The organism is Streptomyces sp. NPDC045470 (assembly GCF_040646595.1).
Taxonomy (GTDB): Bacteria; Actinomycetota; Actinomycetes; order Streptomycetales; family Streptomycetaceae; genus Streptomyces.
Genome location: NZ_JBEZAN010000016.1, coordinates 1 through 55,993 on the forward strand (window position 1 = coordinate 1; position 55,993 = coordinate 55,993).

At 72.5% G+C, this 55,993-nt stretch carries 54 protein-coding genes (1 of these 54 cut by a window edge); 24 read left to right on the forward strand and 30 right to left on the reverse strand.

What is annotated here, in order from left to right:
• Window positions 1-49 precede the first annotated feature (49 nt).
• Window positions 50-433: a hypothetical protein gene (locus AB0A97_RS31875; protein ID WP_361156398.1), complete on the forward strand. Its 384-nt coding sequence runs from the start codon at window positions 50-52 to the stop codon at window positions 431-433.
• Here the strand turns inward: AB0A97_RS31875 and AB0A97_RS31880 are convergent.
• Complete coding sequence (locus AB0A97_RS31880) at window positions 420-1,601, reverse strand: alpha/beta hydrolase-fold protein (protein ID WP_361156401.1); 1,182 nt, start codon at window positions 1,599-1,601, stop codon at window positions 420-422. The genes AB0A97_RS31875 and AB0A97_RS31880 overlap by 14 nt on opposite strands.
• 336 nt (window positions 1,602-1,937) lie before the next feature.
• On the opposite strand from AB0A97_RS31880, the gene AB0A97_RS31885 reads away from it, so the two are divergent.
• Complete coding sequence (locus AB0A97_RS31885) at window positions 1,938-2,492, forward strand: TetR/AcrR family transcriptional regulator (protein ID WP_174857163.1); 555 nt, start codon at window positions 1,938-1,940, stop codon at window positions 2,490-2,492.
• 142 nt (window positions 2,493-2,634) lie between these two features.
• Here the strand turns inward: AB0A97_RS31885 and AB0A97_RS31890 are convergent, their stop codons facing one another.
• Together AB0A97_RS31890 and AB0A97_RS31895 are read right to left on the reverse strand one after the other, a co-directional pair.
• A complete protein-coding gene (locus tag AB0A97_RS31890; RefSeq protein WP_361156404.1) occupies window positions 2,635-3,615 on the reverse strand; it encodes a DeoR/GlpR family DNA-binding transcription regulator in 981 nt (326 codons plus the stop codon).
• 273 nt (window positions 3,616-3,888) lie between these two features.
• Window positions 3,889-5,334: an NAD(P)H-quinone dehydrogenase gene (locus tag AB0A97_RS31895; RefSeq protein WP_361156406.1), complete on the reverse strand. Its 1,446-nt coding sequence runs from the start codon at window positions 5,332-5,334 to the stop codon at window positions 3,889-3,891.
• 96 nt (window positions 5,335-5,430) lie between these two features.
• Between AB0A97_RS31895 and AB0A97_RS31900 the strand changes: the two genes are divergently transcribed.
• The 4 genes from AB0A97_RS31900 to AB0A97_RS31915 all read left to right on the forward strand — a co-directional run bounded on the left by AB0A97_RS31900 (window position 5,431) and on the right by AB0A97_RS31915 (window position 10,345).
• Complete coding sequence (locus AB0A97_RS31900; RefSeq protein ID WP_030017478.1) at window positions 5,431-5,868, forward strand: gamma-glutamylcyclotransferase; 438 nt, start codon at window positions 5,431-5,433, stop codon at window positions 5,866-5,868.
• 203 nt (window positions 5,869-6,071) lie between these two features.
• A complete protein-coding gene (locus AB0A97_RS31905; protein WP_361156409.1) occupies window positions 6,072-6,893 on the forward strand; it encodes a purine-nucleoside phosphorylase in 822 nt (273 codons plus the stop codon).
• A 252-nt stretch (window positions 6,894-7,145) separates the two neighbouring features.
• Entirely contained in the window at window positions 7,146-8,819 is a 1,674-nt protein-coding gene (locus tag AB0A97_RS31910) for a phospho-sugar mutase (RefSeq protein ID WP_361156412.1), read from the forward strand.
• A 188-nt stretch (window positions 8,820-9,007) separates the two neighbouring features.
• A complete protein-coding gene (locus AB0A97_RS31915) occupies window positions 9,008-10,345 on the forward strand; it encodes a hypothetical protein (protein WP_361156415.1) in 1,338 nt (445 codons plus the stop codon).
• A gap of 36 nt (window positions 10,346-10,381) precedes the next feature.
• Here the strand turns inward: AB0A97_RS31915 and AB0A97_RS31920 are convergent, their stop codons facing one another.
• The 4 genes from AB0A97_RS31920 to AB0A97_RS31935 form a co-directional block, all read right to left on the reverse strand.
• The gene (locus tag AB0A97_RS31920) at window positions 10,382-10,942 is read right to left on the reverse strand and encodes a dihydrofolate reductase family protein (RefSeq protein WP_361156417.1); all 561 of its coding nucleotides are present in this window, start codon (window positions 10,940-10,942) and stop codon (window positions 10,382-10,384) included.
• 91 nt (window positions 10,943-11,033) lie between these two features.
• Window positions 11,034-11,678, reverse strand: coding sequence for a PH domain-containing protein (locus AB0A97_RS31925; RefSeq protein ID WP_361156419.1), 645 nt, complete (start codon window positions 11,676-11,678; stop codon window positions 11,034-11,036).
• A gap of 128 nt (window positions 11,679-11,806) precedes the next feature.
• Entirely contained in the window at window positions 11,807-12,457 is a 651-nt protein-coding gene (locus AB0A97_RS31930) for a class F sortase (protein ID WP_361156422.1), read from the reverse strand.
• Window positions 12,451-13,575 (reverse strand): hypothetical protein, encoded by a 1,125-nt coding sequence (locus AB0A97_RS31935; protein ID WP_361156425.1) that lies wholly within the window; start codon window positions 13,573-13,575, stop codon window positions 12,451-12,453. Before AB0A97_RS31935 ends, AB0A97_RS31930 begins: the two co-directional genes overlap by 7 nt.
• 378 nt (window positions 13,576-13,953) lie before the next feature.
• Between AB0A97_RS31935 and deoC the strand changes: the two genes are divergently transcribed.
• Genes deoC through AB0A97_RS31950 form a run of 3 tightly spaced genes read left to right on the forward strand, consistent with a single transcriptional unit; the run spans window position 13,954 to window position 17,261 of the window.
• Window positions 13,954-14,949, forward strand: coding sequence for a deoxyribose-phosphate aldolase (gene deoC / locus AB0A97_RS31940; RefSeq protein WP_361156790.1), 996 nt, complete (start codon window positions 13,954-13,956; stop codon window positions 14,947-14,949).
• A 4-nt stretch (window positions 14,950-14,953) separates the two neighbouring features.
• Window positions 14,954-16,390, forward strand: coding sequence for an aldehyde dehydrogenase family protein (locus AB0A97_RS31945; protein ID WP_361156427.1), 1,437 nt, complete (start codon window positions 14,954-14,956; stop codon window positions 16,388-16,390).
• On the forward strand, window positions 16,383-17,261 hold the full coding sequence (locus AB0A97_RS31950) for an aldehyde dehydrogenase family protein (RefSeq protein WP_361156430.1): 879 nt from the start codon (window positions 16,383-16,385) through the stop codon (window positions 17,259-17,261). Before AB0A97_RS31945 ends, AB0A97_RS31950 begins: the two co-directional genes overlap by 8 nt.
• Window positions 17,262-17,396: 135 nt before the next feature.
• On the opposite strand, the gene AB0A97_RS31955 is transcribed toward AB0A97_RS31950, so the two are convergent.
• Window positions 17,397-17,798: a hypothetical protein gene (locus AB0A97_RS31955; RefSeq protein ID WP_361156432.1), complete on the reverse strand. Its 402-nt coding sequence runs from the start codon at window positions 17,796-17,798 to the stop codon at window positions 17,397-17,399.
• A 137-nt stretch (window positions 17,799-17,935) separates the two neighbouring features.
• Here AB0A97_RS31955 and AB0A97_RS31960 point away from each other — a divergent pair, with 137 nt between their 5' ends.
• The gene (locus tag AB0A97_RS31960) at window positions 17,936-18,634 is read left to right on the forward strand and encodes an ATP-binding protein (RefSeq protein WP_361156434.1); all 699 of its coding nucleotides are present in this window, start codon (window positions 17,936-17,938) and stop codon (window positions 18,632-18,634) included.
• 180 nt (window positions 18,635-18,814) lie between these two features.
• Here AB0A97_RS31960 and AB0A97_RS31965 read toward each other — a convergent pair whose 3' ends face one another.
• Window positions 18,815-19,615 (reverse strand): SigE family RNA polymerase sigma factor, encoded by an 801-nt coding sequence (locus AB0A97_RS31965; RefSeq protein ID WP_361156437.1) that lies wholly within the window; start codon window positions 19,613-19,615, stop codon window positions 18,815-18,817.
• Window positions 19,616-19,834: 219 nt separating this feature from the next.
• On the opposite strand from AB0A97_RS31965, the gene afsQ1 reads away from it, so the two are divergent.
• From afsQ1 to AB0A97_RS31990, 5 genes are all read left to right on the forward strand, one after another.
• The gene (afsQ1, locus tag AB0A97_RS31970; protein WP_004571966.1) at window positions 19,835-20,512 is read left to right on the forward strand and encodes a two-component system response regulator AfsQ1; all 678 of its coding nucleotides are present in this window, start codon (window positions 19,835-19,837) and stop codon (window positions 20,510-20,512) included.
• Between the two features lie 104 nt (window positions 20,513-20,616).
• Window positions 20,617-22,215 carry a HAMP domain-containing sensor histidine kinase gene (locus AB0A97_RS31975; RefSeq protein WP_361156793.1) on the forward strand — a complete coding sequence of 533 codons (1,599 nt, stop codon included), beginning with the start codon at window positions 20,617-20,619 and terminating at the stop codon, window positions 22,213-22,215.
• The gene (locus AB0A97_RS31980; protein ID WP_361156440.1) at window positions 22,212-22,895 is read left to right on the forward strand and encodes a hypothetical protein; all 684 of its coding nucleotides are present in this window, start codon (window positions 22,212-22,214) and stop codon (window positions 22,893-22,895) included. The genes AB0A97_RS31975 and AB0A97_RS31980 overlap by 4 nt, the downstream gene beginning before the upstream one ends.
• Window positions 22,896-23,096: 201 nt before the next feature.
• Window positions 23,097-23,609: a VanZ family protein gene (locus AB0A97_RS31985; RefSeq protein WP_361156443.1), complete on the forward strand. Its 513-nt coding sequence runs from the start codon at window positions 23,097-23,099 to the stop codon at window positions 23,607-23,609.
• Window positions 23,610-23,658: 49 nt separating this feature from the next.
• Window positions 23,659-23,865 (forward strand): PspC domain-containing protein, encoded by a 207-nt coding sequence (locus AB0A97_RS31990; RefSeq protein ID WP_030017495.1) that lies wholly within the window; start codon window positions 23,659-23,661, stop codon window positions 23,863-23,865.
• Window positions 23,866-23,955: 90 nt separating this feature from the next.
• Here the strand turns inward: AB0A97_RS31990 and AB0A97_RS31995 are convergent, their stop codons facing one another.
• Together AB0A97_RS31995 and AB0A97_RS32000 are read right to left on the reverse strand one after the other, a co-directional pair.
• Window positions 23,956-24,225 carry a hypothetical protein gene (locus AB0A97_RS31995; RefSeq protein ID WP_361156446.1) on the reverse strand — a complete coding sequence of 90 codons (270 nt, stop codon included), beginning with the start codon at window positions 24,223-24,225 and terminating at the stop codon, window positions 23,956-23,958.
• A gap of 138 nt (window positions 24,226-24,363) precedes the next feature.
• On the reverse strand, window positions 24,364-25,524 hold the full coding sequence (locus tag AB0A97_RS32000) for an adenosine deaminase (RefSeq protein ID WP_361156449.1): 1,161 nt from the start codon (window positions 25,522-25,524) through the stop codon (window positions 24,364-24,366).
• A gap of 103 nt (window positions 25,525-25,627) precedes the next feature.
• Here AB0A97_RS32000 and AB0A97_RS32005 point away from each other — a divergent pair, with 103 nt between their 5' ends.
• Both AB0A97_RS32005 and AB0A97_RS32010 read left to right on the forward strand, forming a co-directional pair.
• A complete protein-coding gene (locus AB0A97_RS32005) occupies window positions 25,628-26,395 on the forward strand; it encodes an alpha/beta hydrolase (RefSeq protein WP_361156451.1) in 768 nt (255 codons plus the stop codon).
• A 64-nt stretch (window positions 26,396-26,459) separates the two neighbouring features.
• Complete coding sequence (locus AB0A97_RS32010; protein ID WP_361156454.1) at window positions 26,460-26,954, forward strand: VOC family protein; 495 nt, start codon at window positions 26,460-26,462, stop codon at window positions 26,952-26,954.
• 21 nt (window positions 26,955-26,975) lie between these two features.
• On the opposite strand, the gene AB0A97_RS32015 is transcribed toward AB0A97_RS32010, so the two are convergent.
• A complete protein-coding gene (locus tag AB0A97_RS32015) occupies window positions 26,976-27,983 on the reverse strand; it encodes a LysR substrate-binding domain-containing protein (protein WP_361156457.1) in 1,008 nt (335 codons plus the stop codon).
• A 62-nt stretch (window positions 27,984-28,045) separates the two neighbouring features.
• Between AB0A97_RS32015 and AB0A97_RS32020 the strand changes: the two genes are divergently transcribed.
• Window positions 28,046-29,380, forward strand: a complete 1,335-nt coding sequence (locus AB0A97_RS32020) for an MFS transporter (RefSeq protein ID WP_361156459.1) — start codon at window positions 28,046-28,048, stop codon at window positions 29,378-29,380.
• A gap of 72 nt (window positions 29,381-29,452) precedes the next feature.
• Here AB0A97_RS32020 and AB0A97_RS32025 read toward each other — a convergent pair whose 3' ends face one another.
• From AB0A97_RS32025 to AB0A97_RS32090, 14 genes are all read right to left on the reverse strand, one after another.
• Window positions 29,453-30,046, reverse strand: a complete 594-nt coding sequence (locus AB0A97_RS32025; protein ID WP_361156461.1) for a Uma2 family endonuclease — start codon at window positions 30,044-30,046, stop codon at window positions 29,453-29,455.
• A 94-nt stretch (window positions 30,047-30,140) separates the two neighbouring features.
• Window positions 30,141-30,482 carry a DUF3140 domain-containing protein gene (locus AB0A97_RS32030; protein WP_361156464.1) on the reverse strand — a complete coding sequence of 114 codons (342 nt, stop codon included), beginning with the start codon at window positions 30,480-30,482 and terminating at the stop codon, window positions 30,141-30,143.
• 4 nt (window positions 30,483-30,486) lie between these two features.
• Entirely contained in the window at window positions 30,487-30,711 is a 225-nt protein-coding gene (locus tag AB0A97_RS32035; RefSeq protein ID WP_361156467.1) for a DUF2945 domain-containing protein, read from the reverse strand.
• A 110-nt stretch (window positions 30,712-30,821) separates the two neighbouring features.
• A complete protein-coding gene (locus AB0A97_RS32040) occupies window positions 30,822-32,099 on the reverse strand; it encodes a thymidine phosphorylase (RefSeq protein ID WP_361156470.1) in 1,278 nt (425 codons plus the stop codon).
• Window positions 32,100-32,245: 146 nt separating this feature from the next.
• On the reverse strand, window positions 32,246-32,668 hold the full coding sequence (locus AB0A97_RS32045; protein WP_361156472.1) for a cytidine deaminase: 423 nt from the start codon (window positions 32,666-32,668) through the stop codon (window positions 32,246-32,248).
• Window positions 32,669-32,682: 14 nt separating this feature from the next.
• The gene (locus AB0A97_RS32050) at window positions 32,683-33,966 is read right to left on the reverse strand and encodes an ABC transporter permease (RefSeq protein ID WP_361156475.1); all 1,284 of its coding nucleotides are present in this window, start codon (window positions 33,964-33,966) and stop codon (window positions 32,683-32,685) included.
• Window positions 33,963-35,093, reverse strand: coding sequence for an ABC transporter permease (locus AB0A97_RS32055; protein WP_361156478.1), 1,131 nt, complete (start codon window positions 35,091-35,093; stop codon window positions 33,963-33,965). Before AB0A97_RS32055 ends, AB0A97_RS32050 begins: the two co-directional genes overlap by 4 nt.
• Window positions 35,090-36,727 carry an ABC transporter ATP-binding protein gene (locus tag AB0A97_RS32060; RefSeq protein ID WP_361156480.1) on the reverse strand — a complete coding sequence of 546 codons (1,638 nt, stop codon included), beginning with the start codon at window positions 36,725-36,727 and terminating at the stop codon, window positions 35,090-35,092. The genes AB0A97_RS32055 and AB0A97_RS32060 overlap by 4 nt, the downstream gene beginning before the upstream one ends.
• 207 nt (window positions 36,728-36,934) lie before the next feature.
• Window positions 36,935-37,966, reverse strand: coding sequence for a BMP family ABC transporter substrate-binding protein (locus tag AB0A97_RS32065; protein ID WP_361156484.1), 1,032 nt, complete (start codon window positions 37,964-37,966; stop codon window positions 36,935-36,937).
• Between the two features lie 777 nt (window positions 37,967-38,743).
• Window positions 38,744-39,967, reverse strand: coding sequence for an amidohydrolase (locus AB0A97_RS32070; protein ID WP_361156795.1), 1,224 nt, complete (start codon window positions 39,965-39,967; stop codon window positions 38,744-38,746).
• A 127-nt stretch (window positions 39,968-40,094) separates the two neighbouring features.
• A complete protein-coding gene (locus AB0A97_RS32075) occupies window positions 40,095-41,165 on the reverse strand; it encodes a hypothetical protein (protein ID WP_361156798.1) in 1,071 nt (356 codons plus the stop codon).
• Between the two features lie 301 nt (window positions 41,166-41,466).
• Window positions 41,467-42,399, reverse strand: coding sequence for an N-acetylneuraminate synthase family protein (locus tag AB0A97_RS32080; protein WP_361156487.1), 933 nt, complete (start codon window positions 42,397-42,399; stop codon window positions 41,467-41,469).
• Window positions 42,400-42,420: 21 nt separating this feature from the next.
• Window positions 42,421-43,656, reverse strand: a complete 1,236-nt coding sequence (locus tag AB0A97_RS32085) for an acylneuraminate cytidylyltransferase (protein ID WP_361156489.1) — start codon at window positions 43,654-43,656, stop codon at window positions 42,421-42,423.
• Between the two features lie 53 nt (window positions 43,657-43,709).
• Window positions 43,710-44,999 carry a DUF6716 putative glycosyltransferase gene (locus AB0A97_RS32090; RefSeq protein ID WP_361156800.1) on the reverse strand — a complete coding sequence of 430 codons (1,290 nt, stop codon included), beginning with the start codon at window positions 44,997-44,999 and terminating at the stop codon, window positions 43,710-43,712.
• A 223-nt stretch (window positions 45,000-45,222) separates the two neighbouring features.
• Here AB0A97_RS32090 and AB0A97_RS32095 point away from each other — a divergent pair, with 223 nt between their 5' ends.
• The 3 genes from AB0A97_RS32095 to AB0A97_RS32105 are packed head-to-tail and all read left to right on the forward strand — an operon-like array spanning window position 45,223 to window position 48,757.
• On the forward strand, window positions 45,223-46,200 hold the full coding sequence (locus tag AB0A97_RS32095; protein WP_361156492.1) for a glycosyltransferase family 2 protein: 978 nt from the start codon (window positions 45,223-45,225) through the stop codon (window positions 46,198-46,200).
• Window positions 46,200-47,582, forward strand: coding sequence for a polysialyltransferase family glycosyltransferase (locus AB0A97_RS32100; RefSeq protein WP_361156494.1), 1,383 nt, complete (start codon window positions 46,200-46,202; stop codon window positions 47,580-47,582). Before AB0A97_RS32095 ends, AB0A97_RS32100 begins: the two co-directional genes overlap by 1 nt.
• Entirely contained in the window at window positions 47,579-48,757 is a 1,179-nt protein-coding gene (locus AB0A97_RS32105; protein ID WP_361156496.1) for an acyltransferase, read from the forward strand. Before AB0A97_RS32100 ends, AB0A97_RS32105 begins: the two co-directional genes overlap by 4 nt.
• A 39-nt stretch (window positions 48,758-48,796) precedes the next feature.
• Here the strand turns inward: AB0A97_RS32105 and AB0A97_RS32110 are convergent, their stop codons facing one another.
• Window positions 48,797-49,507 (reverse strand): TetR/AcrR family transcriptional regulator C-terminal domain-containing protein, encoded by a 711-nt coding sequence (locus tag AB0A97_RS32110; RefSeq protein WP_361156499.1) that lies wholly within the window; start codon window positions 49,505-49,507, stop codon window positions 48,797-48,799.
• Between the two features lie 68 nt (window positions 49,508-49,575).
• Here AB0A97_RS32110 and AB0A97_RS32115 point away from each other — a divergent pair, with 68 nt between their 5' ends.
• Window positions 49,576-51,093 carry an FAD-dependent monooxygenase gene (locus tag AB0A97_RS32115; protein ID WP_361156501.1) on the forward strand — a complete coding sequence of 506 codons (1,518 nt, stop codon included), beginning with the start codon at window positions 49,576-49,578 and terminating at the stop codon, window positions 51,091-51,093.
• Here the strand turns inward: AB0A97_RS32115 and AB0A97_RS32120 are convergent.
• Window positions 51,074-52,288, reverse strand: a complete 1,215-nt coding sequence (locus AB0A97_RS32120) for an MFS transporter (protein WP_361156503.1) — start codon at window positions 52,286-52,288, stop codon at window positions 51,074-51,076. The genes AB0A97_RS32115 and AB0A97_RS32120 overlap by 20 nt on opposite strands.
• Before the next feature lie 54 nt (window positions 52,289-52,342).
• Between AB0A97_RS32120 and AB0A97_RS32125 the strand changes: the two genes are divergently transcribed.
• On the forward strand, window positions 52,343-53,170 hold the full coding sequence (locus AB0A97_RS32125; protein ID WP_361156505.1) for a helix-turn-helix transcriptional regulator: 828 nt from the start codon (window positions 52,343-52,345) through the stop codon (window positions 53,168-53,170).
• Here AB0A97_RS32125 and AB0A97_RS32130 read toward each other — a convergent pair.
• Window positions 53,106-54,503: a gluconate:H+ symporter gene (locus AB0A97_RS32130; RefSeq protein ID WP_361156507.1), complete on the reverse strand. Its 1,398-nt coding sequence runs from the start codon at window positions 54,501-54,503 to the stop codon at window positions 53,106-53,108. The two genes, AB0A97_RS32125 and AB0A97_RS32130, sit on opposite strands and share 65 nt — an antisense overlap.
• Before the next feature lie 129 nt (window positions 54,504-54,632).
• Entirely contained in the window at window positions 54,633-55,160 is a 528-nt protein-coding gene (locus tag AB0A97_RS32135; RefSeq protein WP_361156510.1) for a gluconokinase, read from the reverse strand.
• 135 nt (window positions 55,161-55,295) lie between these two features.
• Between AB0A97_RS32135 and AB0A97_RS32140 the strand changes: the two genes are divergently transcribed.
• Window positions 55,296-55,993: the 5' portion of an FCD domain-containing protein gene (locus tag AB0A97_RS32140; protein WP_361156512.1), read on the forward strand. The gene runs 10 nt beyond the window's last position; 698 of the gene's 708 nt are visible here — the first part of the coding sequence; it begins with the start codon at window positions 55,296-55,298; the stop codon falls past the right edge of the window.

Sequence of the window (55,993 nt, forward strand, 5' to 3'; positions counted from 1 at the left end):
GGCCCGTGGCACTTGAGTGCCACGGGCCCCCGCGCTTTTCATGGAACGCATGGATGCGCACCTCGCGGCCCTGGCGACGACCACCGCCCAGGAGCTGTTCGCCCGGTCGCGGACGGACCGGTGGCACCGCTCACGCGACGAACTGACCGGTCTGCTCGCCCGGTTCAGCCCCGGCGGCGTCGACCGCGAGGCGCTCACCGACGAACTGGAGGACTCCCGCGAGGAGTTCCTGACCGCCCGGCTGGAGGGCGACCCCGCGGCGGCCGACGACGTGGAGGCCGGGTGGCGGGCGCGGCTGCGCCGCCTGCTGCGCGCGTCCCCCGCCCTGGCCGGCCCGTTGCGGGACCTGCTGGCCCGCTGGAGCGCGGCGGACGACCGGCAGGAGGACGCGGGGCCTCCGTACCGTCCCGGGCCCGGCGTCAGGAGCTGTTGACCACGTCCTCCGGGAACGTCAGCTGCCGGCTCATCCACTGGAGCGCGGCGGGCAGTTCGCGCCGCCAGGTGGCGAAGTTGTGGCTGCCCTGGTCGAGGATGATCGACTCGGCCTTCATCGGCGGCTTGACCGCGTTCAGGAACTCCTTCGCCGCCGGGTAGTTCTTCTCGCCCTCCCGGCTGGTGCCGATCAGCACCGAGACCCGCGGTGCGGGCAGGTGCGCCAGCCGCCACATCAGGTCGTGCTCCCGCTTGCGCTCGGCGCGCTCCTTGCCGTCTCCGAAGAGGTTGCCGGTGGTGGGGTCGCTGGTGACTTTGTAGTCGGGCGAGAGGGCCGCCGCCGAGGTGTACGTGCGGGGGTGCCGCATGGTGAGCTGGAGGGCGCAGCTACCGCCGGACGAGTAGCCGAGCAGCCCCCAGCCGCTGGCGGCGTGCCCGACCCGGTAGTGCTCCTTCAGCGCGGTGGGCAGGTCGCTCGCGAAGAACGTCTCCGCCTGCGGGCCGTCCGGCACGTCCACGCACTGGGTGTCGCGGGGCGGCGCGATGGTGGGCCGCAGCATGACGATGACGGTGGGCTGCATCTTCCCCTTGCCGATCAGGCCGCCGGCGGTCTGCGGCACCCGCAGGTGCTGGCCCAGCAGGAAGTGACCACCGGGGTAGCCGCTGATGGCGACGATGACGGGGAAGCGCTGGCGCTCGTACTGCTTCTGGAAGTACTGCGGCGGCAGGTAGACGTACGCGGGGTCGACGGCCTTGGTGCGCTTGCCGACGATCCGTACGGACTCCACCCGGCCCACCTTGTCGGGCGGTCCTTTGGGCAGGCCGTGCACCTTCTCCAGGTCCTCCGCGCCGGCGGGCTGCACCAGCCCCTTCGACGGGTCGCCGGCCGGGCCCGCTCCCCCGTCGCCCCACTTGGCGACCGCGCCCGGGGCGTCGTCGTACAGGCCGAGCAGTTCGTGCCAGGAACCGTAGAACTGGAAGTTGGCGTTCACCACGAGGCCGAGCGCGGCGACGATGGAGAGCTGCGTGGCGAGGATGGAACCGATACGGCCCAGCCAGGCCAGCGGGCCGCGCCTGGCGAAGCGCGGCCACTGCCAGAGCGTGACTCCCACGCACACCACGGCGACCGCGATCATGGTGTACAGCAGCGATCGGCTGGTCAGTTCCATTGCTTCCCCAGGTGTTCCCGCACGCGTTCGGACGGTCTCTGCAGACCCCATTGCGCCAGGTTTGATGCCCCTCGGACGTGCTCCGTTGCCACCTTGGCCACTTGTTCGCCGAGGCGCCCGCGCCGCCTTCCCTCCCCGTCATCCGCGGGCCGCCTGCCGTCCACCCCGCGCTCCGGGCGGCGCCCGCGCGGAGCGGGGCGCCGTCCCGGTCCGAAGGCTGGCGGCCCGGGGGCAGTGGCATCCTGGGGGCACCGGTCCGCTGGAGGGCCGCGCTCAGGGAGGACGGCGAGGACGGCGATGGTGACCGAGACGGCAGGGCAGGAATCCGTACGACCCATGCGTGCCGACGCGCGCCGCAACTACGAGCGGCTGCTGGCGGTGGCCCGCACGGCCTTCACGGACCACGGCACCGACACCTCGCTGGAGGACATCGCACGGCGTGCGGGCGTGGGGATCGGCACGCTCTACCGGCACTTCCCCAACCGGACGGCCCTGATGGGCGCCGTGTTCCAGGGCGAGGTGGACGCGCTGCTGGCGCACGCGCGGGAGCTGAGCGACGCGCCGCAGCCGTGCGCGGCGCTGGTGGAGTGGCTGCGGGCGATCATCACGCACGCCAGCACCTACCGCGGGCTGTCGCGGGCGCTGATGGCCGCGCCCGGCGACGCCAGTTCGGGGCTGTCCCGGTGCAGTGTCCCGATGCGCGAGGCGGGCGGCGAACTGCTCAGCCGCGCGCAGCAGGCCGGTGCCGTACGGTCCGATGTGAGCATCGGTGATCTGATGCAGTTGACCAACGGCATCGCCCTGGCCGCGGAGGAGTCACCGGACGACCCCCGGCTGGCCGACCGGCTGCTCACCCTGACGCTGACGGGGCTGCGCGCCGAGCAGGGGTGAGCGGGGCCGGGCGTTGCCGTGCGCCCGGGCGTGCGCCGTACGGGGCCGGGTGGCGCCGTCCGCCGTACGGGGCCGGGTGGCGCCGCCCGCCCGGCCGTTCACCGTGCGGTGCCGACGCGGCCGTACGCGCGCCGGCACCCGCTCAGCGACGGCGCGGCGCCAGGTCGGCGACCCGGCTGCCCGGCGGCTCCGTGAGGGGAGCGGCCGTACGCAGCTGGGGCCCGGAACCACCGCCGCCCGGAGCCAGATTGCGCCGTTGGCCGGGCAGCGGCACGTCCCGGCGTGGGCCGCGGCGGTCGGCCGCCACCGCCTCCGGTGCCTGCTGGGCGGCGCCCGCACCGGGGCCGCCGGCCACCGCGATCTGCACACCCTGGTCGGCCAGGGCCTGCAGCTCGGTCGCGGCCCGGTCGTCGTGGCCCGGCGGCTCGTCGGTCACCAGCCGGGTGATCACGTCGGTGGGCACCGTCTGGAACATGGTGTCCGTACCGAGCTTGGTGTGGTCGGCGAGGACCACGACCTCCGCCGCCGCCTGCACCAGCGCCCGGTCCACGCTCGCGGAGAGCATGTTGGACGTGGACAGGCCGCGCTCGGCGGTCAGGCCGCTGCCCGAGAGGAAGGCGCGGGAGACCCGCAGCCCCTGGAGCGACTGTTCGGCCCCGCTGCCGACCAGCGCGTAGTTCGACCCGCGCAGGGTGCCGCCGGTCATCACGACCTCGACACGGTTGGCGTGGGCCAACGCCTGGGCGACCAGGAGGGAGTTGGTGACCACGGTCAGACCGGGCACCCGAGCGAGCCGGCGGGCCAGCTCCTGCGTGGTGGTCCCGGCGCCGACCACGATGGCCTCGCCTTCTTCGACGAAGCCGGCGGCGAGATCGGCGATGGCCGTCTTCTCCGCGGTCGCTAGATGGGATTTCTGTGGGAAGCCGGACTCCCGGGCGAAACCGCCCGGCAAGACCGCACCGCCGTGCCGGCGGTCGAGCAGTCCTTCTGCCTCCAGCGCCCGCACGTCCCGCCGTACGGTTACTTCGGAGGTCTGGACGACGCGGGCGAGCTCACGGAGCGACACCGCTCCGTTCGCGCGCACCATTTCGAGGATCAGTTGGCGACGTTCTGCAGCGAACACGAAACTGACAGTAACGCCAACGACCGTCTGCTTTCAGCAGGTTGCACCAATTAACGGAAGTTGTTCGTTACCGACCCTCGCACGTGGTATATGCCGCTGGCCGGTCACTCAGGGACACCAGACTGCCACGAACCGGCCCCCGCCGCCTGCCTTCCGCGGCAGGACGGCACCGGAAGCGGTACGCGGAACGGCCCGCCGCGCGGGCGGGCGCACCCCGTCCCAAGGGGTGCCGCACCGCCCGCCGGGCGGACCGTTCATCCGGCTGGCCGCGGTCTATTCGCTGGACATCTTGCGCGTGTGCAGTTGCCGCGCCACCTCGGCGATCGACCCGGACAGCGACGGGTAGACCGTGAACGCGCTGGCGATCTGCTCCACCGTGAGGTTGTTGTCCACCGCGATCGAGATCGGGTGGATCAGCTCACTGGCGCGCGGCGAGACGACCACACCGCCCACCACAATGCCCGTGCCGGGGCGGCAGAACAGCTTCACGAAACCGTCCCGGATGCCCTGCATCTTCGCGCGCGGGTTACGCAGCAGCGGCAGCTTGACGACCCGGGCGTCTATCCGGCCCGCGTCCACGTCCGCCTGGCTGTAACCGACGGTGGCGATCTCCGGGTCGGTGAAGACGTTCGCGGAGACGGTCTTGAGGTTGAGCGGCGTCACCGCGTCACCCAGGAAGTGGTACATCGCGATCCGGCCCTGCATCGCGGCGACCGAGGCCAGCGCGAACACGCCGGTGCAGTCGCCCGCCGCGTAGACGCCGGGGGCCGAGGTGCGCGAGACCTTGTCCGTCCAGATGTGGCCGGACTCCTTCAGCCGTACGCCGGCCTCTTCGAGCCCTATGCCCGCGGTGTTCGGGATGGAGCCCACCGCCATCAGGCAGTGCGAGCCGGTGATCGTACGGCCGTCCGACAGGGTGACCTCGACGCGGTCGCCCACCCTCTTGGCGGAGGCGGCACGCGAGCGCGCCATGACGTTCATGCCGCGGCGGCGGAAGACGTCCTCCAGGACGGCGGCGGCGTCCGGGTCCTCGCCGGGGAGCACCCGGTCGCGGGAGGAGACGAGGGTGACGCGGGAGCCGAGCGCCTGATAGGCGCCCGCGAACTCGGCGCCGGTGACGCCGGAGCCGACCACGATCAGCTCTTCCGGCAGCTCGTCCAGGTCGTAGACCTGCGTCCAGTTCAGGATGCGCTCGCCGTCGGGCTGCGCGTCCGGGATCTCGCGCGGGTGCGCGCCGGTCGAGACGAGGACCGCGTCGGCGGTCAGCGTCTCCTCCGTACCGTCCGCGGCGGTGACCGTGACCGTGCGCGAACCGTCCGGCGACTGCCCCGGCTCCAGACGGCCGCGGCCGCGCATCACCCGGCCACCCGCGCGGGTGACGGAGGCCGTGATGTCGTGCGACTGGGCGAGCGCGAGGCGCTTCACCCGGCGGTTGACCTTGCCGAGGTCCACCCCGACGACGCGCGCGGGACGGTCGATCGGCGGCGTGTCGTCCGCGACGATGATGCCCAGCTCGTCGTACGACGAGTCGAAGGTGGTCATCACCTCGGCCGTCGCGATGAGGGTCTTGGACGGGACGCAGTCGGTCAGCACCGACGCCCCGCCCAGGCCGTCGCAGTCGACGACGGTCACCTCCGCGCCGAGAGAGGCGCCCACCAGGGCCGCCTCGTATCCGCCGGGTCCGCCACCGATGATCACGATCCGAGTCACGTCCTCCATTGTCCCGTACGCCCGCGCCGGGTTACCCCCCGGGGGCCGCCGTTCGAACCTCACGTACCACGAGCGCACCCCTGGACCTCCCGTACCCTCGGAACCATGTCGCTCTACGCCGCGTACGCCGGCAACCTCGACGCGCGGCTGATGACCCGCCGCGCTCCGCACTCGCCGCTGCGCGGCACCGGCTGGCTCAACGGCTGGCGGCTCACGTTCGGTGGGGAGCAGATGGGCTGGGAGGGAGCGCTCCCGACGATCGTCGAGGCCCCCCGCTCGCAGGTCTTCGTCGCCCTCTACGACATCGCCCCGATGGACGAGGAGTCCATGGACCGCTGGGAGGGCGTGGGCATGGACATCTACCGCCGTATGCGCGTACGGGTCCACACCCTCGACGGCGACGAGGCCGCCTGGCTGTACGTCCTCAACGGCTACGAGGGCGGTCTGCCCGCGGCCCGTTACCTCGGCGAGATCGCCGACGCGGCGGAGTCGGCCGGGGCGCCGCACGACTATGTGATGGAGCTGCGGAAGCGTCCCTGCTGAGGGGAGGACGGCCGGAGCGGGCGGCGCCCCGGACGCCGTCCGGCCCCCGTCGGCGCGGCCCGCGAACCGGGCGGCGGGACCGGTGCGGCCCGTGCCTGCCGGTGTAACGCCCACGCATTCGTAGAGAGCTACGAACAGATCGGCGGGATGCCGTCGGCGAGGACATCTACGCGCGTAGGCATTTACCGGCTACCCTCGTCCGCGTGAACGCATCTGTTACCCCGGACATCGCGCGCGACCCGCAGGGCGCCGCTGCCGACGCCGCCGCCCGCCTGCGCGAGCTGACCGGCGCCGAGACCCACGACGTCGCCCTGGTGATGGGCTCCGGCTGGGCCCCGGCCGCCGAGGAGCTGGGCGCGCCCGAGCACGAATTCCCGGTCACCGAGCTGCCCGGCTTCCCGGCGCCGGCCGTCGAGGGCCACGGCGGCAAGTTCCGCTCGTACAAGATCGGTGACAAGCGGGCCCTGGTCTTCCTGGGCCGTACGCACTACTACGAGGGCCGCGGTGTGGCCCCCGTCGTGCACGGTGTGCGGACCGCCGTCGCCGCGGGCTGCAAGACCGTGGTGCTCACCAACGGGTGCGGCGGTCTGCGCGACGGCATGCGCCCCGGCCAGCCGGTCCTCATCAGCGACCACCTGAACATGACCGCCACCTCCCCGATCGTCGGCGCGCGCTTCGTCGACCTGACGGACCTGTACTCGCAGCGGCTGCGCGCGCTGTGCAAGGAGGTCGACGCGACGCTGGAGGAGGGCGTGTACGCCCAGCTCCCCGGCCCGCACTACGAGACCCCGGCCGAGATCAAGATGCTCCGCACCCTGGGCGCGGACCTGGTCGGCATGTCCACCGTCCTGGAGGCCATCGCCGCCCGCGAGGCCGGCGCCGAGGTGCTCGGGCTGTCGCTGGTGACGAACCTCGCCGCGGGCATGACCGGTGAGCCGCTCAACCACGAAGAGGTCCTGCAGGCCGGGCGCGACTCCGCGACCCGCATGGGCAGCCTGCTCGCGCAGGTGCTCGGCAAGCTCTGAGCCGCGCGCGGCAGAGCAGCGGTACGGGGCGTTCTCGGGCGCCCCGTACGGCGTTCGGGGTACCTGCGCGGGTGCTCCGTACGGCGTCAGGGGCGCCCGCCGGCGCTCCGCAGGCATGAAGCCGGGGTGTCCCGGTGGCGCGGCGCGCGGCCGGTGTCCGCGCGCCCGCCGGTCGAACCATCGCGCGGAGTGGGTAAGCGTTAACGCGCCGAGCGCTTCCCCCACCACCGCAACCAGAGGCAGGAGCATCACGTGGCAACCGATCCCGCGGAGCTGATCAGCCGGGCGAAGGCATGGCTGGCCGAGGACCCCGACCTCGAAACCCGCGAAGAGCTGGGCAAGCTGATCGACGCCGAGGACTTGGACGAGCTGTCCGCCCGGTTCGCGGGCACCTTGCAGTTCGGCACCGCCGGGCTCCGCGGTGAGCTGGGCGCGGGCCCGATGCGGATGAACCGCGCCGTCGTCATCCGCGCGGCGGCCGGGCTGGCCGCGTACCTCAAGGACCAGGGCCGGGCCGGGGGCCTGGTCGTCGTCGGGTACGACGCCCGCTACAAGAGCGCGGACTTCGCGCGGGACACCGCGGCCGTGATGGTGGGTGCCGGACTGCGCGCCGCGGTCCTGCCGCGCCCGCTGCCCACCCCCGTGCTGGCCTTCGCCATACGGCACCTGGGCGCCGTCGCGGGCGTCGAGGTCACCGCCAGCCACAACCCGCCACGCGACAACGGCTACAAGGTGTACCTGGGGGACGGCTCGCAGATCGTGCCGCCCGCCGACGGGCTGATCGCGGAGCGGATCGCGGCGGTGCGGTCGCTGGACGACGTGCCGCGGCCGGAGCAGGGCTGGGAGGTGCTGGGCGAGGACGTGCTCCAGGCGTACCTGGAGCGTACGGACGCGGTGCTCACGCCGGGCTCGCCGCGCGACACCCACGTGGTCTACACGCCGATGCACGGCGTCGGCCGGGACGTGCTGGTCGCCGCCTTCGCGCGGGCCGGCTTCCCGGCGCCGACCGTGGTCGCCGAGCAGGCCGAGCCGGACCCGGACTTCCCGACCGTGGCCTTCCCCAACCCGGAGGAACCGGGCGCGATGGACCTGTCCTTCGCGACCGCGCGCTCCGTCGGCCCGGACATCGTCATCGCCAACGACCCGGACGCGGACCGCTGCGCCGTCGCCGTGCCGGACCCCGGTACCAAGGACGGCTGGCGGATGCTGCGGGGTGACGAGGTGGGCGCGCTGCTGGCCGCGCACCTGGTCGGCAAGCAGGCGACCGGCACCTTCGCCACCACGATCGTGTCGTCCTCGCTGATGTCGCGGATCGCCGCCGCGGCCTCGCTGCCGTACGAGGAGACGCTGACCGGCTTCAAGTGGCTGGCCCGGGTGGACGGCCTGCGGTACGCGTACGAGGAGGCGCTGGGCTACTGCGTCGACCCCGAGGGCGTACGGGACAAGGACGGCATCACCGCCGCCCTGCTGATCACCGAGCTGACGGCCGAACTGAAGCAGTCCGGCCGCACGCTGACGGACCTGCTGGACGACCTGGCGTTGCAGTTCGGCCTGCACGCCACCGACCAGCTTTCGGTCCGCGTCGAGGATCTGTCGCTGATCGCCGACGCCATGCGGCGGCTGCGCGAGCAGCCGCCGGCCGCACTGGCGGGCCTGGCCGTGTCGTCCTCCGACGACCTCTCCCGGGGGACGGACACCCTGCCGCCCACCGACGGCCTGCGCTACTACCTCGCGGGCTCGGAGCAGGACGGCGTGGAGGCAGGCCGGGTGGTGGTCCGGCCCAGCGGTACCGAGCCCAAGCTGAAGTGCTACCTGGAGGTCGTGGTGCCGGTGGCCGACGCCCAGGGGCTGGGCGCGGCGCGCGCCAAGGCCGACGCGGTGCTCGGTGCGATCAAGGCGGACCTGTCGGCGGCGGCCGGCATCTGACCTGACCGCGCACACGGCTGTCACGTAGGACGGGCCCCGGGACCACGGCGTTCCGGGGCCCGATCCGTTTCCCCCGTACGGGTGGCAGCCGTACTGCACCTGCCGCAACGCGCCCGTCCGGCGTCCGGCACCTCGGGACACCCTGGTCTGGTCCGACAACCTGCCCGGCCCACCCAGGAGTTGCCGCAGTGCCCCCGACCGCGCCCGGTCCGACCGCGTCCCCTTCGACCGCGCCCGGCCCGGCCGCCGTCTCCGCACCGGTCGCGGGCCCCGCTTCCCGCGGTCCCGCCGCGCGGGCGGCCGGGGACCTGCTGCGCCGCGCCGGGCCCGCGCTGCTCGGCTACACCGCCGTACGGCTGCTGGGCACCCTCGTGCTGATGAAGTGGGCGCATCTCCAGCACCGCGGTCTGTGGCCGCTGCTGGCCGACCGGTGGGATTCCCGCTGGTACCTGGGGATCGCGGACCACGGCTACGCGTACGCGTTCGACGCGGACGGCTTCAACGAGAGCAACCTCGCGTTCTTCCCGCTGTACCCGGTGGTGGTGAAGGCCGTCGCGGGAGTCACACCGGGCTCGCGTGCCTCGGTCGGGGTGGTCGTCGCGGTCGGCTGTGCGCTGCTGGCCGCCTGGGGGATCTTCGCGGTGGGCGACCGGCTCCACGGGGCGCGGGTCGGCACCGTGCTGGCCGTGCTGTGGGGTGCCACGCCGGTCGCCCTCGTGCAGTGGATGGGCTATACGGAGTCGCTGTTCACGGCGCTGGTGGCGTGGTCCCTGTACGCCGTGCTGGCCGACCGCTGGGTCGCGGCCGGTGTGCTCTGCCTGCTCGCCGGCCTCACCCGCCCCACCGGTCTCGCGCAGGTCGCGGCGGTCTGTGTCAGCGCCGTCGTCGCCCTGTGGCGCCTGCGCCGCGCCGCCCTCGTTCCGGAGCCCGCGGACTCCGGCGCGCCGCCCGCGCCGGAGTCCGTACCGGGCCGGGCGCCGGAGCCCGCCCCGGAGCCCGCGCCCCTCGCCGCGGACCGCGACCGGGTGCGCCGGATCGTCCTCGGCGCGCTGCTGGCGCCGCTCGGCTGGCTCGCGTACGTCGGGTGGGTGGGCCTGCGGCTGGGCCGCGCCGACGGCTATTTCGCGGTCCAGCGGCAGTGGGAGAACCAGTGGGACGGCGGCAGGGAGACGCTGCGTACGCTGCGCGACCTCTTGATGTACCCGTCGCACCCACAGCTCTTCCTGGTCGTGGTGGCGCTGGTGCTGATCGTGTCGGTGGCGCTGTTCATCCTGTGCGTGGGCGACCGGCAGCCCCTGCCGCTGCTGGTCTTCAGCGCCGCCCTGCTGCTGATCGTCCTGGGCAGCGGCGGCGTCTTCTTCCCCCGGGCCCGCTTCCTGCTGCCCGGTTTCCCGCTGCTGCTCCCCCTGGCCCTGGCGATCGCCCGGGCACACCGCCGCGTCGCCGTGCTGGCCCTGGCGGGTGCCGCGCTGGGCTCGGCGTACTTCGGGGCGTACATGTCCCTGGTGTACGGCGGCCCACCGTGACCCGCCCGCACAACTGCCCGCGCGCTCCCGGACCGCTCAGGGGGCGGGGCGGTGGCGGAGGTGGACCATGCCGTTGCGGAAGCGGCGTTCTTCGAGCGGTTCGAGGTCCAGCCGGACGCCGGCGGGGAAGTACGGGGTGCCGCCGCCCACCAGGACCGGGGTGAGGAAAAGGTGGTACTCGTCGACCAGGCCCGCCCGGATCGTCTGCGCGGCCAGCCCGGGGCCGCCCACGGCCAGGTCCCGTCGGGCCGGCGCCTTGGGGTGTGGGACCGCCGCCGGGTCGAATCCACGTTCCAGACGGGTCCTGGCGGTCGTCACCGACTCCGGCGTCGTGGAGTAGACGATCTTGTCAGCGCCGCGCCACAGCTCCGCGAAGTCCCGGACCGCCGGTGACGACTCGTCATGGGCGTCCACGGCCTCCCAGACGGCCATCGTCTCGTACATCCGGCGGCCGAAGAGGCAGGTGCCGCACGAGCGCATCAGCTCGTTGACGAAACCGTGCGCCTCCTCGTCCGGGGCGGCCCAGGTGAACGCACCCTGCGCGTCCGCCGCGTGCCCGTCGAGCGACGTGATGGCCGAGTAGATCAGCTTGCCCACCGCGGTCTCCTACCCGCCGCCCGGTGCCCGCCGTACGACCGGCACCGCACGCCACACCGCGGCGCCGCACGCGACGCTCCCGGCACCGCGTCTAGACGGTGACGAGGACCACCAGCGCCACCGCGCCCACCACGCACGGCGCCAGGATCTCGTACGCCCACTTCACCACCGGAGCGCCCTGCGCGCCCTTCCGCGCGGCGCCCCGCTCCTGGAGTTCCCGCAGTTCGTCGAGCGACCGGTCGGCGGTGGCCCGCGGCACACCGGACTCCGCGCCGGAGCCGAGGTGCGCGTCACCACGGCCGCGCGCCGGGCGCCCCGCGGCGGCGCGCTGCGCCTGCCGGTTCGCCCTCTTGCGCTGCCGCAGCGACACCGGAATCGACCAGAGCTGGTACTTCGTACCGTCCGCGGTGAAGACCTCGCTGGAGAACGACGCCCGCAGGTCGGCGACCGCCGCCCAGGGCAGCGTGATCGTACGGAACGGGTTGCGCACCAGCAGCCGGTCCGCACCGGCCCGCACCAGCGGGCGCAGCGTGAAGGCGACCACCAGCGGCACCGCGAACAGCAGCCCGGCCACCGCCGTGAGCTTGGTGTGCGCCGTGCCGCGCACCAGCGCGTCACCGCCCAGCCAGGCGGCCAGCGCGAGCAGCAGCACTCCGCCGACGAGGGCCGCGGGCGAGCGGTAGCTGCGGTCCGCGTACTGCTCCTGCGGCGTGGAGGACTGTTCCGGGCTCGTCATGCCTGCGATTCTGCCTGAGCGTCCGGAACCCGGACGTTGCGGTACGGCATCATTCGTACGCGGGGCGCCCGCGCCCGGCGGCCACGCCCGGCGCCCGCGCCCGGTGCCCGCCCCCTCGGTCCGCCGTCTCAGTCCGCCACCAGATCGGCGTAGACCACGATGTTGTCCGGCCGGTGGCCGTCCACCAGATCGCCGCCGCAGGTCACCAGGCGCAGCTCGGGCCGGTCGGTGTCGCCGTAGACCCGCTGGGTGGGGAACGCCTTCTTGTCGACCTGCTGGAGCGCCCGGACGGCGAAGACCGCGGTGCGCCCGTCCGCCCGGTCGACGTAGATCTTGTCGCCGGGCCCGATGCGGCCGACGTTCCGCAGGACGGCGGGGCCGTCGACGGTGTCGTAGTGGCCTATGAGGACGGCGGGCCCGGTCTCACCGGGGGTGACGCCCTGGTCGTACCAGCCGATCCGGTCGGCCTGCGCCACGGACGGCACCTGCGCCGTGCCGTCGGCGGTGAGTCCCAGGCCGAGGACCGGGCCGGTGTTCACACCGGCGGCCGGTATGCGGACGCGTACCGGCCGGGAGGCGGGCAGGGCGGCCGGGGCCGGCGCGCGCGGGGCCGCGGCGGGGGCGCCGACGTTCGCGACGTGCACGGGCGGCGCCGCCCCGGAGGCGCCGCTGCCCAGGACACCCCGGGCGATCAGTACGCCGCCCGCCACGAGGAGGAGCAGACTGGCCGCCGTCAGCAGACGGCCCGGCAGGCGCCGGTCAGAGCCCCGGCTCAGCACCCCGTTCCCTCGGACTGACGGCGTCGGCGCACCGCGAAGACGACGCCCGCCGCACCGGCCGCGGCGAACAGGCCGCCCGCGGCGAACAGCGGGGTGGTGTCCGGCTGCTCCAGGTTCTCGTAACCGGCGGCCACGGCGCCCTTGGGCAGCACCTTGGTCTGGCTGCCGGTCGGCGTGGCCTGGGCGCCGACCGCGCCCGGGCTCTTGCTGCCCGCGGGCTTGGCGCCGGGCGCGCCGCTCTTGGCGGGCTTCGCGGCCGGGGCGCAGCCCTGGGGCAGGGCGGGGAAGTTGGCGGTGCCGGGCGGGTAGTTTCCGCCCTGCATCTTGAAGCGGAGCTTGGGGCGGGCGCCGTACGGGTCGACGATCTTCGCGCCGAAGCGGGCCAGGGTCGGGTGCGCACGGTCGAGGCGGGCGCCCGGTACGGCGTTGCCCGGACCGTCCTCGAACGTCGCCGAGGGCCCCTGCGGACCACGCTTCAGTACGGCGAGGGTGCCGCCGCCGATGGCCACGCGGCGGGTGACGGTGCAGCTCTTGCGGCTGCCGGAGGCCGTGCCGCTGTCGGTCCGGTGCGCGGTGGGCCGGCCCTGCGGGTGTGCGGTGGCCTGGCCCGCCTGGTGTCTGCCGGCCGTGTCGCCACCGGCCGACTTGCCGCCCGCCGCGGGCGCGGCGGACTGCGGCAACGCGAAGCTCCTCGCGCCGCCGGGGCCGCCGCTGACGTGCAGCTTCGGCGACGTGCCCGAGAGGCCGGTCAGCCGCAGGGACAGGCCCTTGAGGTGTGCGCTCGGGTGCTCGCGGTCGAGCAGGCCGAGCACCCGGACCAGGTACCAGTCGCCCGGCTTCCACTGCGGACCGACATAACGGATCCACGCCTCCGGTCCGCCCGCGGCGGGCACGTTGCGCAACACGGCCACCATGCCGTTGCCGATGGCGACCGGCTTGCCCTCGTAGCGGGCGGTGGGGTCGGCGGCGGACTGCGCGGCAGTGGCCACTGTGACGGGCGTGGTGGTCGTTGCGGGGGTGGCGGCGAAGGCGCCGGAGGCGGAGCCGAGAACGGCGGCCCCCAGGGCGGCGGACGCGACGGCGGCACGCAGTGTGCGGCGGGCGGACTGTGCGGTCATGCGGACCCCCGGGGGATGGTCGGTCGTTCGGCGACGTGACCACATCCGCCGCCCTTCGTGCGGAAGGCCGGAAAGTGCTGCGGTGCGGTGCGGCACTACTGAAGGTAGGGGACCGCCGTGACGACCCGTCCGCTGTTGTGTAACGGTCGCCGCACAGAAGCGCATCACTCCCCCGCGCGCCTGTTACAGAACGCCTGCGCACAGCCGTTACGGGGCCCCTGCGCACGTTGTTACGGAGCGCTCGCGCGAAACGGCCGCACGCCCCCCGTGCCCCGCCGCGAACGGCGCCGGCGCACCCGGCCGGACGGCCGCCGCGCCCGTATCCGTCCGCGGGGGGTGACATGCAGCTACGCGCGTAGATATGCTCCCCTCGTGACCATGCCCACCACTGTTCCCGCATACGGCAAGGAAGCCGCGGGGCGTCTGGCGTCGATGGCGGACGTGACCGCTTCCGACGGTGCGCTGCGCCGCTTCCTGCACGGCCTCCCGGGCGTCGACGCGGTCGGCCTCCAGGCCCGCGCCGCGACCCTCGGCACCCGCTCGATCAAGACCACGGCGAAGGCGTACGCCATCGATCTCGCCATCTCGATGATCGACCTGACGACGCTCGAAGGAGCGGACACCCCGGGCAAGGTCCGGGCCCTGTGCGCCAAGGGGATCAACCCCGATCCCACCGACCGCGGCACCCCCAAGGTCGCCGCGATCTGCGTCTACCCCGACATGGTGGCGACCGCCAAGGAGGCCCTGACCGGCTCCGGCATCCACGTCGCCTCCGTCGCCACCGCCTTCCCGGCGGGACGGGCCGCGCTGCCCGTCAAGCTGGCCGACACCCGTGACGCGGTCGCGGCCGGCGCCGACGAGATCGACATGGTGATCGACCGGGGCGCGTTCCTGTCCGGCCGGTACCTGTCCGTCTTCGAGGAGATCAAGCAGGTCAAGGAGGCGTGCCGCCGCGAGGACGGTTCGTACGCCCACCTGAAGGTCATCTTCGAGACCGGCGAGCTCCAGACGTACGACAACGTGCGCCGGGTCTCCTGGCTCGCGATGCTCGCGGGCGCGGACTTCATCAAGACGTCGACCGGCAAGGTCGCGGTCAACGCCACCCCGCCGGTGACCCTGCTGATGCTGGAGGCCGTCCGCGACTTCCACGCCACGACCGGCGTGCAGGTCGGCGTGAAGCCGGCCGGCGGCATCCGTACGACCAAGGACGCGATGAAGTACCTGGTCATGGTCAACGAGACGCTGGGCGAGGAGTGGCTGACCGCGGACTGGTTCCGCTTCGGCGCCTCCAGCCTGCTCAACGACCTGCTGATGCAGCGGCAGAAGCTCGGCACCGGCCGCTACTCCGGCCCCGACTACGTCACGGTGGACTGAACCGATGAGCTCAGTATTCGCATACGCACCGGCGCCCGAGTCGCGCGCCGTCGTCGACATCGCGCCGTCCTACGGCCTGTTCATCGACGGCGAGTTCACCGAGGCGGCCGGCGGCAAGGTCTTCAAGACCGTCTCGCCCGCGAACGAGGAGGTCCTCTCCGAGGTCGCGCAGGCCGGCTCCGAGGACGTGGAGCGCGCCGTCAAGGCCGCCCGCAAGGCGTTCGAGAAGTGGTCGGCGCTGCCCGGCGCCGAGCGCGCCAAGTACCTCTTCCGCATCGCGCGGATCATCCAGGAGCGCTCCCGCGAGCTGGCCGTGCTGGAGTCGCTGGACAACGGCAAGCCGATCCGCGAGTCCCGCGACTCGGACCTGCCGCTGGTCGCCGCGCACTTCTTCTACTACGCGGGCTGGGCCGACAAGCTGGGCCACGCGGGCTACGGCGCCGACCCGAAGCCGCTGGGCGTGGCCGGCCAGGTCATCCCGTGGAACTTCCCGCTGCTGATGCTGGCGTGGAAGATCGCCCCGGCGCTGGCCTGCGGCAACACCGTGGTCCTCAAGCCCGCCGAGACCACGCCGCTGTCCGCGCTGTTCTTCGCGGACATCTGCCGTCAGGCGGGCCTGCCGAAGGGTGTCGTCAACATCCTGACCGGTGACGGTTCGACCGGCGCCGAGCTGGTCGCGCACCCGGACGTGAACAAGGTCGCCTTCACCGGCTCGACCGAGGTCGGCAAGGCCATCGCCCGTACCGTCGCCGGTACGGACAAGAAGCTCACCCTGGAGCTGGGCGGCAAGGCCGCGAACATCGTCTTCGACGACGCGCCGATCGACCAGGCCGTCGAGGGCATCGTCAACGGCATCTTCTTCAACCAGGGCCACGTCTGCTGCGCGGGCTCGCGCCTGCTGGTGCAGGAGTCCGTGCAGGACGAGCTGCTGGCGGCGCTCAAGCGCCGGATGAGCACGCTGCGCGTCGGCGACCCGCTGGACAAGAACACCGACATCGGCGCCGTCAACTCCGCCGAGCAACTGGCCCGTATCACGGAGCTGGCCGACGCGGGCGAGTCCGAGGGCGCCGAGCGCTGGGCCCCGGCCTGCGAACTGCCCGACACGGGCTACTGGTTCGCGCCGACGCTGTTCACCGGCGTCACCCAGGCCCACCGCATCGCCCAGGAGGAGATCTTCGGGCCGGTGCTGTCGGTGCTCACCTTCCGTACGCCGGAGGAGGCCGTCGCCAAGGCCAACAACACCCCGTACGGGCTGTCGGCGGGCGTCTGGACGGAGAAGGGCTCGCGCATCCTGTGGATGGCGAGCAAGCTCCGGGCGGGCATCGTCTGGTCCAACACGTTCAACAAGTTCGACCCGGCCTCGCCGTTCGGCGGCTACAAGGAGTCGGGCTTCGGCCGCGAGGGCGGCCGGCACGGTCTGGAGGCGTACCTCGATGTCTGATCGCTTGAGCGTTCTCAAGACCTACAAGCTGTACGTCGGGGGCAAGTTCCCCCGGTCCGAGAGCGGGCGGGTGTACGAGGTGACCGACGCAAAGGGCAAGTGGCTCGCCAACGCCCCGCTGTCCTCCCGTAAGGACGCCCGGGACGCGGTGGTCGCGGCCCGTAAGGCGTTCGGCGGCTGGTCCGGTGCGACCGCGTACAACCGCGGTCAGATCCTCTACCGCGTCGCGGAGATGCTGGAGGGCCGCCGCGAGCAGTTCGCCGCGGAGGTCGCCGACGCCGAGGGCCTGTCGAAGGCCAAGGCCGCGGCGCAGGTGGACGCGGCGATCGACCGCTGGGTCTGGTACGCGGGCTGGTCCGACAAGGTCGCCCAGATCGCGGGTTCGGCGAACCCGGTCGCCGGGCCGTACTTCAACCTGTCCTCGCCGGAGCCGACCGGTGTGGTGGCCGTACTGGCGCCGCAGGAGTCGTCGTTCCTCGGCCTGGTGTCGGTGATCGCCCCGGCGATCGTCACGGGCAACACCGTCGTGGTCGTCACGAGCGAGAAGTCGCCGCTGCCCGCGCTGTCCTTGGGCGAGGTGCTGGCCACCTCCGACCTGCCGGGCGGCGTGGTCAACGTGCTGTCCGGCCGCGTCAACGAGCTGGGCGGGCCGCTGGCCGCGCACCAGGACGTCAACGCGATCGACCTGGCGGGCGCCGCGGGCGACGCGGAGCTGGTCAAGGCGCTGGAGACGGCCGCGGCCGACAACCTCAAGCGCGTGCTGCGTCCACAGGCTGTGGACGGCGCCGCCGACTGGGCCGCCGACCCCGGTACGGAACGGATGCTGGCCTTCCTGGAGACGAAGACCGTCTGGCACCCGATGGGAGTCTGATCCCCCGGCCCGCGCGCGTCCGTGCCCGCGAGCCACTGCCTCCGCGCGCGTCCGCGCCCGCGGAAGTACGCCGCCGCCCGCCCTCATCCGTCCATGAGGGCGGGCGGTCCGCGTCCCACCCCGTGACCGGCGGCCTCAGCCGGGCAGCAGCCCCACGGCCGCGCCGGTCAGCGGCAGATCCTCCAACGCGCCTCCACGGGCGATCGGATCCGTCACGATGCCGGTGGTCAGCGGCTTGAAGTCGGCGACCTGGGTGCCGATCTTGTTGGTCAGCGGGTCGGCGGTGGTGCCCGCCAGCGGGTCCAGTTTGAGGCTCTTGACCGGCCCGACTCCGCCCGCGAGGGAGTGCTGCAACGCGCCCCCCAACGCCTTGCCGGCCGCCTGGACGTCCAGGTCGCTGTCGTGGCCGGGCGCCGCGCCCGCCGGTGCCGCACCGGCCGCCGCGAGCGCCGCACCGGCCACCGTGAGCGCCAGACCCACGCGCGTCGGACCGCGCGGTACGCGGCGCCGGTGCCGGGGTCGTGCATGTGAGGCCATGTGCCACCTGCCTGTGCGTCGCCGGAGACATAATTGCGTAATCGAACGATTGCGAAGCGTAGTTGAGCGGTGCCGGGCCGTTCCAGCGACCGCGCTCCGGGTAACCCGCACGGCCCAATGCGCGACAATGGCTTCCCGTGAGCTCCCACACCGCCGCCCGGCCGCCCGCCGCCCGGGTCGTCCTGCTGACCGGCCCCTCCGGCTCCGGCAAGTCGTCCCTCGCCGCCCGCAGTGGCCTGCCCGTGCTCAACCTCGACGACTTCTACAAGGAGGGCACGGACCCGACGCTGCCGTCGCTGGCCGACGGCGGCGGCACCGACTGGGACTCGCCGCTGTCGTGGGACGCCGGTGCCGCCGTGGCCGCGATCGAGGAACTGTGCCGTACGGGACGTACGGCCGTGCCGGTGTACGACATCGCCGCCAGCGCACGGGTCGGTGAGACGGTTCTGGAGCGGGGCGACGCGCCACTGTTCCTCGCGGAGGGCGTCTTCGCGGCGGACATCGTCGAGCGCTGCCGTACGGCGGGTCTGCTCGCCGACGCGCTGTGCCTGCGCGGCCGCCCCACCACGACCTTCCGGCGGCGGCTCGTCCGTGACCTGCGCGAAGCCCGCAAGCCGGTGCCGGTCCTGCTGCGCCGCGGACTGCGCCTGCTGCGCGCCGAGCGCACGATCGTCGCCCGGCACACCGCGCTGGGCGCCCACCCGTGCGCGAAGCCGGAGGCGCTGGCCCGGATCGCGGCGGCCCGGGACGCGGCCGCCGGAGCAGGCCACGCCGCCGCGACCCCCACGCATTCCGCGACCCCCGCGGACCCCGCGTCTGCGACCGTGAGCGTCTGAACACCTGAATAACGTTCGGGTCCGCGGCATGCGGCCCCAACGGCGAAGGAGCGGATTCGCGCCGTACCCCCCGGCCGGCCGAACCCGCTCCTCATCCCCCCGTGTCCCCCGTGCTTCCCCCTCGGGCCCCCGTCCCCCCTCTTCTCGCTCCCCCGTGTCCCCCCCCCGTCTTCCCCGCCCTCAGGCCACCAGCTCGCCGAAGGACTCCTGCTCGTCACGGCCGAAGCTGAGGACGTCGTCCTCGCGCAGCCGGCGCAGGGAGCGCCAGATGCTGGACTTCACCGTGCCGACACTGATGTTGAGAATGTCCGCGATCTCCGGGTCCGTACGGCCCTCGTAGTAGCGCAGCACCAGCATCGTGCGCTGCGTCTCGGGCAGTCGGGCCAGCGCCTGCCACAGCACCGCGCGCAGCTCCGTGCCGCGCATCGCGTCCGTGTCACCGGCCGTCTCCGGCAGCTCCTCGGTCGGGTACTCGTTCAGCTTGCGGCGGCGCCACGCGCTGATGTGCAGGTTGGTCATCGTGCGGCGCAGGTAACCGCCCAGCGCCGCCTTGTCACTGATCCGGTCCCATGCCCGGTAGGTCGAGAACAGCGCGCTCTGCAGCAGGTCCTCGGCCTCGAAGCGGTCGCCGGTCAGGTGGTAAGCGGTGGCGTACAGGGAAGCGCGGCGCTCCTGGACGTAGGCGGTGAACGCCGCGGCGGCGTCCCCCGTTTCCTCCGCCTGCGACGCGGTGCGCCGTTCCCCCGTGCCCTCCCTGTACGCCGGTCCCGCGGCGGAAGCACCGTCGCCCCCGTCGGTTCCCCCGTGTCCCCCGTCGCGCTGCGTCATCGCGTCGATCGCGACCATGTAAGGAATGCGATGACGCCCGGTGCCGCGAGCGCACCCCCGCCCGCCCACGGCACCGGACTTCTCGACGGCCCGGCCGACATCGTGCAGACGCGTGATGACTGCGCTGGTCGTGGTGCTGTGCAGTGTGTTCATCGCGCGCCCCCCGTCGGTAGACCCTGCTTGCTTCGGTTCGTGATGGGGAAAACTCTGCCGAAGCAGTTTCATGACGCTGTCTGCCGTCTGTCACAGCCCTGTCACAGCGGGAGGGTCGCGGCCGGAACACCGTACGGACGCGGGGCGGGCCGGGGCACGGGCCCCGCCGGACACCGTGCAGGTCGAAGTCCTGGTCCCCCATGGGCCAGAATGGCCGGTGTGCCTTTCCTGTTGCTGATCGAGGACGACGACGCCATCCGCACGGCCCTCGAACTCTCCCTGTCGCGCCAGGGTCACCGTGTGGTGACCGCGGCGACGGGCGAGGACGGCCTGAAGCTGCTGCGCGAGCAGCGCCCGGACCTGATCGTGCTGGACGTGATGCTGCCGGGCATCGACGGTTTCGAGGTGTGCCGGCGGATCAGGCGTACGGACCAGCTGCCCATCATCCTGCTGACCGCGCGCAACGACGACATCGACGTGGTGGTCGGGCTGGAGTCCGGCGCGGACGACTATGTCGTCAAGCCGGTGCAGGGGCGGGTGCTGGACGCCCGGATCCGGGCCGTGCTGCGGCGCGGGGAGCGGGAGTCCAACGACGCGGCGACGTTCGGTTCCCTGGTCATCGACCGCTCGGCCATGACGGTCACCAAGAACGGCGAGGACCTCCAGCTCACCCCCACCGAGCTGCGGCTGCTGCTGGAGCTGAGCCGCCGGCCCGGGCAGGCGCTGTCCCGGCAGCAGTTGCTGCGGCTGGTGTGGGAGCACGACTACCTCGGTGACTCGCGGCTGGTGGACGCGTGCGTGCAGCGCCTCCGGGCGAAGGTGGAGGACGTACCGTCCTCGCCGACCCTGATCCGTACGGTGCGCGGTGTCGGCTACCGGCTGGACACCCCGCAGTGACGGAGCCCGTGTCCGGAAGCCGTACGGATGCCGAAGCGGCCGGTGACGGCGAGGACACGCCCGGGCGGCCCGGTTTCCTCCGGCGGTGCGTACGGGCGCTCGGCCTGCTGCGCTGGACCAGCCTGCGGCTGCGGCTCGTCTTCGTCTTCGCGCTGGTCGCGCTGACCGCGGCGGTCTCCGCCTCCGGCATCGCGTACTGGCTCAACCGCAACACCGTGCTGGACCGCACCCAGAACTCCGCGCTCAACGACTTCCGCAAGTCGCTGGAGGACAGCACCCGTTCGCTGTCGCTGCGGCCGCGGTGCGCGGAGCTGGACGAGGCGGCACGGCAGATGGCGGGCGGGCCGCAGAACTACGCCGTCCTGCTGGTCGCGCAGGGCAGCGACGGCAAGCAGTGCGTGGCGTCCACGGACAAGGACCTGTTCACGCTCAAGACGGTGCCCAAGGCGCTGCAGACGGCGGTCAACGAGAAGCGCGCGCTGGACGACGGCAACCGCGTCCCGTACCACATGTACTGGCAGCGCAAGGAGCTGCGGGACACCCCGTACCTCGTCGCCGGGGCCCGGATGAACGGCGGCGGCCCGACCGGCTACATGCTCAAGTCGCTGGCCACCGAGCGGCAGGACCTCAACTCGCTGGCCTGGTCACTGGGGATCGCCACCGCGCTGGCCCTGGTCGGCTCGGCGCTGCTGGCGCAGGCCGCCGCGACGACCGTGCTGCGGCCCGTGCAGCGCCTGGGCCACGCGGCCCGGCAACTGGGCGAGGGGCGGCTGGACACCCGGCTCCGGGTGACCGGCACCGACGAACTCGCCGACCTCTCGCGCACCTTCAACCGCACGGCCGAGCGCCTGGAACAGCGGGTCGAGGAGCTGAGCGGCCGCGAGGCGTCCTCCCGCCGCTTCGTCGCCGACATGTCGCACGAGCTGCGGACGCCGCTGACGGCGATCACGGCCGTCACCGAGGTGCTGGAGGAAGAGGAGGACTCCCTCGACCCGATGATCGCGCCCGCGGTGAAGCTGGTGGTCAGCGAGACCCGGCGGCTGAACGACCTGGTGGAGAACCTGATGGAGGTCACCCGCTTCGACGCGGGGACGGCGCGTCTGGTGCAGGACGAGGTGGACGTCGCCGACCAGGTGACCGCGTGCATCGACGCGCGGGCCTGGCTGGACGCGGTCGAGCTGGACGCCGAGCGCGGCATCGTGGCCCGGCTGGACCCGCGCCGCCTCGACGTCATCCTGGCCAACCTCATCGGCAACGCGCTCAAGCACGGCGGCTCGCCGGTCCGGGTGTCGGTGCGCACCGAGGCCACGCCGGACGGCGAGGATCTGCTGATCCGGGTACGGGACCACGGCCCCGGCATCCCGCAGGAAGTCCTGCCGCACGTCTTCGACCGCTTCTACAAGGCGAGCGCCTCCCGGCCGCGGTCGGAGGGCAGCGGTCTGGGCCTGTCGATCGCGCTGGAGAACGCCCACATCCACGGCGGCGAGATCACGGCCGCGAACTCGCCGGAAGGCGGCGCGGTCTTCACCCTGCGGCTGCCGGTGGGCCTCTCGGCCGCCGGCTCCGCCGCGGAGACGGACACCGGTACGGACGCGGGCACCGGTACGGAGGCAGGCCCCCGCGCCGACGCGGACGCCGGTTCCGGAGGCACGGAGCGCCGCGGCACCGAAACCCGCGGCACGGAAGGCGGTGACGGCCGATGACGTGGCGCACCCGCACCCTGTCGACGGGGCCCGGACCCGGTCCCCGTACCCGCACCCGGTCCGCACCCCGGCGCCGGGCCGCGGCACTGACCGCCGTGGCCCTGGGCGCCCTCGTACCGGCGCTGGCGAGCTGCGGCATCCGCGGTACGTCCGTGCCGGTCGACGCCGGGGGCGCGCCCTCCCGCGTGAGCTGCAAGGTTCCCGCGGAATCGGTCCCCCCGGTCCCGCCCGACAGCTCGCGGGTCACCGTCTACCTGGAGTGCAGCTCGGCGCTGGCACCGGCGGAGCGGACCGTGACCCACCCCAAGCAGCAGCCCGCCGACCGTCTCCGGTCGGCCCGCGCGCTGCTGGACGAGCTCCAGGAGCAGCCGGGGCCCGTCGAGGAGGAGGCCGGGTTCGTCACGGCGGTGCCGGAGAACCTGGAGGTGTCCGGGCCGCGTGCGGGTGATCCCGCCGGGACGCTGCGGCTGAGCGCGCGGCCGGAGGACCTGCCGTCCTTCGCGCTCGCCCAAATCGTGTGCACGTTCGGCGAGAGCGCGGCCCTGGGCCGTACGCACGCCGCGGTACTGGGCGGCCCCGGCGATGGGCATCCGCAGCGTTACGCCTGCTCGGACGAGGTGCGCACGCACCCGGACAGCGTGCTGGGCGCCGGTTCGGACGCTCCGGCGACGTCGGGCTGAGGCGGACGGGCCCGGAGTGCGGGCGTGGGGCGGGAGCGCTGGGCACGGGCGCTGGGCGCCTCTCCTCCCGGAACAGCCGCTCCGTGCCCCGGAGTGACCGGGACGACCGCGGGCAAGGGGTCTTACGGAACCGCGGCCGCCGGTAGGCGCGTCCTGGCCTGTGTGCAGGGTCATGGCCGCGGCGGTACCGCCGCCCTCCGTATGCGCGCCGCGGGAGCCGTTCTCCTCGTGGCGCATCTGCTGGTCGTCGGCTGGCTGTCGCTGCGTCCCCGTACGGTTCCCTGGGTGCCCGCCGCGAACCTCCGGCCGCTGGCGACGATCCGCGCGGAGCTGGCGCACGGGCCGTGGGAGGCCGTGCAGAGTCTCGGGGGCGCGGTGCTGCTGCTGGCGCCGCTGGGCATCCTGCTCCCGATGGCAGCCGGCCGCCTGAACGTTTCTCCGCTGGGCTCCCTGGCGCGTACGGTCTTCACCGGCGCGATGGTCTCGCTGGCGATCGAACTGCTGCAGGCCGGCATACCCGGCCGGGTGCCGGACGTCGACATGGTGCTGCTCAACACGACCGGGGTGATACTGGCGCACCTGCTGGTCGTACCAGGGTTCCGGTACCGGCTACGCCGCAAGGAGGACCCGCCCGCACGGCCGACCCCCACGAGGGCCAGGGTTCACATCGCACCGCAGGCCGACGCCCTGTCGGGCTCCCGGACCTACCTTTGAGACATCGGGGCACACCGTCCCGTACCCGGTCGAAAAGGAGTCGTGAACCATGGCCGCCGCACTGGTCCGCCCCCGCAACAACAGGATGATCGCCGGAGTGTGCGCGGGCCTTGCGCGGCGCTTCGGCACCACGCCCGGCACGATGCGCGTGCTCTTCCTTCTCTCGTGCCTGCTCCCGGGCCCGCAGTTCCTGATCTACCTGGCCCTGTGGCTGTTCCTGCCCTCCGAGGACAAGGCCCACCGGAGCGCCTGGTAGTCCGCACACGGCCGTGCCCCGGCTCCGTACACGAAGTACGGGCCGGGGCACGGCCGTGTCCGCTCCGGGACGCGTCGCGGAGCCGGTGACTCAGCCGAGCGCCTTGGTGAGGCCCCCGGCAGGCAGGCCGCCCAGCAGGTTGCCCTTGTTGTTGGTCTTCAGGGCGTGCTCGGCGCCGTGGTCGCCGGTGACGCCCTTGGCGGTCTCCTGGACGGGCAGGCTGTTCTGCAGTGTGTCCGCGACGTCACCCGGTACGTTGGCGCCGGTCACCTCGGCGGCGGAAGCCGTACCGGCCGCCGCGGCGGCGAAGGCGACGCCGAGCGCGGCGGCACCGAGGGTCCTGATGGTTCCCTGCTTCATGGAAATACATCCTTGTGATGGGAGATCGACCGGACCGGAATCTAGTGACGCCACCGACACGCCGCAAACACCCGCCGGGAACGGAAAACGACCGGCGCTTGACACGCCAGCCGTTCCCTTCTCCCGTAAGCGTTCCGCTTACTCGGAGCGATACTCGCTGATCACCGCGGGCTCGGCGTCCACCTGACGGAACAGCCATTCGGACCGCAGTTCGGCGTAGCCGGGCTTGATGACATCGTTGATCATCGCCAGGCGTTCATCGAAAGGAATGAACGCGCTCTTCATCGCATTGACGGTGAACCACTGCATGTCGTCGAGCGTGTATCGAAATGTCGAGACCAGGTGCTCGAATTCCCGGGACATGCTCGTACCGCTCATCAGCCGGTTGTCGGTGTTGACCGTCAGACGGAACTGGAGCCGGCGCAGCAGGCCGATCGGGTGCTCCGCGTACGAGGTGGCGGCACCGGTCTGGAGGTTGGAGGTGGGGCACATCTCCAGCGGGATGCGCTTGTCCCGTACGTACGAGGCGAGCCGGCCCAGCTTCACCGAGCCGTCGTCGGCGACCTCCATGTCGTCGGTGATGCGCACGCCGTGGCCGAGCCGGTCGGCGCCGCACCACTGGAGGGCCTGCCAGATCGAGGGCAGGCCGAACGCCTCGCCCGCGTGGATCGTGAAGTGGTTGTTCTCCCGCTTGAGGTACTCGAACGCGTCGAGGTGGCGGGTGGGCGGGAAGCCGGCCTCGGCGCCCGCGATGTCGAACCCGGCGACCCCCAGGTCGCGGTAGCGGTTGGCCAGTTCGGCGATCTCCAGGGCCCGGGCCGCGTGCCGCATGGCGGTCAGCAGGGCGCCGACGCGGATGCGGTGGCCGGCCGCGCGGGCCCGCCGCTCGCCCTCGCGGAACCCCGCGTTGACCGCCTCGACGACCTCTTCGAGGGTGAGGCCCTTCTCCAGGTGCTGCTCGGGCGCGTACCGGACCTCGGCGTACACGACGCCGTCCGCGGCCAGGTCCTCGGCGCACTCGGCCGCCACCCGCGTCAGGGCCTCGCGGGTCTGCATGACGGCACAGGTGTGCGCGAAGGTCTCCAGATAGCGTTCCAGCGAACCGGAGTCGGCGGCCTCGCGGAACCAGACGCCGAGCTTCTCGGGGTCGGTCTCGGGCAGGCTCTCGTAGCCGACCTCGCGGGCCAGCTCGACGATGGTGGCGGGGCGCAGGCCGCCGTCGAGGTGATCGTGCAGCAGCACCTTGGGCGCGCGACGGATCTGGTCGACGGTCGGCAGGGTGGTGGTCTCGCTCGTCATCTCGGCACTGTAGCCCCTACGCGCGTAGAACTTCACGAACGATACCCAACGGTGACCCGTACACGGGGTGGCCGGAGGCTCGCCTTCTGCCATCGTTTCGGTCATGGCTCAGCAAGCGTTGCCGGTGCGCGGTGCCCGGCTGGGGAAACCGCGGGGAGCGGCCGGAGCGGGACGGGCGGTGTGCGGCGTCGCGCTGTTACTGCCGGAGGGCGGCCCTTCGGGCACCCGGCGCCCCTCCCCCTTGTCCACCCTGGCGGCCCGTCCGCTGGCCGCCCGGCTGGCCCGGGCGGGCCGGACGGAGGGCCTGGTGGCCCACGTCGTGCACTACCGCTGCCGCGGCTGGAACGGTGCGGCAGCCCATCCGGCGGCGGACGCCGCCTGGGCACTGGAGGAGGTGGTGCGGCGGTACGGGGACGTGCCGGTCTGTCTGGCCGGTACGGGCATGGGCGCCCGCGCCGCACTGCACGCCGCGGGCCATCCGGCGGTCAACTCCGTACTGGCACTGGCCCCGTGGATACCCGACCTGGGCCCGGAGGGCGCCGACTCCGTACCCGTGAAGCAGCTCGCCGGCCGGCGGGTACTGCTCGTCCACGGCACCAACGACGAGCGGACCGATCCGGACCTGTCCTACCGCTACGCCGAACGCGCCAAGAAGATCAACCGCGACGTCTGCCGCTTCGAGGTCCACTCGGACGGCCACTCCCTGCACCAGCACCGCGCCGAAGTCCTGTCCCTGGCAGCCGACTTCGTCCTGGGATCGCTCTTCGCCCACAGCTACGCCCGCCCGGTCGCGGACGCGCTGGCGGCGCCGCCGCCGCTGGGCCTGCGGATGCCGCTGGCGTCGGGCTTCGGGGAGTCGCTGAAGCACTAGGAAGGAGGTACGCGCGGCAGCGCGGTTTCCGGGCTCCTGCCCACCGTCAGCTCCGTCGACCGACTTGATCGGCTTGATCGGCTCGATCGGCTCGATCGGCTCGATCGGCTCGATCGGCTCGATCGGCTCGATCGTCAGGGAGGCTCTCGTGCCGAACACGCTCGACCACGTGATCGTCCACTGCCACGACCAGAAGGCCACCGCCGCCTTCCTGAGCGACCTCATGGACGCCCCCGCGCCCGCCGACTGGGGGCCGTTCACCCAGGTGCAGACCGCCAACGGCGTCGGCATCGACTTCCTCGACAGCCAGGTGGCGCCGGACGCGATCAACGGCAGCCATGTCGCGTTCCTGGTCACCGACGAGGAGTTCGACGCGATCTTCGACCGGATCCAGCAGCGGTCGGTGCGCTACTGGGCCGACCCGTACCGCGCGAAGGAAGGCGAGATCAACCACCACTGGGGCGGTCGCGGGCTCTACGTCCTCGACCCGGGCGGCACGGTCGCCATCGAGTTCATGACCGTGACGTACGGAGCCTTGGAGGACATGGGAACGGAGTGACGCCGGCGGAACGCCCGCATCTCACCGGGGAATCAGCTTCCCCCTCCGCCCCAGCAGGAACTTTTTGAACGCCGCCACCGGAGGCGTGTCGGGATGACCGTCCATCCAGGCCAGCCCGATCTCGCGGACCGCACGCGGGGCCGTGACCGTCAGCTCGGCGACGCCCGGGCGCGGCACGGCCGGCGGCGGCAGCAGCGCCACCCCGAGACCGGCGGCGACCAGGCCGCGCAGCGTCTCGGCCTCCTCCCCCTCGAACGCGATCTTCGGCGTGAAGCCCGCCTCGGCACACAGCGCGTCGGTGATGCGGCGCAGCCCGTACCCCGGTTCCAGGGTCACGAACAGCTCCCCCGCCGCCTCGGCCAGCCGGACCCGCTTACGGGCCGCCAGCGGATGGTCGTCCGGCACGACCAGCCGCAGCTTCTGCTCGTCCAGACGGCGCGCGACCAGGTCCGGATAGTCCGGGACCGGCGAGGTCAGGCAGAGATCCAGGTCACCGGCGCGCAGCCGCTCGATCATCGCCTCGCCGTAGTTCTGGACGAGCTGGAAACGCACCCGCGGGTGGTCGGCGCGGAAGGTGCGGATCAGGCCCGGTACGGTCTCCGAGCCCATGGTGTGCAGGAAGCCGAAGGCGACCTTGCCCGCCGTGGGGTCGGTGTCGGCCCGTACGGACTCGGTGGCACGCTCGACGTCCAGCAGCGCGCGCTCGGTGGAGGCCAGGAACGCACGGCCCGCCGGGGTCAGGGAGAGCGCCCGGCCGCGCCGGGCGAAGAGCGCGACGCCGAGGTCGGCCTCCAGCCGGACGATGGCGCGGCTGAGGGTGGACTGCGGCATGCCCAGCTCGTGCGCGGCCCGCGTGACGTGCTCGTGGCGTGCGACGGCGGCGAACTGCGCGAGCCGGGGCGTCAGGGCCAGCGCCCACGAATCCACCCCGAGGTCCGCGGTCTCCGCCGGCTCCCCCGCCCGCGCCCGGATGTCTTTCGCGTTGCCATTGTGCGACAGAGGCTGCCCTGAGCTGCTGTTATGTGCCACAGCATCGATTATGGCGTTTCCATGCATTGGACGCATGAAACCGGCAGGCATACGTTCGGATCATGCCTCCCGCCGATACCGGGGCGTCGGCCGCCGCGCGCGCCGACGCCTGTGCGCAGTCGTCCCCCGTCACCTCCTCCGCGCCCGCCGCCGACGCGCCCCCGGCGCCCGACCCCGAGGCCGCCAAGCTGCACCCGGGCGGCCCCGGTTACCGCCGGATGAGCTTCGCCCTCTTCGCGGCAGGCGTCGCCACCTTCGCGCTCCTGTACTCCACCCAGGCGCTGCTCCCCGCGATCTCGGCCGACCTCGCCGTCCCGCCCGACCAGGCCAGTTGGTCCGTGTCGGCCGCGACCTTCGGCCTGGCCCTGGCCGTCGTACCGCTGAGCGCGCTGTCCGAACGCTTCGGCCGCCGCACGATGATGACCGCCTCCCTGACGGTGGCCGCGCTGATCGCGATGCTGGTGCCGTTCGCCCCCGACCTGGGCTGGCTGGTCGCGCTGCGCGCCGTCCAGGGCGTGGCGCTGGCCGGACTGCCGGCCTCCGCGATGGCGTTCCTCGCCGAGGAGGTACGGGCCAAGGCGCTGGTCGCCGCGATCGGCCTGTTCGTGGCGGGCAACAGCATCGGCGGCATGTCGGGCCGGATCGTCACCGGCTGGGTGGCCCAGGCCTGGGGCTGGCGAGCCGGGCTCGGCGCGGTCGGGCTGATGGCCGTGATGTGCGCGGTGGCCTTCCGCATCCTGGTCCCCAAGGCCCGGCACTTCTCCCCCCGCGCGGTCGGTCCGCGCGCCCTGGCCCGTACCCTCGGCGGCCACCTCTCCGACCCGCTGCTGCGCCGCCTGTACGGCATCGGCGCGCTCTTCATGACGGTCTTCGGCGCCGTCTACACCGTCATCGGCTACCGCCTGGTCGACGCGCCCTTCAACCTTCCGCAGGGCATCGTCGGCTCGATCTTCCTCATCTACCTGGTCGGCACGGTCTCCTCCGCCGCGGCCGGCCGCCTGGTGGGCCGCGTCGGCCGCCGCGGGGCCCTCTATCTCGCGGTCGGCACCACGGCGGCGGGCCTGCTGCTCACCCTCACCACGTCGCTCGCCGCCGTCCTGTTGGGCCTGGTCCTGATCACAGCGGGCTTCTTCGCGGGCCACGCGGTGGCGTCGTCCTCGGTGAGCCGTACCGCGAAGACCGCCCGCGCACAGGCGTCGGCCCTGTACCAGTGCGCGTACTACATCGGCAGCAGCGTCGGCGGCGCGCTCGGCGCGGCGGCGTTCCACGCGGGCGGCTGGGAGGCCACCGTCGCCCTGGCCCTGGCCGCGATGGCCGGCGCCGCGTCGATCACGCTGTACGCGACGCGGAAGGCGATGGCGGAACGGCGCGTCCTGCACGTACGGCAGGCCGCGTAGGCGGCTCCGCCGCCCGGAACCCGGAAGGCCCACTCCGCCACCTGTCCTGGTGGGGTGGGTCTTTCGTCCGTCTCAGGGACCGAAGGGAAACACGCTGGTGTCGATGGTGAGGCCGAAGGGCTCCGGGAGGTGAATGTCCTCCCCGAACTTCACCGCCTGGAGTTCCTGGTAGACGGCGTCTTCCGGCTCCCCGAACAGCGTGACCGTGGGTCCGGCGGGAGCGAAGCGATCAATGAGGAGGTAGAGCGGAACGCCCGCCTCCGCGTACGCGGCTGCCTTGTTCAGCCGGTCGTAGCCCGCGTTGTTCGGCGAGGTGACTTCGACGATCAGCTCCGCAGAGGTGAGCGGGACGTCCTCGCCTCCTTCGATCCGGTCCAGCACGTCGTCCGGGACCACGACGAGGTCCGGGATGAACAACCGCCCACGCATGGGATGCGTGACCCCGAGGGTCTGGTAGACCTCCCAGTCCTTCGGCAGCACTGAGTACAGGCTGCGCTGGACCTTGGCGGCGATGCGGTTGTGCGGTGCGGCCGGTGGTGGTGACACAACGATGACTCCATCATGAATCTCCACCTTGCTGCCCTCTGGCCAGTCCGCTTCCTGCCGGAAGCGGAGCAGCTCATCCCAGTACTCCGCCGGAGCGGGGTCGGCGGGGAGTGCACTCATGGCGGTCTCCTTACGTGTTGTGGCACCGATCCCAGCATGCCGAACAGGACCGGCACTGGTCCACCGGTCCCGTTCACCCGAACGATTCATCCCCTCACCCCTTCAACGGATCATGCCCCCAGTTCATCAACGAATACCGCCATGTCGTCTCCTTCACGTCCCCCGACGGCTTCTGCGCGAGATGGCGGTGGACGTACCCCGTCACCTTGCGCATGTGCGCGTAATCGTCGTCCGAAAGATCCGCACGCTTGGTGCGCAGCAGCGAAACGATTCGGCGGCCCGACTCGTGGCCCACGGACTCCCCACCCCCCTTGTGCTGCCCCGACTCCTTGGACTCGTCCTTCCTCAACCAGGACTCCAGCTCGGACGGGGACATGTTCACCGCGTCCTTGAAGTCCTCCCAGACGGTGTCCTGTTCGTCCTCCGTCTTCGCCATGGCCTCAGGACCGCTTCTTCTTCAGGGCGCCGGGCTTGTGCACGGCCGAGCCGCCGGACTTCTCGCTGCGGACCTTGTACTGCGGGTCGTCCGGCGAGGCGTCCACCGTGCGGCCCGCTTCCTCCGTACGGCTCGTGATCTTCTTCTCCACCTTGCCGACGGCCTCACTGCCGTGGCTCTTCCAGGTGACCTTGTCGCCCTTGCTGAAGTCGTCCTTCTTCTTCGCCATCGCCGGTCTCCTCGCGGTCGGGTGCTTCCAGGACAGCACCGGTCGGGGCGCGGCGCGCGTCGGGCGCGCCCCGGAAGGAGCGCGCCCGACGGCGGCGGTGCGGGGCCGGATCAGCCGATGCGGTCCAGCACCACCGGGTTCGGGGTGAAGTCCGTGCCGGGCGGGGCGATCAGGACGCCGCCGTCGAGGGCTTCGAGGGCGTAGGGGAACTTTTCAGGGGTGTCGGTGTGGAGGGTGAGCAGGGGCTGGCCCTCCTTGACCTCGTCGCCGGGCTTGGCGTGGAGTTCGATGCCCGCGCCCGCCTGGACCGGGTCCTCCTTGCGGGCGCGGCCGGCGCCCAGGCGCCAGGCGGAGACGCCCACCGCGTACGCGTCGAGGGTGGTCAGGACGCCGGAGGAGGAGGCGTTGACGGTGTGCTGTTCGCGGGCGACCGGGAGCGGGGCGTCGGGGTCGCCACCCTGGGCCTGGATCATGCGGCGCCAGTGGTCCATGGCGGAGCCGTCGGCGAGGGCCTTGGCCGGGTCGGCGTCCTCCAGGCCGGCCGCGTCGAGCATCTCGCGGGCCAGCGCGAGGGTGAGTTCGACGACGTCGGCCGGGCCGCCGCCCGCCAGGACCTCCACCGATTCGCGGACTTCGAGGGCGTTGCCGGCGGTCAGGCCGAGGGGGGTGGACATGTCGGTGAGCAGCGCGGAGGTCCGTACGCCGTGGTCGGTGCCGAGTTCGACCATGGTGGTGGCCAGTTCGCGGGCGTCCTCGATGTTCTTCATGAAGGCGCCGGAGCCGACCTTGACGTCCAGGACGAGCGAGCCGGTGCCCTCGGCGATCTTCTTGGACATGATCGAGGAGGCGATCAGCGGGATGGCCTCGACGGTGGCGGTGACGTCGCGCAGCGCGTACAGCTTCTTGTCGGCGGGAGCCAGGCCGTCGCCCGCGGCGCAGATGACGGAGCCGACGCGGTCGAGTACGTCCATCATCTCGGCGTTGGAGAGCAGCGCGCGCCAGCCGGGGATGGCCTCCAGCTTGTCGAGGGTGCCGCCGGTGTGGCCGAGGCCGCGGCCGGAGAGCTGGGGTACGGCCGCGCCGCAGGCGGCGACGAGGGGCGCGAGCGGCAGGGTGATCTTGTCGCCGACGCCGCCGGTGGAGTGCTTGTCGGCGGTCGGGCGGGCCAGGCCGGCGAAGTCCATCCGCTCGCCGGAGGCGATCATGGCGGCGGTCCAGCGGGCGATCTCCGTACGGTTCATGCCGTTGAGGAAGACGGCCATCGCGAGGGCCGACATCTGCTCGTGGGCCACCTCGCCGCGCGTGTAGGCGTCGATGACCCAGTCGATCTGCTCGGGGGTCAGCTCCTGCTTGTCGCGCTTGGCGCGGATGACCGAGATGACGTCCATCTGGGCTTCCTTTCGTGGAACGGCCGGCTCAGCCCGTCCCTGTACCCGGGAACGACGCGGCGAGCGGGCGTGTTCAGTTCTACACGCATAGAGCCGGGAGATCGAGGGGCCCGCACCGCTGGGGTGCGGTGCGGGCCGGTGGGCCGTCAGCGGGCCAGGTGCTGGGGGCCGAACGCGTCGGGGAGGAGGTCGTCCAGGCGTCGGACGCCCGCCTCCCCGCTGTCGACCAGCAGGCCGGGGCCACCGTGCTCGTACAGCAACTGGCGGCAGCGGCCGCACGGCACGAGCAGTTCGCCCCGGCCGTCCACGCAGGTGAACGCGGTCAGCCGGCCGCCGCCGGTGGCGGCCAGCGCGGAGACCAGGCCGCACTCGGCGCACAGGCCCAGTCCGTACGAGGCGTTCTCCACGTTGCAGCCGACGACCGTACGGCCGTCGTCCACCAGGGCCGCGGCGCCGACCGGGTAGCCGGAGTACGGGGCGTACGCCCGGGACATCGCGTCCCGGGCCGCCTCACGGAGCGTCTCCCAGTCGACCGGTGCCCGGCCGTCGTCGTTCCGGCCTTCGTTCATCCGGCCATCGTCCGTCATGTGCCCTGCCCCCGCCGGTACGGCTTGCCGTTGGCCTTCGGGGGCCGCAGCCGCTGCGCGAACAACGCCAGCACCAGCAGCGTGGCGATGTACGGGCTGGCCTCGACGAGCTCCAGCGGCACCGCGTCGGTGAGGAAGTACCAGAGGACGAGGAGGACCGCCGCGACACCCGCGACCGCCCCCTGGGCGCGCTTGGCCGCGCGCAGGCGGAACAGCGCCAGGACGGCGAGCAGCGCGGCCAGGCCCAGCAGCAGCGCGTGCACGGTCGGGCCGCCGCTGCGCAGTTGCATGGCGTCCATGAAGCCGAACAGGCCCGCACCCATCGCGACCCCGCCGGGCCGCCAGTTGCCGAAGATCATCGTGGCCAGGCCGATGTAGCCGCGGCCGCCGGTCTGCCCGTCCTGGAAGAAGTGCGTGCTGATGGACAGGAACGCGCCGCCGAGCCCGGCCAGCGCACCGGAGACCAGCACCGCCGCGTACTTGTACGTGTAGACGTTGACGCCCAGCGACTCCGCCGAGACCGGCGCCTCGCCGCAGGACCGCAGCCGCAGGCCGAAGGAGGAGCGCCACAGCAGGTAGAAGGTGCCGACGAAGAGCAGTACGGCCAGCACGGTGAGCCAGGAGACGTTGGTGACCAGGCCACCCAGGATGCCGGCCACGTCGGAGACCAGGAACCAGTGGTGGTTTTCGAGGGATCGCAACGCGTCCGAGAGGCCCGGGACCGTGAACGTCGGCATGTCGGCCATCGGCGGCGACTGCTTGTCGTTGCCGCCCGCCCGCATCGCCGCGCTGCCCTCCGCCCCGAACCACAGCGTGGCCAGGTACTGCGTCGCGCCCAGCGCCAGGATGTTGATCGCCACACCGGAGACGATGTGGTCGACGCCGAAGCTGACGGTGGCGATCGCGTGCACCAGCCCGCCGAGGGCGCCGCCCAGGATGCCGACGGCCGCGGCGGCCCATGGGCCGTGCTGCCAGCCGATCCAGCCGGCCGCGAACGAGCCGAGCATCATCATGCCTTCGAGGCCGATGTTGACCACGCCGGCCCGCTCGGCCCACAGGCCGCCGAGACCGGCCAGGCCGATCGAGGTGGCGGCGGCGAGCGCCGCGCTGAACTGTCCGGCCGAGGTCAGGTCGTCGGTGCCGGTCACCGCGCGCAGCAGGGACACCGCGACGATCGCCCCGGCGACGATCAGCAGGATGACGGGGTAGGTCAGCTTGCGGCGGCCGCCCCGCGACGCACTGGCGCCGGGCCGGGCCGCGGGCTTGAGTTCGGTACTCACGCGGTCGCCTCCGCCTTGTCGTTCTCACCTGGGTTCGTACGGGCCTGGGCGGCCAGCTCCTCGCCGACCTTGCGCTGCTGGGCGCGCAGCCCGTACCGGCGCACGATCTCGTACGCGATGACCACGCACAGCACGATCACGCCCTGGATGACGCCGACGATCTCCTGTGCGTACCCCTCGAACTCCAGGCGGGAGCCGGTGCGGTCGAGGAACGCCCACAACAGCGCGCCGAACGCCATGCCCACCGGGTGGTTGCGGCCCAGCAGCGCGATGGCGATGCCGGTGAAGCCGATGCCGGCCGGGAAGTCGGTGCCGTAGTTGAAGGACTCGTTGAGCAGGGTCGGCATGCCCACCAGGCCCGCCGCGGCACCAGAGAGCAGCATGGAGATGACCACCATGCGCTTGACGCTGACGCCGCTCGCCTCGGCGGCCGGCTCGGAAGCACCCACCGCGCGCAGGTCGAAACCGAAGCGGGTGCGGTTGAGCACGAACCAGTAGACGAAGCCGGCCAGCGCCGCGATCAGCACGAAGCCGTAGACCGGCTTGGGGTCGGTCGGGAAGCTGAAGAAGTGGCTGGACTCCGGCAGGAACTTCGTGTGCAGGAGGTTGCCGTCCTTGATCGCGAGGCGGCCGTCCTGGAGGAAGTAGCCGATCACGGAGGCGGCGATGGCGTTCAGCATGATCGTGGTGATCACCTCGCTGACGCCGCGCGAGGTCTTCAGTACGCCCGCGATGCCCGCCCACACCGCGCCCACCAGCATGGCGATCACGATGAGCAGGACGATCTGGAGCGCGCCGGGCAGCGCGATCGCGCCGCCGACCGCGGCCGCCGCGAAGGCCGCCAGCCGGTACTGCCCGTCCACACCGATGTTGAACAGGTTCATCCGGAAGCCGATGGCTACCGCCAGTGCCGACAGGTAGTACGGCACCGCCTTGTTGACGATCCAGACCTGGCTGTCGCTGTAATGGCCGTAATCGACCATGATCCAGTAGGCGCGCAGCGGGTTCTCGCCCGACGCCAGGAAGACCAGCGAACTGATGACGAACGCGGCGGCGACGGCCAGCAGCGGCGCCGCGAGCGCCAACAGCACCTTGTCCTTGGTGAACGACCTGGTCAGCGTCTTCACTCCCGGTCACCACCCTCGCGCGTCTCAGCGTCTTCAGCGGTGAGGTGACCGCTGGCGGCACCGGTCATGGCCGAGCCCAACTCCTCCGGGGTGATGGTCGCGGGGTCGGCGTCCGCGACCAGCCGGCCCCGGTACATCACCCGCAGGGTGTCGGAGAGCCCGATCAGCTCGTCCAGGTCGGCAGAGATCAGCAGGACCGCCAGGCCCTCCCGGCGCGCCGCGCGGATCTGCTCCCAGATCTGCGCCTGCGCGCCGACGTCCACGCCGCGCGTGGGGTGGGCGGCGATCAGCAGCTTGGGGTGATGGCTCATCTCCCGGCCGACGATCAGCTTCTGCTGGTTGCCGCCGGACAGCGAGGCCGCCGTCACCTCGATACCGGGCGTCCGTACGTCGTACTCGGCGACGATCCGCTCGGTGTCCTTACGGGCACCGGCCAGGTCGAGCAGCCGGCCCTTGCTGTTCGGGCGCTCCGTGACGTGCCCCAGGACGCGGTTCTCCCACAGGGGTGCCTCCAGGAGCAGGCCGTGCCGGTGGCGGTCCTCGGGTACGTAACCGATGCCGTCCTCGCGGCGCTTGCGCGTGCTGGCGCCGGACAGGTCCTGCCCGTCCAGCGTCACGGTGCCGGTGTCCAAGGCGCGGGTGCCGATGATCGCCTCGACCAGTTCGGCCTGTCCGTTGCCCTCCACGCCGGCGACGCCGAGCACCTCGCCCTTGTGAATGGTGAAGGTGATGCCGTCCAGCACGGTCCGTACGACGCCGTCGGAGTCGGTGGCGCTCAGACGGAGATCCGCGACGCCCAGCATCGGTGTGTCCGTCACCGTCGACTCACGCGTCTCCGGGGACGGCAGTTCGCTGCCCACCATCAGCTCGGCGAGCTGCTTCGGCGTGGTCTTCGACGGCTCCACCGAGGCGACGGTGGTGCCCCGGCGGATGACGGTGATGTCGTCCGCGACGGACAGCACCTCGCCCAGCTTGTGCGAGATGAAGATGACGGTCAGGCCCTCGGACTTCAGCTCCCGCAGGTTGTCGAAGAGCGCGTCGACCTCCTGCGGGACCAGGACCGCGGTCGGCTCGTCGAGGATGAGCGTACGGGCGCCGCGGTAGAGGACCTTGAGGATCTCCACCCGCTGCCGGTCCGCGACGCCGAGGTCCTCCACGAGGACGTCGGGCCGGACGGCGAGTCCGTACGCGTCCGAGATCTCCATGATCTTGGCGCGGGCCCTGCCGGCGATGCCGTGCAGCTTCTCCGCGCCGAGGACCACGTTCTCCAGGACGGTGAGGTTGTCGGCCAGCATGAAGTGCTGGTGCACCATGCCGATGCCGCGGGCGATGGCGTCCGCCGGGGTGCCCAGTGCCGCCTGCTCGCCGTCGAGCGTGATGGTGCCCTCGTCCGGCTTCTGCATGCCGTAAAGGATCTTCATCAGCGTCGACTTGCCCGCGCCGTTCTCGCCGCACAGGGCGTGCACGGTGCCGCGGCGCACGGTCAGGTCGATGTCGTGGTTGGCGACGACACCGGGGAAACGCTTGGTGATACCGCGGAGTTCGACGGCTGCGGGGCCCGGCTTCGCCGGGCGGCTGATCGTGGGTGCTGCGTTGATGGCGCACTCCCCTCGGGGGTGGTTGTCCTTGGCCATGTCCTGGGCGGACGGCGTGTCCTTGGGCGGACGGCGGCAGCGAATACCGGCCGTCGGGGGCGCGGGCGGGGGTGTGTCCGCGGCCGCGTGGTGATTCGGCCGGGGTCTGTCCGCGGCCGGACGGTGATCCGGCCGGGGTGTCTCCGCGGCCGCGGTGGGGCGCACGGTATCGGGCCGCGATGCGGCGGGACACCGTCCGGCGCCCTGCTACGGCGTCTCCTTGACCTTCACCTTGCCCTCGACGATCTTCTGCCGGGCGGCGTCGATCTGCGGCTGGATGTCCTTGATGAAGCCGCCCGACGTGGCGAGCGTGACGCCCTTCTTCTTCATGTCGTACGCGTGCACGCCCGTCAACGGCTTGCCGTCCTCGACGCTCTTGATCAGGTCGAACACCGCCACGTCCACGTTCTTGACCACCGACGTCAGGATGCAGTCCTTGTACTTCGCCAGGCCCGGCTGAAGGTACTGGTCGGAGTCCACGCCGATCGCCCAGGCGCCCTTGCGCTTGCTGATCGCCTCGATGGCGCCCGCGCCCGACTGGCCGGCCGCGGAGTAGATCACGTCGATACCGCTGTCCAGCATGCCGCCGGCCTTGGCCTTCGCGGCGGCCGGATCGTTGAACCCCTTGTCGTTGTTGGGGTACAGGTACTGCGACGTGATCTTGGTGTTCGGGTCGGTGTCCCGCACACCTTGCTCGAAACCGGCCTGGAACTTCTGGATCAGCGCGTTGTTCACGCCGCCGATGAAGCCGACCTTGTGGTTCTTGCTCTTGAGCGCGGCGGCGACGCCCGCCAGGTACGAGCCCTCGTGCTCCGCGAAGACCATCGCGTCCACGTTCTTGCCCTGCGGCACCGCGTCCACGACGCCGAACGTCGTCTCCGGGAAATCCTTGGCGACGTTCTCGATGGACCGGCTGTAGGCGAAACCGACCCCTATGACCGGGTTGTATCCGGCCTCGGCGAACGACGTGAGCCGCTGCTCGCGGTCCGCCTCCGTCTCGCCGTTCTTCGCGGTCAGCATCTTGACGTTGACGCCCAGCTTCTTCCTGGCGTTCTCGGTGCCGCGGGCGGCCGCCTCGTTGAAGGAGTGGTCGTCCCGCCCGCCGATGTCGAACGCGAGCCCGACACCGGCATGGCTGGCCCGGTTCGCCTCGGCGAAGCTCTGGCCGCAAGCGGTGGCGGTGACCGCGAGAAACGCGGAGGCGCTGGCCGCGGCGGCAAACCTGGTGACCCGACGCACGGGGCCTTCCCTTCGCTCACAGCGCCCACGGTGGCGCTGGCTTGACGGGAGATTAACGCGCGTAGACCTGGCGCAAAACCCTTCACTGCGTGGCCGTTATCTGATTGTTCCTCCCGGCCGGGCCACCGGGCCACCGGGCCGCCGGGCCGCCGGGCCGCCGGCGCGGCGGGTGGGGGTGGTGGGCCTTGCGCGGTTCGCATTGCTTGCGTCGTGGGGCGGGGCGCGCAGGGGGCCATCTCCTCGGCATCCTTTAGTTAAGGTGCATCGGATACGTGGGCCAGTGTCCGGACTGCCTGCGGGGATGGCCCCCTGCACGCCCCTCCGGTCGGATTGGCGAGCTCGGCCCGGTGGGGGGAGAAAAAGAACGATCACCCTGGTGCGCGCCCACCTGGTGCAGAGGCTCACGGGAGCTTCGGCGCCACCGCTGCGCCCCTCCGGGGCGCCTCCCGCTGCTCCGCGCGGGAGAAGGGCCCCTCGTGCTGTGCGCAGGAGACGGGGCCCCGTCGCGCTGTGCGCGGGAGAGCGGCCGTCCTCGCGCTGTGCGCGAGGGACGGGCTCTCGGGCTTGTGAGAGTGCACAGCCCGATCGCCTGGGACAGCCGCCCGACGGTCAGGGCTCGGGGACATTCCGGGGTCTCCCCGCAGGCAGTCCGGACACTGGCCCACTATCCGATGCGCCTTGGCTAAAGGATGCCGTGGGGGCGCCCCCGGCCGAAGGTTGGGGGAGAGTGGACCCGAGCCCTCGCCACCGACCCCATCGCGCCCCCACCAGACCGCACTACCCCAGCAACGCCGCCGCCGTGAACAGTTCCACCCCGGCGCGGATCGAGCTTTCGTCCACGTCGAAGTCGCCTCGGTGGAGGTCGAAGCGGGCCGTGCTGCCCGGGGGGCGGACGCCGAGGCGGGCCATGGCGCCGGGGACGTGTTCCAGGTACCAGGAGAAGTCCTCGCCGCCGAGGGACTGCTCGGTGCCTTCGACGGCGTGTGAGCCGCGGCGGGCGGCCATCGCGTCGTGCAGGAGCTGGGTGGAGACCGGTTCGTTCACGACCGGTGGTACGCCCCTCACGTAGGTGACCTGGCACTTCGCCCCGTACAGCGCAGCGACCTCGTCGATCGCCGCGTGCACCATGTCGGGTGCGCCGCGCCAGGCGTCGAGGTCCAGGCAGCGCACCGTGCCGGCCAGCTCCGCGTGCTGGGGGATGACGTTGCAGGCGTGGCCCACGTCCAGGCGTCCCCAGGTCACCGCGAGACCGGCACGGGTGTCGACGCGCCGGGAGAGGAGGGCGGGGACGTCGACGACGACGCGGGCGGCGGCCGTGACGAGGTCGGTGGTCAGGTGGGGCCGGGCGGTGTGGCCGCCGGGGCCGTCGAGGGTGACCTCCAGACGGTCGCAGGCGGAGGTGATCGCTCCGGTGCGCAGCCCGATGCGGCCGGCGTCGACGCGGGGGTCGCAGTGCACGGCGAGGATGCGTCCGACCCCGTCGAGCGCCCCGGTGCCGATCACATCGGTGGCGCCGCCGGGCAGCGCTTCCTCGGCGGGCTGGAAGAGGAGGCGTACGGGGCGCGGCAGCCGGCCTTCGCGGGCCAGTTCGGCGAGGAGGAGGCCGGCGCCGAGGACGACGGTGGTGTGGACGTCGTGGCCGCAGGCGTGTGCGCGGTTGGGGACGGTCGAGCGGTAGGGCACCGTCTTCACGTCGGGAATCGGCAGCGCGTCGATGTCGGCGCGCAGGGCGAGCAGCGGTTGCCCGCCGTCCCAAGGGGTGAGACCGGGCGTGATGTCACAGATCAGGCCGGTGCCGATGGACAGGACGCGTGGGGTGAGGCCGGCCCGCTCAAGGCGCGCCTTGAGCGCGGCGGTGGTGCGGAACTCCTGGTTGCCGAGCTCGGGGTGCATGTGCAAGTCGCGGCGGAACGCGATCAGTTCGGCGCACAGCTCTTCCGGCAGCGCGCCGGGCAGCGGTTCCCCGGCAGGGGCGTCTTCGGTTGCGGCCTCGCGGGACATCAAGTGGTTCACCCGTTGAAGGTTACGGGTGCGGTTGGGGCAACTGTCCCTCGATCAACAAAAGTTCAGCCCGTTAGGGGAAGGAAATCTAGGCCGCCCGGCGCATGGAGCAGTCATCACGGGGGTATCAGTATCGGTTCCGCTTCTTTCCGGAATCAGGGGTGCCGGTCGCCTCGGGCGCCCCGTGCGGCGGTTCGGCCCCCGGCGTCGACGGCGCCGCGGGGAGGCGTCGTACGGCCCGTGCGGTGCCGGTCACGCCGGACAGGAAACCTTCGGCGCGTGGGGACGCCTTGCTGGTCAGCCAGGTCGGGTCGATGTCGCAGACGGCGACGCCGACCTCGGTTCCGGCGAGGGCGAGCGGCAGTGTGTGGACCACGGTGGACGGGAAGCTGAGCACGAGGCGGCCAACGGGTCCGCGCCGGGCGATGAGTTCCAGGGGCAGGTCGGGGCGGACCACCTCGAGGCCGGTCTCGGTGGCGATGCGGTGAAGTTTGGTGGCCGATTCACGCCGGTGGGCGAAGTAGCGGGTGGCGCCGTGGTCCCGGGCGAGTGCGGCGACGGCCGTCAGGTAGCGGTCGGGGTCGACGACGCCGGTCTCGACGAGGGAGGTGCCGACGATGTCCGCGCCGCGGGTGAGCCGGGGCGGCCCGAACCGCCGTCTGGTCCAGGCGAATTCGTTCGACAGGGTGGCGATGCCCGGTGGCGGGTCGACGGGCATCGAGGTGAAGAGGGCCACGGCCCGGCGGCGACGGCCGGGGGCGAGCCGGCGGCGGGCGGCGGCCGCGCACGGTGCGAAGAGCAGGTCGCGCGGGCCGCGGCCGCCGTGGCGGTGCCAGCGTACGAGGCTTTCACCGTTGGCCAGTTGGGTGACGAACTCCATCGTGGCCGTGCCGTCGTCGACCACGACGAGATCGCGGGCGCTGGTGAGGGTGAGCAGGAGCTGGACGTAGCGGGAGAAGGGGTCGCCGATGACGACGCGGCCGGCGCGTCGCAGCCGGGGGGTGAGACCGCCGATGGTGCGCAGGGGTGCGGCGGCTCCCCCGCGGGCTTCTTCCCACCGTACGGAGAAGCCTTCTTCGCGGGCGAGTTCGGCCATCCGCCGGAGCTGGCCGCGGGTCATCGGGTCGCGCGGGGCGAGGACGACGACCGTGAGGTCCGTGGCCTGTTCGCGGTACGCCCATTCCAGGACGTTCAGCAACTGGACCGGGCTCTCGACGAAGGCGAGGGTGCCCGCGGCCGCGCGCCGCGCGTCGCGTCGGGCCGCCCGCCCGGTGGCACGGGTGTGCTGAGCCGTCTCCCCGGTCCCGGCGCGGTGCGCGGCGGATCTGCGGCGCTGCCGGGGGACCCCCAGGAGGCGGCGGGCGGGAGTCCCCGCCGCCTCCCGGGGCGGGCCACAGGCCCTGTCTGGTGAGCTCACGGTGGGTACGTCCCGTTCGTCAGGCGTCTGGAGCGTCGTGCGCGGGCGGGTGCGGCCGTACGGAGGTGAGTACGGGTACGGGTCAGGCGGAGACCGGCTCGCGGTCGGCGGCCTCCGCCTCGGCGACGACGCCGGCGACGCGGCGCAGCTTCTTCATCGGGCCGAGTTCGCTGTCGTAGACCTTCTTGACGCCGTCGCCGAGGGAGTCCTCGATGGTGCGGATGTCGCGGACCAGGCGGGTCAGGCCCTGGGGCTCGACGGAGGCGGCCTGGTCGGAGCCCCACATGGCGCGGTCGAGGGTGATGTGGCGTTCGACGAAGGCGGCGCCGAGGGCGACGGCGGCGAGGGTGGTCTGCAGGCCGGTCTCGTGGCCGCTGTAGCCGATCGGGACGTTGGGGTATTCGGCCTGGAGGGTGTGGATCATGCGGAGGTTCAGCTCTCCGGCCTTGGCGGGGTAGGTCGAAGTGGCGTGGCACAGGACGATGTTGTCGCTGCCCAGCACCTCGACGGCGTGCCGGATCTGCTTGGGGGTGGACATGCCGGTGGAGAGGATCACCGTGCGGCCGGTGGCGCGCAGTGCGCGCAGCAGTTCGTCGTCGGTGAGGGAGGCGGAGGCGACCTTGTAGGCGGGGATGTCGAACTTTTCCAGGAAGGCGACGGACTCGACGTCCCACGGGGAGGCGAACCAGGCGATGCCGCGCTTCTTGGCGTACTCGTCGATGGCGCGGTAGCCGTCCTCGTCGAACTCCACGCGGTGGCGGTAGTCGATGTAGGTCATCCGGCCCCAGGGGGTGTCCCGCTCGATGTCCCACTGGTCACGCGGGGTGCAGATCTCGGGGGTGCGCTTCTGGAACTTCACGGCGTCGCAGCCGGCGTCCGCGGCGGCGTCGATGAGCGCGAAGGCGTTCTCCAGGTCGCCGTTGTGGTTGATGCCGATCTCACCGGTGACGTAGACGGGACGGCCGGGGCCGACGAGGCGGTCGCCGAGGGTGCGAAGGCGGGGGTTGCTGGTCATCTGGGTGAGTTCCTTACCTGGTCAGAGGGTCGGGCCGAGGATCCACGAGGCGATCTCGCGGATCGCGCCGCTGCCTCCGGGGGTGGAGGTGACGGCGCGGGCGGCGCCGCGTACGACGTCGTGGGCGCCGGCGACCGCCACGGGCCAGCCGACGAGGCCGAAGCACGGGAGGTCGTTGACGTCGTTGCCGACGTAGAGCACGCGCTCGGGCGCGATGCCCTGTTCCTCGCACCACTGCTTGAGCGCGAGGTCCTTGCGGTCGATGCCGTGGAGCACGGGCAGGCGCAGTTTCCTGGCCCGTGCGGCGACGACCGGGTTCACTTCCGTGGACAGGATGAGCAGCTTCAGTTCCGCCTTGCGCAGGGCGGCGATACCGAGGCCGTCGCCGCGGTGCACGGCGACCATCTCCCGTCCGTCGGAGTCGACGAGCACCCGGTCGTCGGTCTGGGTGCCGTCGAAGTCGAGGACGACCGCGTCGATGTCGTCGCGGGTCGGCAGCGCGCCGGGGCGCGCAGTGTCCAGCAGGGGCGCGAGGGCGCGGGCGCGCGCCAGGTCGTGCGGGTCGTCGACCTCCAGCACGCGGGCCGGATCGGTGCGGACCAGTTCCGTACGGCCGAAGAAGCGGTGCCCGGCGGCGCGGAAGCCGGCGGCGTCCATGGCGTAGGCGGCGCCGGTCTCCAGGTAGTCCTGGGGGCGGTCCTGGCGGCGGGGGCGGAAGGCTTTGTCGTGGTTGACACCGGTGCCGCCGGGAATCGTGGGGGCGGCCTCCGCCTCGACCGCCGCGTCGGCGCCTTCGCGCCATACGAAGCCGTGGAACGGGGCCACGGTCAGCGCGCTGTCCGCACCGGTCTCGACGACCGCGGCGGCGACCGCGTCGATGTCCTCGCTGATCAGGAAGGGGCTGGTGCACTGGACGAGCAGGACCGCGTCGACGGGCCTGCCGTGCTCGGCCTCGTAGGCGTCCATGGCGTGCAGGACCGCGGCCTCGCTGGTGGCCGTGTCGCCCGCGATGGTGCCGGGGCGGCGTACGACGACGGCGCCCGCGCCGCGCGCCGCGGCGGCGATCGCCGCGTCGTCCGTGGAGACCACGACGTCGGTGACCCGGCGGGCCGCGCGGCATTCGCGGACCGCGCGGGCGATCAGCGGGACGCCGCCGACGGCGGCGAGGTTCTTGGCGGGTACGCCCTTGGAGCCGCCGCGGGCGGGGATGACGGCCACGACGGTGGGCACGGCCGTACGGCTCGGGGTGGTCGGCATTGCGGGCTCCTTCCGGGGGCCGTGCGGGCTCCGGGAGCGGGCGGGTGGGCGGCTCACAGCTGTCCCCAGCGGCGGATGGCGGGCGCGACGCGCTGGACGCCGTGGCGGTAGGCCCCGCGGGCGGCGTCGCGCACGGTGTCGCGGGCGAGCCGTCGCAGGCCGCCGGTCTCCGCGGGTTCGGCGGTCCGTCCTGGCAGCGGTTCGCCCTCGGGGCCGAGGCCGTGGCGGGCGAGGATGCCGGGGAGGTGGCCGGGGGCGGTGCGGGGTGTGTAGTACGGGGTGAGGGGCGGCAGGCGGTCTGCGGCGCGCAGAGCGGTGACGCGGGTGCGGGCGGCGTCGAAGGCGGTGGCGTAGCGGGAGCCGGGGGCCACGCCTTGGCGGTCCAGCCAGTCCGGGTCGGGGTCGGGGTGGTGTCCGGCGTCGAGTTCGTCCCAGGAGGCGAGGCAGCCGGAGCCGAGGAAGTGGTGGTTGCCGAGGACTTCGCGGATGCCGAGGTCGGTGAGGACGGCGGTGGGGATGCCGCGGTGCAGGGATTCCAGTGCGGCGGTCGAGCTGACGGTCACCAGGAGGTCGGTGCGGTCCAGGACGTCGCCCATGTTGCCGTACGCGAGGCGGCAGTTGGGGGGCAGGCCGCCGGGGAGGCGGGCGGCCAGTTTCTGGTACGGGAGTTCCTCGATGTGTGTGGTGTGTTCGCCGGGCTTGCTGCGCAGCTTGATCAGCACCTCGCGGCCGGGGTTGCGGCGGGCGTGTGCGGCGGCGCGGCGCAGGAGGTACGTACGGTCCTCGCGGCGGTCCGGTACGGAGGGCTGGGCGGCGAAGACGACCGTGTGCGGGCGGTCGTCGGCGGGTGCGTACGGGGCACCGCCCAGGAAGGGCAGGGCGCACTCGACGACGCTGCCGCTGTCCGCGCCGACGCCTTCGTACACCGCGCGGAAACGCTCCGCGTCGTGGCGGGAGTTGGCGAGGACGACGTCCGCTCCGTGCCGCAGCAGCAGGCCGTCGGCGAGCTTCTCGTAGACGACGCCGACGTAGCCGGTGACGACGACGGGCCGCCGGGCCGCGCCGCGCCAGGCGCGGGCGAGGCCGTGCAGCATCGCCTGCACGGCGCCGCCGACGCAGGCGAGGACGACCACGTCGTACCGCGTGGTGTCCTTCATCAGCTCCAGGAAGTCCGCGCCGCGGATCTCGCGCAGCGTCTCCGCACGGGCGCCGACCTCGTCGAGCTGGCGGACCGTGGGGGTGGCGCGGCCGCGGAGCAGATATCCGTCCAGACGGATGTCCGATTGAATACGGTGCGCTGTCGAAGCGCCCCATTTCCATCGGGTGTCCGAATCCGCGAGCACCGCGACACGCGGCTGGGAAGTGGTACGAGTGGGCACGACGAAAACGCTAGGAAGGCGTTCCGTTCGGCGGGCCAACTGTGCCGCAACAACGGGTTAACAGCGCGACGCGGGACAGCGAACCGGCCGGCCGAATTGCCCGGTTAACCATCCCGCCATTCTTCGTTCACCGTGGAGCCCGCGTCCCGTCAAGACGAATGCCGGGACCGCGCCTAACGTCACCCGGGTGGTTAAGCTCTCCGTCGTCGTGCCGTTCTACAACGTGCAGACATATGCGCCCGACACCCTGCGAAGCCTGGCGGCCAACGCCCGTGAGGACTTCGAATTCCTGCTGGTGGACGACTGCTCGCGGGACGAGACGCCGCAGATCCTGGCGCGCGCCGAGGGCGAGCTGCCCGGCGCGCGGGTGCTGCGGCACGAGCAGAACGGTGGCCTGGCCACCGCCCGCAACACCGGCCTGGACGCGGCCAACGGCGAGTACGTGACCTTCCTGGACGGTGACGACTGGCTGGCGCCCGGGTACTACGGGCAACTCCTCGCCACCATCGAGGGGTTGGGGTGCGACTTCGTCCGTACGGACCATGTGCAGTGCACCGCGCGCGCCCGTTCCGTGCACCGCGTGCCGCACGGCCGCCGGAACACCGTGCTGGACCCGCGCGCGCTGATCCTGCCCGCCGACCGCTCCACCTCCGTCGACTACGCCTTCGCCTGGGCCGGCATCTACCACCGGCGGCTGCTGGACGACGGACTGCTGCACTTCCGGCACGGTCTGCGCACCGCGGAGGACCGGCCGTGGATCTGGCGGCTGCACCGTGCGGCCCGGTCGATGGCGGTGTCCGGGCTGCTCGGTGTCTTCTACCGGCGCGGGGTGGCGTCCTCCCTCACCCAGATCGGCGATGTGCGGCAGCTCGATTTCATCCGCGCATTTGACCAGGTCATCGAAGAAACGGCACAGGACCGGGAAGCGGACCGGCTGCTGCCGAAAGCCGTCCGCACTTATTGCGCCATCATTGCCCATCACCTCGGTTCGATCGAACGATTCGAACCGCAGGTCGCCCGTCAATTGCGCGCACTGAGCGCGGCGGCGCTGAGAAGAATGCCGCAGGACGTACTGAAGGAAGCACTGAATTCCATGGACACGCAGCGTGCCTCCCGTCTGCGACGGCTGCGCCGGCGCCCGGTTCCGGCGGAGGTGGCCGTCTGATGGCCCCCCGTACCGACGCCGAGCACCGGCCGGGCCGGCCGCGTACGCAGCTCTTCCTGGCGTCCACCCTGTACGGGGCCGCGACGCTGGCCGCCGCGCTGGACGCGGACCGCTTCGGGCCGGCCGACCGCCGGCTGCTGCTGGTCAGCAACAACGCGGCGACCCCGGAGACCGCCACGCCGGTGGACCGGATGCCCGGCTTCGAGCGGCTGCGCGGCCGCTTCGACCGGGTCCTGTCGTGGAACGAGACGATCCGCCCGTTCCACCCCGGCGGCTGGTCCCCGCGCCCGGACGACGTCCCGCTGTGGGAGCGGTACCTGCGGCTGCTGTGGGAGCTGGGCGAGGACGAGATCGAGCTGGTCGTGGAGTCCCTCCAGGTCCACCCGGCGCTGGCACTGGCGCAGCTCTTCCCGGACGCGCCGGTCGACGTGTACGCGGACGGCCTGATGAGTTACGGCCCGACGCGCAACAAGCTGGACCCGCTGGTCGGCACCCGGGTCCGCCGCCTGCTGCACCTGGACCTCGTGCCCGGCCTGAAGCCGCTGCTCCTCACCGAGTTCGGGGTGGGCGCGGAGGCCGTGCCGGACGCGGCGTTCCGGGAGGTGCTCGCCGACCTGGCCGCGGACTTCGACGACCCGGCGCTGCACGCCGTACCGGAAGGCGCCGCGCTGCTTCTGGGGCAGTACCTGTCGGCGCTCGGCATCCTCACGCCCGAGGAAGAGGAGGAGCTGCACGTCCGGATGGTGCGCGGCGTGGTCCGGCGCGGGCACCGCGAGGTGGTGTTCAAGCCGCACCCGTCGGCGCCGGCCCGCTGGTCCCGTGCGCTGGAGCGGGAGGCGGAACAGCTCGGCGCCGCGCTGACCGTACTGGCCACACCGGTCCTCGCCGAGGTGCTCTACCAGCGCAAACGGCCCGCGCTCGTGGTCGGCTGCTTCTCCACCGCGCTGCTGACGGCGTCCGTCTTCTACGGCCTGCCGACCGCCCGCGCCGGCACGGAGCTGCTGCTGGAGCGCCTGACCCCGTACCAGAACAGCAACCGCGTGCCGGTCACCCTCGTGGACGCGCTGGTGCCCGACCTGGCGGACGAGCCGGGCACGAAGCCGGTGCCGACCCACATCAACGGGCTGGTCAGCGCGGTCGGTTACGCGATGCAGAACCAGATCTACCCGGACCTGCGCCCGGTCGCCGAGCGCTACCTCGCCTCCCACCTGAACGAGCGCACCTGGCGCTACTTCAAGCGCCGCCGCCTGACCGCGCTCGCCCTGCCCGGCGCGCTGCCGTCCCAGCTCTCCTTCATCCCGCGCAACGCGGCCGTCCGCAGGGTCGCGCGGCGCGCCCGGGCGATGCAGCGGCGCCTGAAGAAGCGGGCCGCGTTCGGATGACCGCGCAGCTCCCGGCCGGCGCGCCGATACCCGCGACGGTCGCCCGGCCCCTGCCCGCCGTGCCGGACGTACGGCACGGCGCGGCGGCCCCGCCGGCCAAGAGACCCCGTGGCGTGCCCCGTCTGCGCGCCCTCGACGGGCTGCGGCTGTGCGCCGCCCTGATGGTCGCCGCCTACCACCTCGGCGGCCGGAACGGCGAGATAGCCAAGGCGTGGGGCAGCTCACCGGCACACCAGTTCCCCACGCTGCACAGCGCGTTCGCGTACGGCTGTCTCGGCGTCCAGATCTTCTTCGTGATCAGCGGCTTCGTCATCTGCATGAGCGGCTGGGGGCGTTCGCTGCGCTCCTTCATCGCCTCCCGCGTCGCGCGGCTGTATCCGGCGTACTGGGTGGCGATCCTGCTGGTGACGGCCGTCTTCGCGCTGCCGTGGGTGGCGTTCGGGGCACTGGGGCCGAGCGAGGTGCTGACGAATCTGACGATGCTCCAGCAGCCGCTGGGCGCGAAGCGGGTGCTCGGGGTGTGCTGGACGCTCTGGGCGGAGATGCGGTTCTACGCGCTGTTCGCGCTGTGCGTCGTGCTGCCGGGTGCCACCCGCCGCCGGGTGGTGCTGTTCTGCGCCGGGTGGACGCTGGCGGCGGCGCTGGCCCAGGCCGCGCACGTCCCGGCGCTGGACGTCGTGCTGATGCCGCAGTACGCGCCGTTCTTCATCGGCGGCATCGGCTGCTACCTGCTGCACCGCTACGGCGGGCGCGACCCGGTGGCGTGGGCGGTGGTCGGCGTGAGCTGGCTGACCGGCCAGCACCACGCGGTGGCCGGACTCTGGCACCCGCCGTCCGCCCACGCGTTCTCCTACCGCTCGACGGTGGTCGTCGTCGCGATCGTCACGGTGGGCTTCGCGCTGGTGGTGGCGATCGCGCTGGGCCGGATGCAGTGGGCGAACTGGCGCTGGCTGACCGTCGCCGGGGCGCTGACGTACCCGTTCTACCTCGTCCACGAGCACCTGGGCTGGGTGGCCGTCCAGGGCCTGCACGGCGGCCTGCGGCTGCCTTCGTACGCGACGCTCGCCCTGACGGTGGCGCTGATGCTGACGCTGGCGTGGGTGCTGCACCGGTGGGTGGAGCGGCCGCTCACGCCCGTACTGCGCCAGGCGGTCGACCCGCGGCCACGCCGCTGAGGCCGGGGCGCCCGGGGGCGGCCCCCTCGGGCACCCCGGTCACTCGCCGTGCAGCAGCGCGGCCTCGATCCCCGCGACGACGGCCCGCAGGCCGTCCTCGAAGCCGCGTGCGGTGTCGCCGAACATCTCGACGCCGGCCGCGGCCGTGAGCGGGTAGTCGGCGCCCACGCTCCGCTCCCGTTCCTGCTGGTCGTACGCGGGGTCGCGGTGCGAATCACCGGGCACCGGGAAGACGGACTGCTCCTCGATCACGTAGCCGATGGTGTAGGCGTACGTGGTGAACCAGGCCCGCGCGGCCCGCTCCGTGGTGAACCCGGCGCCCCGCATGGCGGTCAGCAAGGTCTCCATCGGCCGCAGCAGCGCCTGGTCGCGCAGCCGGGTGCCGCCGAAGACCTTGCCGCCGTCGCGGTAGCGGAGCAGCGTGTGCCGGGTCTGCCGGCACGCCGCGGTGAGCATGGCCCGCCAGTCGCCGCCCGCGGAGCCGTCGCCGAAGCCGTCATTGAAGCGCTCCCCGGAGCCGCCCGCGGAGCCGTCACCGGCCCCGGTGACCGGCGCGGTCATCTGCCCGAGCAGCACGGTGGCCATCTCGTCCAGCAGCTCCTGCTTGTTCTTGAAGTGCCAGTAGAGCGCGGGCGCCTTGACGTCCAGCTCCTTGGCGATACGGCGCAGGGTGAGCCCTTCGAGGCCGACGTCGTTCAGCAGGCCCAGGGCGGTCTCCGCCACCAGTTTCCGGTCGAGTCTCGTAGCCACGTTGACAATTTAACACCGTTAAGCGCATCCTCGGAAGCAGGCAACTTAACGACGTTAAGGAGACTCCCATGGCCAGCACCGACTCCCTGCCCGGACACGTGGACGTACTGATCTCCGGCGCCGGCCCCACCGGCCTGGCCCTCGGCCTCGACCTCGCCCGGCGCGGCGTGCGCGCTCTCGTCCTGGAGCGCCAGGACCGGCTGGCGCCCGGCACCCGCGGCAGCGGCATCCAGCCCCGCACCCAGGAGGTGTACGAGGACTTCGGAGTGCTCGACGCCGTCCGGGCGTCCGGCGGGACGTACCCGCCGCGGGGGGACTGGAAGGACGGCCGCATGGTCGACGAGCGGGTGATGGTCGAGCCCGGCGTCCCGACGCCGGCCGCCCCGTACAGCACCATGCTGATGCTCCCGCAGTGGCGCAACGCGGAGATCCAGTACGCGCGGCTGACCGAACTGGGCGGCACGGTGGCGTTCGGCACCGGCCTGGAGTCGTTCACCCAGGACGCGGACGGCGTCCAGGCCCGCGTCGCCGGTGCGGACGGCACCGTCCGCACGGTGCGCGCCTCCTACCTCGTCGCGGCCGACGGCGGGCGCAGCCCGGTCCGCAAGACGCTCGGCGTCACCATGACCGGCCAGTCCGTCGCGCCGTACCCGATGCTCCTCGCCGACATCCGCCTCGACGGGCTGGACCGGGAGCACTGGCACATGTGGGGCGAGTTCCGGGCCACCGACTTCGTCTCGCTGCTCGCGCCGGCGAAGTACGACTACTTCCTGCTCATGGCGGGCTTCATGCACCCCGACACCGAGCCGGACACCTCGCCCGACGGTGTGCGCAAGCTGATCGCGGACCGCACCCACCTCTCCCTCGACCAACTGGGCGAGGTGCTGTGGTCCTCCTCCTTCCGTCCGAACGCCGCCCTGGCCGACCGGTTCCGGGTGGGCCGGGTCTTCCTCGCGGGTGACGCGGCGCACGTGCACTCCCCCGCGGGCGGCCAGGGCCTGAACACCAGCGTCCAGGACGCCTACAACCTCGGCTGGAAGCTGGGCCAGGTCATCCGGCACGGCGCGCCGGACTCCCTCCTCGACAGCTACGAGGCCGAGCGGCTGCCGGTCGCCGCGGGCATCCTGGCCACCAGCACCCGGCTGCACCGGTCGGGCGACATGCGGCGCGGCAGCGACCTGCACCAGATGGGCGTCGGGTACCCGGACGGGCCGCTCGCCACCGAGCGGCGCACCGGCCTCGCCGACGGCGGGCTGCGCGCCGGCAACCGGGCCCCCGACGCGCCCTGCGCCACCCCCGACGGCACCCCGCGCCGCCTCTTCGAGGTCTTCCAGGGGCCGCACTTCACCCTGCTGGCCGTCGGGGACGTCGAACTCCCGGCGCTGGACGGCGGGATGATCCGTACGTGCCGCGTCGGCGGCCCGGCCCCCGACCTGCTCGACCCCGAGGGGCACGCCCGCGACGCGTACGGCGAAGGTCTGTTCCTCGTCCGTCCCGACGGCTACGTGGCGTACGCCGCCGACGACGCGTCCGGCCTGCCGGAGGAACTGGCCCGGTACGGCCTCCTCACGGCCGCGGCACACTGACGGCGGCCTGCCCGGCGCCCTGCTCCGAGGGCCGCCGGGCGCCCTCCCCCGGCTCGGTCAGCGTCCGCGCGACGAGCCAGGCCACGACGCACAGCGCGATCAGCGGCAGCAGCGCGGTCCGCAGGCTCGTGGCGTCGGCGAGGGCGCCGATGGCCGGGCTGGCGACGCCGCCGACGCTGACCGCCAGGCCCAGGGTGACACCGCTCGCCGTACCCATGCGGTTCGGCAGGAGGTCCTGGCCGAGGGTGATGTGCAGGGAGAACGGCACGTACAGGGCCGTGGCCGTCAGGGCGGCGAAGACGTACAGCGCGGGGCCGGGGACGAGGACCAGCCCGGCGACGGCCGGGACACAGGCCGCATAGGCGATCCGTACCGTACGGACCCGCCCCCACCGGGACGCCAGCCGGCCGCCGAGCACGGTGCCCACCGCGCCCCCCGCGAACAGCACGAACAGGGCCACCGAGCCCGCGGTGGCGCCCCCGCCCACCCGCTGCTGCGCGTACACGGCGATGAAGGCGCTCAGCCCGACGAAGACGATGGAGCGGCAGACGATGACGGCCGTCAGCCGCAGGAACGCCGGCCAGTCGTCGCGGCCTGCCGTGCGCGCCGCGGCCTTCGCGACGGCCGCCCGGGGCGCCAGTGCGCGGATCACCGAAGCGGTGATCAGGGCACCGGCCACCGCGGGCACCGCCAGCCACGGCGACGCGCCGAGCGAGCCCGCGGAGAGCAGCGGGCCGACGGCGGCCGGGGCGAGGGCGAAGCCGATGTTGCCGCCGAGGGAGAACCAGCCCATGGCGACGTGGCTACCGCCGCTCGCGATCCGGGCCAGCCGCGCGGCCTCCGGGTGGTAGGCGGCCACGCCGATACCCGAGAGGGCGACCGCGAGGCAGGTGAGGACGTAGGAGTCGCCGAGTCCGGACAGGGCGATGCCGAGTCCGGCGCACAGGGTGCTCACCGGGATCAGCCAGGGCATCGTCCAGCGGTCGGTGAGCGAGCCGAACAGGGGCTGCACGAGGGAGGAGAGGAGGGTGGCGGCCAGCACGATGCCCGAGGCGGCGGCGTAACCGTAGTGGCGTTCGGCCAGCAGGAAGGGCACCAGGGCCGGGACCGCGCCCTGGTAGAAGTCCACCGCCGCGTGTCCGACGGACATCATCGCTACCGGCCGCCGGGGAGCGGCCACGTGCTTCGTCGTCATGCGTCGATCCTGGCGACCGCACCCGGTGGCGGACTTCCCATAAGCTGCCACATCATGCCGGTTTTCCGCCATCATCCGCCGCACGTCACGACCGTCACCCGCTTCCTGCCGCAGGGCACGGAGGTGACGGCCCATCACCACGACGTCCACCAGATCGTCTACGCGGGGCGCGGCGTGCTCACCGTGACCACGGACGCCGGGAGCTGGGTCACCCCGGCCACCCGCGCGATCTGGATCCCGGCCGGGACGGTGCACGAGCACCGGGCGCACGGGGACACCGACCTGCACACCGTCGGCGTACCGCTCGCCGCCGACCCGCTGCGGCTGGACCGGCCCGCCGTCCTGGCGGTCGGCCCCCTGCTGCGCGAGCTGATCATCGCGTACAGCGGTACGGGCAGCCGCCGTACGGCGGAGGCGCGGCGCCTGCTGACCGTACTCCTCGACCAGCTCCGCCACACCCCGCTCCAGGCCCTGCACCTGCCCAGGGCCCGCGACCCGCGGCTGGCGGCGGTCTGCGCGGCGCTGCGCGCGGACCCGGCCGATCAGCGCTCGCTGGCCGCGCTGGGCGCGGGCGCCGGGGCGAGTGAGCGGACCCTGGCCCGCCTCTTCCGCGCCGAACTGGGCATGACCTTCCCCCAGTGGCGTACGCAGCTACGCCTGCACCACGCGCTGGTGCTGCTGACGCGGGACGGCCCGGCGCTGTCCGTGACCGCGATCGCGCACCGCTGCGGCTGGGCGTCGACCAGCGCCTTCATCGATGCCTTCCGCCGGTCGTTCGGACACACGCCGGGCGCCCACCGGGCTCTCGTGGGCCCGGCTACAGCACCAGGGACAGCAGCAGTACGCACACGATCCCGACGACGGAGATCAGCGTCTCCATGAGCGACCAGGTCTTGAGCGTCTGGCCGACGTTCATGCCGAAGTACTCCTTCACCATCCAGAAGCCCGCGTCGTTGACGTGGCTGAAGAACAGCGAACCGGCGCCGACGGCGAGGACGAGCAGGGCGGTGTGGGTGGTGGACATGTCCGCGGTGAGCGGCGCCACCAGGCCCGCGGCGGAGATGGTGGCCACCGTCGCCGAGCCGGTCGCGAGCCGGATCGCGACCGCGATCAGCCAGGCCAGCAGCAGCGTGGAGATGTTCCAGTCCTTGGACAGCTCCAGGATCATCTGGCCGACGCCCGCGTCCACCAGGGTCTGCTTGAAACCGCCGCCCGCGCCCACGATCAGCAGCACGCCGGCGATCGGGGCCAGGGACTTCTCGACGGTGGTGGCGATCCGGCCCTTGGTGAACCCGGCCGACCGGCCCAGCGTGAACATGCCGACGAGCACGGCGGTGAGCAGCGCGATCAGCGGGGAGCCGACCACGTCGAAGACGCGCTGGATCGTCGTTCCCTTGTCGTCCACGACGACGTCCACCAGGGCCTTGGCCAGCATCATCACGACCGGCAGCAGCACGGTCGCGACCGTGATCCCGAAGCCGGGGCGCTTGTCCAGCTCGCCGGAGGCCCGCTCCGGGACCATGTTCTCCGGCGGGCGGATGTCCACCCAGCGGGCGGCGTAGCGGGAGAAGAGCGGACCGGCGACGATCGCGGTGGGGACGGCGACGACGACGCCGAGCGCCAGGGTGACGCCCAGGTTGGCGTCCAGCGCGGCGATGGCGGCCAGCGGGCCGGGGTGCGGCGGGATCAGGCCGTGCATGACGGACAGGCCGGCCAGCGCCGGGATGCCGATGCGCATCAGGGAGAAGTTGCCGCGCTTGACGACCAGCAGCACCACGGGGATCAGCAGCACGATGCCGACCTCGAAGAAGATCGGCAGGCCGACGATGCCGGCGATCAGCACCATCGCCCAGGGCATCACGCGCCCGCTCGCCTTCGCCAGGATCGTGTCCACGATCTGGTCGGCGCCCCCGGAGTCGGCGAGCAGCTTGCCGAGGATCGCGCCCAGCGCGATCAGGATGCCGGTGCCCGCGACCGTACTGCCCAGGCCGGACGAGAAGCTGGCGATGGCCTTGTCCAGCGGCGCGCCCGCCACCGCGCCCAGCACCAGCGAGCCGATGATCAGGGACAGGAAGGCGTGCAGCTTGAACTTGGTGATGAGCAGGACGATGACGGCGATGCCCGCGAGGACGGCGATGCCGAGCTGCGCGTGACCGGCCGAGGTGATCGGCTCGGTCGCATCCGCTGCCAGCATCTCGACGCTGAGATGTGTCACGGCTGTTCCCTAAGGGGTGCTGTTGCTGGTTGTGGTGGCCCCGGCGCCGTGGCGTACAGGGCGGTGTCCCGCGGTGGCGCGGGGCGTACGGGACGGTGTCCCGCGCGGTGGCGGGGCATCGGGCCGAGGTCAGGCGGGGGCGGGCCGACCGGTGTCGTACTGGCGCAGCGCCTCGACGGCCCGCCCGGCGATCTCCTGCGGAGTGCCGGACACGTCGACGGCGACACCCGCCTCGTCCGCGCCGAGCGGCTCCAGGGTGGCGAACTGGGAGTCCAGCAGCGCGGTGGGCATGAAATGGCCCTTGCGCTCGGCCATCCGGGACTCGATCAGCGAACGGTCGCCGGTCAGGTGCAGGAAGACGACGCCGGGCGCGGCGGCCCGCAACCGGTCGCGGTAGGCGCGCTTGAGGGCCGAGCTGCTGACGACCCCGCCCTGACCCGCGCGGCCGTGGGCCCAGGCGCCGATGGCGTCGAGCCAGGGCCACCGGTCGGCGTCCTGGAGCGGGGTGCCGGCGGACATCTTGGCGATGTTGGCCGGGGGGTGGAAGTCGTCGCCCTCGGCGTAGGGGACATCAAGGTCGGCGGCCACCAGCGGCCCGATCGTCGTCTTGCCGGTGCCGGCCACGCCCATCACGACGATGACGTGGGGGGTGCTCATCCCGTGTACCTCGCTGTCCTCTTTGACCTCGGTCTGTCGTCCCACTGAAACCCATGGGATACGACGTATTCAAGCCTCTGTGACGTAAAAGTCATACTTAAAGGCGGGCCTTCCCCGGGAACGTAGGCTGATCCCATGGAGAACCAGGGGGCGGGGCAGGGGCTGCACGCGCGGGTACTGGAGTCCCTGGGACCCGCCATCACCGCGGGCGAGTACCCGCCGGGCACGATCTTGCGCACCGACGAGCTGGAGCAGCGCTTCGACGTGTCCCGCACGGTCATCCGCGAGGCGATACGGGTCCTGGAATCCATGCACCTGGTGGCCTCGCGCCGCCGGGTCGGCGTGACCGTGCGTCCCGCCGAGGAGTGGAACGTCTACGACCCGCGCGTCATCGGCTGGCGGCTGGCCGGCCCGGACCGCCCCCGGCAGCTCCGTTCCCTGACCGTGCTGCGCTCCGCCGTCGAACCGGCCGCCGCGGGCCTGGCCGCCCGGCACGCCACCCCCGCGCAGTGCGCCGAGCTGACCGAGCACGCCATGGGCATGGTCGCCACGTCCCGGGGCCAGCAGCTCGACGCGTACCTGGTGCACGACACGGCCTTCCACCGCATCGTGCTGACCGCCTCCGGCAACGAGATGTTCGCCCGGCTCGGCGACGTGGTGGCCGCCGTCCTAACCGGCCGCACCCACCACCACGTCATGTTCACCGACCCCGACCCGGCCGCGGTGACCCTGCACGTCCAGGTCGCCGAGGCGGTACGGGTCGGCGACGCGGAGCGCGCCGAGGCGCTGACCCGGGAGATCACCGTGGGCGCCATGGCCGAACTGGACGTCCT

Excerpts from the sequence above, each read along its gene's own strand:
- AB0A97_RS32000 (WP_361156449.1), bottom strand. The coding sequence starts at position 25,524 with ATGACGAGCGAGACCACCACCCTGCCGACCGTCGACCAGATCCGTCGC.
- AB0A97_RS32135 (WP_361156510.1), bottom strand. The coding sequence starts at position 55,160 with ATGAGCACCCCCCACGTCATCGTCGTGATGGGCGTGGCCGGCACCGGC.
- AB0A97_RS32120 (WP_361156503.1), bottom strand. The coding sequence starts at position 52,288 with ATGACGACGAAGCACGTGGCCGCTCCCCGGCGGCCGGTAGCGATGATG.
- AB0A97_RS31875 (WP_361156398.1), top strand. The coding sequence starts at position 50 with ATGGATGCGCACCTCGCGGCCCTGGCGACGACCACCGCCCAGGAGCTG.
- AB0A97_RS32070 (WP_361156795.1), bottom strand. The coding sequence starts at position 39,967 with ATGTCCCGCGAGGCCGCAACCGAAGACGCCCCTGCCGGGGAACCGCTG.
- AB0A97_RS32115 (WP_361156501.1), top strand. The coding sequence starts at position 49,576 with ATGGCCAGCACCGACTCCCTGCCCGGACACGTGGACGTACTGATCTCC.
- AB0A97_RS31895 (WP_361156406.1), bottom strand. The coding sequence starts at position 5,334 with ATGGAGGACGTGACTCGGATCGTGATCATCGGTGGCGGACCCGGCGGA.
- AB0A97_RS31990 (WP_030017495.1), top strand. The coding sequence starts at position 23,659 with ATGGCCGCCGCACTGGTCCGCCCCCGCAACAACAGGATGATCGCCGGA.
- AB0A97_RS32020 (WP_361156459.1), top strand. The coding sequence starts at position 28,046 with ATGCCTCCCGCCGATACCGGGGCGTCGGCCGCCGCGCGCGCCGACGCC.
- AB0A97_RS31925 (WP_361156419.1), bottom strand. The coding sequence starts at position 11,678 with ATGACGAGCCCGGAACAGTCCTCCACGCCGCAGGAGCAGTACGCGGAC.
- deoC (WP_361156790.1), top strand. The coding sequence starts at position 13,954 with ATGCCCACCACTGTTCCCGCATACGGCAAGGAAGCCGCGGGGCGTCTG.
- AB0A97_RS32080 (WP_361156487.1), bottom strand. The coding sequence starts at position 42,399 with ATGACCAGCAACCCCCGCCTTCGCACCCTCGGCGACCGCCTCGTCGGC.
- AB0A97_RS32035 (WP_361156467.1), bottom strand. The coding sequence starts at position 30,711 with ATGGCGAAGAAGAAGGACGACTTCAGCAAGGGCGACAAGGTCACCTGG.
- AB0A97_RS32005 (WP_361156451.1), top strand. The coding sequence starts at position 25,628 with ATGGCTCAGCAAGCGTTGCCGGTGCGCGGTGCCCGGCTGGGGAAACCG.
- AB0A97_RS31955 (WP_361156432.1), bottom strand. The coding sequence starts at position 17,798 with ATGGCCTCACATGCACGACCCCGGCACCGGCGCCGCGTACCGCGCGGT.
- AB0A97_RS32100 (WP_361156494.1), top strand. The coding sequence starts at position 46,200 with ATGGCCCCCCGTACCGACGCCGAGCACCGGCCGGGCCGGCCGCGTACG.
- AB0A97_RS31965 (WP_361156437.1), bottom strand. The coding sequence starts at position 19,615 with ATGAACACACTGCACAGCACCACGACCAGCGCAGTCATCACGCGTCTG.
- AB0A97_RS31980 (WP_361156440.1), top strand. The coding sequence starts at position 22,212 with ATGACGTGGCGCACCCGCACCCTGTCGACGGGGCCCGGACCCGGTCCC.
- AB0A97_RS31900 (WP_030017478.1), top strand. The coding sequence starts at position 5,431 with ATGTCGCTCTACGCCGCGTACGCCGGCAACCTCGACGCGCGGCTGATG.
- AB0A97_RS31995 (WP_361156446.1), bottom strand. The coding sequence starts at position 24,225 with ATGAAGCAGGGAACCATCAGGACCCTCGGTGCCGCCGCGCTCGGCGTC.
- AB0A97_RS32125 (WP_361156505.1), top strand. The coding sequence starts at position 52,343 with ATGCCGGTTTTCCGCCATCATCCGCCGCACGTCACGACCGTCACCCGC.
- AB0A97_RS32040 (WP_361156470.1), bottom strand. The coding sequence starts at position 32,099 with ATGGACGTCATCTCGGTCATCCGCGCCAAGCGCGACAAGCAGGAGCTG.
- AB0A97_RS32085 (WP_361156489.1), bottom strand. The coding sequence starts at position 43,656 with ATGCCGACCACCCCGAGCCGTACGGCCGTGCCCACCGTCGTGGCCGTC.
- AB0A97_RS31885 (WP_174857163.1), top strand. The coding sequence starts at position 1,938 with ATGCGTGCCGACGCGCGCCGCAACTACGAGCGGCTGCTGGCGGTGGCC.
- AB0A97_RS31945 (WP_361156427.1), top strand. The coding sequence starts at position 14,954 with ATGAGCTCAGTATTCGCATACGCACCGGCGCCCGAGTCGCGCGCCGTC.
- AB0A97_RS32045 (WP_361156472.1), bottom strand. The coding sequence starts at position 32,668 with ATGAACGAAGGCCGGAACGACGACGGCCGGGCACCGGTCGACTGGGAG.
- AB0A97_RS32060 (WP_361156480.1), bottom strand. The coding sequence starts at position 36,727 with ATGGCCAAGGACAACCACCCCCGAGGGGAGTGCGCCATCAACGCAGCA.
- AB0A97_RS32105 (WP_361156496.1), top strand. The coding sequence starts at position 47,579 with ATGACCGCGCAGCTCCCGGCCGGCGCGCCGATACCCGCGACGGTCGCC.
- AB0A97_RS31985 (WP_361156443.1), top strand. The coding sequence starts at position 23,097 with ATGCGCGCCGCGGGAGCCGTTCTCCTCGTGGCGCATCTGCTGGTCGTC.
- AB0A97_RS31950 (WP_361156430.1), top strand. The coding sequence starts at position 16,383 with ATGTCTGATCGCTTGAGCGTTCTCAAGACCTACAAGCTGTACGTCGGG.
- AB0A97_RS32025 (WP_361156461.1), bottom strand. The coding sequence starts at position 30,046 with ATGAGTGCACTCCCCGCCGACCCCGCTCCGGCGGAGTACTGGGATGAG.
- AB0A97_RS31880 (WP_361156401.1), bottom strand. The coding sequence starts at position 1,601 with ATGGAACTGACCAGCCGATCGCTGCTGTACACCATGATCGCGGTCGCC.
- AB0A97_RS32030 (WP_361156464.1), bottom strand. The coding sequence starts at position 30,482 with ATGGCGAAGACGGAGGACGAACAGGACACCGTCTGGGAGGACTTCAAG.
- AB0A97_RS31935 (WP_361156425.1), bottom strand. The coding sequence starts at position 13,575 with ATGACCGCACAGTCCGCCCGCCGCACACTGCGTGCCGCCGTCGCGTCC.